Origin of the sequence: Micromonospora sp. NPDC005291 (assembly GCF_040607415.1) — a bacterium.
Lineage (GTDB): Bacteria > Actinomycetota > Actinomycetes > Mycobacteriales > Micromonosporaceae > Micromonospora.
The window spans coordinates 282005-339675 of the sequence record NZ_JBEXGR010000003.1 but is presented as its reverse complement, the minus strand read 5'-3'; the positions used below and the strand labels follow the sequence as shown (position 1 = coordinate 339675).

At 70.8% G+C, this 57671-nt stretch carries 48 protein-coding genes and 1 pseudogene (2 of these 49 running past the window's edge); 25 read left to right on the top strand and 24 right to left on the bottom strand.

What is annotated here, in order from left to right; genetic code table 11:
* A protein-coding gene (locus ABZT18_RS06025; RefSeq protein ID WP_354995102.1) for a PspC domain-containing protein crosses the window boundary here: on the bottom strand, window positions 1-160 show its 5' portion. It extends 125 nt beyond the left edge of the window; 160 of the gene's 285 nt are visible here — the first part of the coding sequence; its start codon is at window positions 158-160; the stop codon falls past the left edge of the window.
* Between the two features lie 143 nt (window positions 161-303).
* Between ABZT18_RS06025 and ABZT18_RS06020 the strand changes: the two genes are divergently transcribed.
* The 3 genes from ABZT18_RS06020 to ABZT18_RS06010 all read left to right on the top strand — a co-directional run bounded on the left by ABZT18_RS06020 (window position 304) and on the right by ABZT18_RS06010 (window position 4377).
* On the top strand, window positions 304-1254 hold the full coding sequence (locus ABZT18_RS06020; protein WP_354995103.1) for an NUDIX domain-containing protein: 951 nt from the start codon (window positions 304-306) through the stop codon (window positions 1252-1254).
* Between the two features lie 933 nt (window positions 1255-2187).
* A complete protein-coding gene (locus ABZT18_RS06015) occupies window positions 2188-3093 on the top strand; it encodes an NUDIX domain-containing protein (protein WP_354995208.1) in 906 nt (301 codons plus the stop codon).
* Between the two features lie 345 nt (window positions 3094-3438).
* Window positions 3439-4377: a CDP-alcohol phosphatidyltransferase family protein gene (locus ABZT18_RS06010; protein ID WP_354995104.1), complete on the top strand. Its 939-nt coding sequence runs from the start codon at window positions 3439-3441 to the stop codon at window positions 4375-4377.
* Window positions 4378-4434: 57 nt separating this feature from the next.
* Here the strand turns inward: ABZT18_RS06010 and ABZT18_RS06005 are convergent, their stop codons facing one another.
* From ABZT18_RS06005 to ABZT18_RS05995, 3 genes and pseudogenes are all read right to left on the bottom strand, one after another.
* Window positions 4435-5688 (bottom strand): phosphatidylserine decarboxylase, encoded by a 1254-nt coding sequence (locus tag ABZT18_RS06005; protein WP_354995105.1) that lies wholly within the window; start codon window positions 5686-5688, stop codon window positions 4435-4437.
* A 584-nt stretch (window positions 5689-6272) separates the two neighbouring features.
* Window positions 6273-6491: pseudogene (locus ABZT18_RS06000) on the bottom strand (hypothetical protein); the annotation flags it as partial.
* Window positions 6488-8317 (bottom strand): PspC domain-containing protein, encoded by a 1830-nt coding sequence (locus ABZT18_RS05995; RefSeq protein WP_354995106.1) that lies wholly within the window; start codon window positions 8315-8317, stop codon window positions 6488-6490. The gene ABZT18_RS05995 and the pseudogene ABZT18_RS06000, both read right to left, overlap by 4 nt.
* A 155-nt stretch (window positions 8318-8472) precedes the next feature.
* On the opposite strand from ABZT18_RS05995, the gene ABZT18_RS05990 reads away from it, so the two are divergent.
* The 7 genes from ABZT18_RS05990 to ABZT18_RS05960 all read left to right on the top strand — a co-directional run bounded on the left by ABZT18_RS05990 (window position 8473) and on the right by ABZT18_RS05960 (window position 16753).
* Complete coding sequence (locus tag ABZT18_RS05990) at window positions 8473-9738, top strand: PspC domain-containing protein (protein WP_354995107.1); 1266 nt, start codon at window positions 8473-8475, stop codon at window positions 9736-9738.
* Window positions 9739-9740: 2 nt separating this feature from the next.
* Window positions 9741-10427: a response regulator transcription factor gene (locus tag ABZT18_RS05985; RefSeq protein WP_354995209.1), complete on the top strand. Its 687-nt coding sequence runs from the start codon at window positions 9741-9743 to the stop codon at window positions 10425-10427.
* 588 nt (window positions 10428-11015) lie between these two features.
* Window positions 11016-12656 carry an ABC transporter substrate-binding protein gene (locus ABZT18_RS05980; protein ID WP_354995108.1) on the top strand — a complete coding sequence of 547 codons (1641 nt, stop codon included), beginning with the start codon at window positions 11016-11018 and terminating at the stop codon, window positions 12654-12656.
* A 148-nt stretch (window positions 12657-12804) separates the two neighbouring features.
* Window positions 12805-13731, top strand: coding sequence for an ABC transporter permease (locus tag ABZT18_RS05975; protein WP_354995109.1), 927 nt, complete (start codon window positions 12805-12807; stop codon window positions 13729-13731).
* Window positions 13724-14692: an ABC transporter permease gene (locus tag ABZT18_RS05970; RefSeq protein WP_354995110.1), complete on the top strand. Its 969-nt coding sequence runs from the start codon at window positions 13724-13726 to the stop codon at window positions 14690-14692. The genes ABZT18_RS05975 and ABZT18_RS05970 overlap by 8 nt, the downstream gene beginning before the upstream one ends.
* Before the next feature lie 26 nt (window positions 14693-14718).
* Complete coding sequence (locus tag ABZT18_RS05965; protein ID WP_354995210.1) at window positions 14719-15747, top strand: ABC transporter ATP-binding protein; 1029 nt, start codon at window positions 14719-14721, stop codon at window positions 15745-15747.
* Window positions 15740-16753, top strand: a complete 1014-nt coding sequence (locus tag ABZT18_RS05960; RefSeq protein ID WP_354995111.1) for a dipeptide ABC transporter ATP-binding protein — start codon at window positions 15740-15742, stop codon at window positions 16751-16753. The genes ABZT18_RS05965 and ABZT18_RS05960 overlap by 8 nt, the downstream gene beginning before the upstream one ends.
* 168 nt (window positions 16754-16921) lie before the next feature.
* Here the strand turns inward: ABZT18_RS05960 and ABZT18_RS05955 are convergent, their stop codons facing one another.
* Window positions 16922-17317 carry a chorismate mutase gene (locus ABZT18_RS05955; protein ID WP_354995112.1) on the bottom strand — a complete coding sequence of 132 codons (396 nt, stop codon included), beginning with the start codon at window positions 17315-17317 and terminating at the stop codon, window positions 16922-16924.
* Window positions 17318-17618: 301 nt separating this feature from the next.
* Between ABZT18_RS05955 and pcrA the strand changes: the two genes are divergently transcribed.
* Entirely contained in the window at window positions 17619-20024 is a 2406-nt protein-coding gene (pcrA, locus tag ABZT18_RS05950; RefSeq protein ID WP_354995113.1) for a DNA helicase PcrA, read from the top strand.
* Between the two features lie 155 nt (window positions 20025-20179).
* Here the strand turns inward: pcrA and ABZT18_RS05945 are convergent, their stop codons facing one another.
* Window positions 20180-20950, bottom strand: coding sequence for a M23 family metallopeptidase (locus ABZT18_RS05945; protein ID WP_354995114.1), 771 nt, complete (start codon window positions 20948-20950; stop codon window positions 20180-20182).
* 273 nt (window positions 20951-21223) lie between these two features.
* Window positions 21224-21931 (bottom strand): M23 family metallopeptidase, encoded by a 708-nt coding sequence (locus tag ABZT18_RS05940; protein ID WP_354995115.1) that lies wholly within the window; start codon window positions 21929-21931, stop codon window positions 21224-21226.
* A gap of 479 nt (window positions 21932-22410) precedes the next feature.
* Here ABZT18_RS05940 and ABZT18_RS05935 point away from each other — a divergent pair, with 479 nt between their 5' ends.
* The 3 genes from ABZT18_RS05935 (at window position 22411) to sucD (ending at window position 25382) form a co-directional block, all read left to right on the top strand.
* Window positions 22411-22815 carry a cobalamin B12-binding domain-containing protein gene (locus tag ABZT18_RS05935; protein WP_354995116.1) on the top strand — a complete coding sequence of 135 codons (405 nt, stop codon included), beginning with the start codon at window positions 22411-22413 and terminating at the stop codon, window positions 22813-22815.
* Between the two features lie 498 nt (window positions 22816-23313).
* Window positions 23314-24492, top strand: a complete 1179-nt coding sequence (gene sucC / locus ABZT18_RS05930) for an ADP-forming succinate--CoA ligase subunit beta (protein WP_354995117.1) — start codon at window positions 23314-23316, stop codon at window positions 24490-24492.
* Between the two features lie 2 nt (window positions 24493-24494).
* Window positions 24495-25382: a succinate--CoA ligase subunit alpha gene (gene sucD, locus ABZT18_RS05925; RefSeq protein ID WP_354995118.1), complete on the top strand. Its 888-nt coding sequence runs from the start codon at window positions 24495-24497 to the stop codon at window positions 25380-25382.
* A gap of 95 nt (window positions 25383-25477) precedes the next feature.
* On the opposite strand, the gene ABZT18_RS05920 is transcribed toward sucD, so the two are convergent.
* Window positions 25478-25744: a DUF4190 domain-containing protein gene (locus ABZT18_RS05920; RefSeq protein WP_179780945.1), complete on the bottom strand. Its 267-nt coding sequence runs from the start codon at window positions 25742-25744 to the stop codon at window positions 25478-25480.
* A gap of 200 nt (window positions 25745-25944) precedes the next feature.
* Between ABZT18_RS05920 and ABZT18_RS05915 the strand changes: the two genes are divergently transcribed.
* Window positions 25945-27234, top strand: a complete 1290-nt coding sequence (locus tag ABZT18_RS05915; RefSeq protein WP_354995119.1) for a DUF6350 family protein — start codon at window positions 25945-25947, stop codon at window positions 27232-27234.
* A 70-nt stretch (window positions 27235-27304) separates the two neighbouring features.
* Here the strand turns inward: ABZT18_RS05915 and ABZT18_RS05910 are convergent, their stop codons facing one another.
* Entirely contained in the window at window positions 27305-27847 is a 543-nt protein-coding gene (locus ABZT18_RS05910; RefSeq protein ID WP_354995120.1) for a DUF4190 domain-containing protein, read from the bottom strand.
* Between the two features lie 322 nt (window positions 27848-28169).
* Between ABZT18_RS05910 and purN the strand changes: the two genes are divergently transcribed.
* Both purN and purH read left to right on the top strand, forming a co-directional pair.
* Window positions 28170-28790, top strand: a complete 621-nt coding sequence (purN, locus tag ABZT18_RS05905) for a phosphoribosylglycinamide formyltransferase (RefSeq protein ID WP_354995121.1) — start codon at window positions 28170-28172, stop codon at window positions 28788-28790.
* Entirely contained in the window at window positions 28787-30358 is a 1572-nt protein-coding gene (purH, locus tag ABZT18_RS05900; RefSeq protein ID WP_354995122.1) for a bifunctional phosphoribosylaminoimidazolecarboxamide formyltransferase/IMP cyclohydrolase, read from the top strand. Before purN ends, purH begins: the two co-directional genes overlap by 4 nt.
* 183 nt (window positions 30359-30541) lie before the next feature.
* Here the strand turns inward: purH and ABZT18_RS05895 are convergent, their stop codons facing one another.
* The 5 genes from ABZT18_RS05895 to ABZT18_RS05875 all read right to left on the bottom strand — a co-directional run bounded on the left by ABZT18_RS05895 (window position 30542) and on the right by ABZT18_RS05875 (window position 36319).
* Complete coding sequence (locus ABZT18_RS05895; protein ID WP_354995123.1) at window positions 30542-31585, bottom strand: dipeptide ABC transporter ATP-binding protein; 1044 nt, start codon at window positions 31583-31585, stop codon at window positions 30542-30544.
* A complete protein-coding gene (locus tag ABZT18_RS05890; protein ID WP_354995124.1) occupies window positions 31566-32597 on the bottom strand; it encodes an ABC transporter ATP-binding protein in 1032 nt (343 codons plus the stop codon). Before ABZT18_RS05890 ends, ABZT18_RS05895 begins: the two co-directional genes overlap by 20 nt.
* Window positions 32598-32603: 6 nt before the next feature.
* Entirely contained in the window at window positions 32604-33560 is a 957-nt protein-coding gene (locus ABZT18_RS05885) for an ABC transporter permease (protein ID WP_354995125.1), read from the bottom strand.
* A gap of 18 nt (window positions 33561-33578) precedes the next feature.
* A complete protein-coding gene (locus tag ABZT18_RS05880) occupies window positions 33579-34517 on the bottom strand; it encodes an ABC transporter permease (protein ID WP_354995126.1) in 939 nt (312 codons plus the stop codon).
* 197 nt (window positions 34518-34714) lie between these two features.
* Window positions 34715-36319 (bottom strand): ABC transporter substrate-binding protein, encoded by a 1605-nt coding sequence (locus tag ABZT18_RS05875; RefSeq protein ID WP_354995127.1) that lies wholly within the window; start codon window positions 36317-36319, stop codon window positions 34715-34717.
* Window positions 36320-36768: 449 nt separating this feature from the next.
* Here ABZT18_RS05875 and ABZT18_RS05870 point away from each other — a divergent pair, with 449 nt between their 5' ends.
* Entirely contained in the window at window positions 36769-37629 is an 861-nt protein-coding gene (locus ABZT18_RS05870) for a bifunctional methylenetetrahydrofolate dehydrogenase/methenyltetrahydrofolate cyclohydrolase (RefSeq protein WP_354995128.1), read from the top strand.
* A gap of 95 nt (window positions 37630-37724) precedes the next feature.
* A complete protein-coding gene (locus tag ABZT18_RS05865) occupies window positions 37725-38675 on the top strand; it encodes a malate dehydrogenase (protein ID WP_354995129.1) in 951 nt (316 codons plus the stop codon).
* Between the two features lie 178 nt (window positions 38676-38853).
* Here the strand turns inward: ABZT18_RS05865 and ABZT18_RS05860 are convergent, their stop codons facing one another.
* On the bottom strand, window positions 38854-39651 hold the full coding sequence (locus ABZT18_RS05860; RefSeq protein ID WP_354995130.1) for an MBL fold metallo-hydrolase: 798 nt from the start codon (window positions 39649-39651) through the stop codon (window positions 38854-38856).
* Window positions 39652-39788: 137 nt separating this feature from the next.
* Between ABZT18_RS05860 and ABZT18_RS05855 the strand changes: the two genes are divergently transcribed.
* Window positions 39789-41006 (top strand): NADP-dependent isocitrate dehydrogenase, encoded by a 1218-nt coding sequence (locus ABZT18_RS05855; protein WP_354995131.1) that lies wholly within the window; start codon window positions 39789-39791, stop codon window positions 41004-41006.
* Window positions 41007-41308: 302 nt separating this feature from the next.
* Here the strand turns inward: ABZT18_RS05855 and galT are convergent, their stop codons facing one another.
* From galT to ABZT18_RS05835, 4 genes are all read right to left on the bottom strand, one after another.
* Window positions 41309-42385, bottom strand: coding sequence for a galactose-1-phosphate uridylyltransferase (gene galT, locus ABZT18_RS05850; RefSeq protein WP_354995132.1), 1077 nt, complete (start codon window positions 42383-42385; stop codon window positions 41309-41311).
* Window positions 42382-43206 carry a DeoR/GlpR family DNA-binding transcription regulator gene (locus tag ABZT18_RS05845; RefSeq protein WP_354995133.1) on the bottom strand — a complete coding sequence of 275 codons (825 nt, stop codon included), beginning with the start codon at window positions 43204-43206 and terminating at the stop codon, window positions 42382-42384. Before ABZT18_RS05845 ends, galT begins: the two co-directional genes overlap by 4 nt.
* Before the next feature lie 112 nt (window positions 43207-43318).
* Entirely contained in the window at window positions 43319-44848 is a 1530-nt protein-coding gene (cysC, locus tag ABZT18_RS05840) for an adenylyl-sulfate kinase (RefSeq protein ID WP_354995134.1), read from the bottom strand.
* A gap of 88 nt (window positions 44849-44936) precedes the next feature.
* Window positions 44937-45260 (bottom strand): hypothetical protein, encoded by a 324-nt coding sequence (locus ABZT18_RS05835; RefSeq protein ID WP_354995135.1) that lies wholly within the window; start codon window positions 45258-45260, stop codon window positions 44937-44939.
* Window positions 45261-45375: 115 nt separating this feature from the next.
* Here ABZT18_RS05835 and ABZT18_RS05830 point away from each other — a divergent pair, with 115 nt between their 5' ends.
* From ABZT18_RS05830 to ABZT18_RS05810, 5 genes are all read left to right on the top strand, one after another.
* Complete coding sequence (locus tag ABZT18_RS05830; RefSeq protein WP_354995136.1) at window positions 45376-46290, top strand: ABC transporter ATP-binding protein; 915 nt, start codon at window positions 45376-45378, stop codon at window positions 46288-46290.
* Complete coding sequence (locus ABZT18_RS05825) at window positions 46283-47188, top strand: ABC transporter permease subunit (RefSeq protein WP_354995137.1); 906 nt, start codon at window positions 46283-46285, stop codon at window positions 47186-47188. The genes ABZT18_RS05830 and ABZT18_RS05825 overlap by 8 nt, the downstream gene beginning before the upstream one ends.
* Window positions 47188-48099, top strand: a complete 912-nt coding sequence (locus tag ABZT18_RS05820) for an ABC transporter ATP-binding protein (protein ID WP_355250651.1) — start codon at window positions 47188-47190, stop codon at window positions 48097-48099. Before ABZT18_RS05825 ends, ABZT18_RS05820 begins: the two co-directional genes overlap by 1 nt.
* A 2-nt stretch (window positions 48100-48101) precedes the next feature.
* Window positions 48102-48812: an ABC transporter permease subunit gene (locus tag ABZT18_RS05815; protein WP_355250648.1), complete on the top strand. Its 711-nt coding sequence runs from the start codon at window positions 48102-48104 to the stop codon at window positions 48810-48812.
* Between the two features lie 93 nt (window positions 48813-48905).
* Window positions 48906-49550 (top strand): hypothetical protein, encoded by a 645-nt coding sequence (locus tag ABZT18_RS05810; protein ID WP_354995140.1) that lies wholly within the window; start codon window positions 48906-48908, stop codon window positions 49548-49550.
* A gap of 78 nt (window positions 49551-49628) precedes the next feature.
* Here ABZT18_RS05810 and valS read toward each other — a convergent pair whose 3' ends face one another.
* The 5 genes from valS to ABZT18_RS05785 form a co-directional block, all read right to left on the bottom strand.
* Entirely contained in the window at window positions 49629-52193 is a 2565-nt protein-coding gene (gene valS, locus ABZT18_RS05805; protein WP_355250645.1) for a valine--tRNA ligase, read from the bottom strand.
* A 92-nt stretch (window positions 52194-52285) separates the two neighbouring features.
* Window positions 52286-54184: an ABC transporter ATP-binding protein gene (locus ABZT18_RS05800; RefSeq protein ID WP_355250642.1), complete on the bottom strand. Its 1899-nt coding sequence runs from the start codon at window positions 54182-54184 to the stop codon at window positions 52286-52288.
* Window positions 54163-56019 carry an ABC transporter ATP-binding protein gene (locus ABZT18_RS05795; RefSeq protein WP_355250639.1) on the bottom strand — a complete coding sequence of 619 codons (1857 nt, stop codon included), beginning with the start codon at window positions 56017-56019 and terminating at the stop codon, window positions 54163-54165. The genes ABZT18_RS05800 and ABZT18_RS05795 overlap by 22 nt, the downstream gene beginning before the upstream one ends.
* Before the next feature lie 37 nt (window positions 56020-56056).
* Window positions 56057-56566, bottom strand: a complete 510-nt coding sequence (locus tag ABZT18_RS05790) for a methylated-DNA--[protein]-cysteine S-methyltransferase (RefSeq protein ID WP_354995144.1) — start codon at window positions 56564-56566, stop codon at window positions 56057-56059.
* On the bottom strand, window positions 56563-57671 hold the 3' portion of the coding sequence (locus tag ABZT18_RS05785) for an AlkA N-terminal domain-containing protein (RefSeq protein WP_355250636.1). Its footprint extends 424 nt past the window's final position; only the last 1109 of its 1533 coding nucleotides appear in the window; the start codon falls outside the window, past its right edge; its stop codon occupies window positions 56563-56565. Before ABZT18_RS05785 ends, ABZT18_RS05790 begins: the two co-directional genes overlap by 4 nt.

The window sequence follows — 57671 nt, the reverse complement described above, 5'->3', positions numbered from 1 at the left end:
CGCCGGTGAGCAGGCCGCTGACCGCGAAGATCACCCGGACCAGGGTGGGGTCGACGGCGAAGTAGCGGCCGATGCCGCTGGCTACCCCCGCGACCATGCGGTCGGTGGTGGGTCGCCGGAGCTGCTTGTACGGGGCGTGGGGAGCGGCGGTGTATGTCATACCCCCACGGTCCGCGCCGGCGCCCGGCCTGCCCTCGGTGACCGCCCGGATCCTTACCCTGACCAATCCCTGATCGGGGTCAGACAGTCAGGAATCCGACTCTTTTCCGTTCCGGTAACCCGGCCCGGGGAGAATTTGCTTCCGTGACCACCTTGCTGGAGCCGCTCCGCAGGATCGCGGCATACGCAGTTTGTGCTGACTCAGATGGCCGGGTTCTGCTGGTCCGCGCATCGGAGCGCTCCGGCACACCCGGGACGTGGTCGCTGCCCGGCGGGGCGGTCGACCACGGCGAGGACCCGAACCACACGGTCGTCCGCGAAACCGCCGCCGAGACCGGCCTCTCGGTCGCCGTCTCGGGCCTGGCCGACGTCCTCGCCGACATGCGAGCGCTGCCGGAGCGCGGCATCACCATCCACACCGACCGGCTCATCTACCGGGTGGCGGTGCGCGGCGGCACGCTGGCCGATCGGGTCGGCGAGCGTCCCACCGACCTGGCCCGTTGGTACACCCTCGACGAGGCACGTGAGCTGCCGCTGCGCTCGTTCACCGCACGTGCCCTCGGGCTGCCCGCCTCCTCGGCCGACGTGGTGCCCGACGAGGCACCCGAGTTCCCCTCCTTCTACGCCGTGCCCGGCCCGGACGGGCTGCACCGGGCGCAGCGCTTCGCCGCGTACGCGGTGTGCACCGACCCGGCCGGCCGGGTGCTGCTCACCCGGGTCTCCGACGGCTACCCCGGCGCCGGCTGCTGGCACCTGCCCGGCGGCGGCACCGACTACGGCGAGCAGCCCGGCGCGGCCCTGATCCGGGAGTTGGTCGAGGAGACCGGGCAGACCGGCCGCCTGGTCGAGCTGCTCGGGGTGGCCAGCCACCGCGACGCCGCCTCGCTCGGCCCCGAGGGCTACCCGATCGACTGGCACGGGGTGCGCGCCTTCTACCGGGTCGTGGTCGACCAGCCCAACCCGTTGACCGTGGCCGATGTGGGCGGCTCCACCTGCGAGGCCCGCTGGTTCGGCCGCGAGGAGCTGGGCGCCCTCCCCACCCATCACCTCACCGAGGTGACCGCCGAAGCAGTCCAAGCCGCCCAGCTCACCTGACCTCCGCCGCCTCCACCTCGTGCGGTCGCGCGTCCGAGGGGTCGTGGGTTCTCAGCGGTCGTGGGTTCTAGCGGTCTTGCGTCTGGGCGGTCGCGCGTCCCCCGGCGGTTGTGCGGGCGTCGTGGGTCCGGGCGTGCGCCTCTGGCGGTTGTGTGGGCGGTCGTGGGTCCGGGCAGTGGTGCGGTCGTGCGCCTCCGGCGGTTGTGCGGGCGGCCGTCGGTCCGGGCGGTGGTGCGGTCGCGTGCCTCTGGCGGTTGTGCGGGCGGTCGTGCGTCTCCGGCGGTCGTGGGTCCCGGTGCCGTGCGATCGTGCGGGCGGTGGGCCGGTCGTGCTGGCGGTGGGGCGGTCGTGCGCCTCCGGCGGCCGAGGGCCGTGGGTCCGGGCGGTTGCGCAGCGATCTGGAGTCCGCTGGGGTGCGATCGGCGGGAACGAGCTCGCGGAAGAGCGGTGCGCCCGCCTGACCGACTCCTTATCGCCGACATCGCGGTATCCCAGCGCCGGGATACCGCAACATCGGCGACACGGAGTCGATCACCGTCCGACTCGCCCCCACCAGCGGGGATGGGCCTGTGCAGAACGGACTAAAAGATCAAACGGACGCCCGCGCATCGCTGTTGGGTGAGGGCGAGCAGTGCAGCCCCCGCGCCACCTTGTCCGGCTGGTCGCCCGGCACGCGGGTCAGGGACGCGCCGGGGTGAAGTGCCGGGGGCATGCCGCAGTGGCGTACCGCCGGTCCCGCCAAGCGCCAAGCACCAAGCGCCACCCCCCACCGCCCAACCCCTCCCCGGCCCTCCCAGCCCCATCTCCGTGTTGATCATGAAGTTATTGTCAGGACACGCCGAGATGGACGGCGATAACTTCATGATCGACGGGGCGGTCGGTGGGCGGGCGGCGGTCGGTGGGTGGCCGGCGGGGAGCGGAGGCGGGGCGGGGATGGAACTTGTGCGACGGGTCGGGGTTCTTGGGGTTTCTTGGGATTCTGGGCGGGTCTTGGTTGTTCGGGACGGGGTCGGGGGTGAGTTTCCCGGGCTTTGGCGGCTGCCAGGCGGCACCGTGGCGCACGCCGAGCATCCGGAGCACGCCGTGGTCCGCGAGATCACCGAGCAGACCGGGCTGACCGTGACGGTGGGCCGGCTGCGTGCGGTGGTCGCCGACGTGACCACGTACCCGGAGGACGACGCCGCGTTGCACACCGACCGGCTGTTGTTCGAGTTCAGTGTGCGCGGCGGCGCGCTGTGCGATGCGGGAGGCGGTCGGGTCGACCAGGCTCGCTGGCTCACCCCGGCCGAAGTGGCGCAGGTGCCGCTGACACCGTTCACCGCCGAGGTGCTCGGCCTGCCAGTCACTCCGCTGCCGCCTGGAACGCACCGTTCGCACGAGCCGTTCCCGCCGCCGCACCCCGATCGCCGGCTGCGTTTCGGGGCGTACGGGCTGGTCACCGACCCGGCCGGGCGGATCCTGCTGACTCAGATCGCGGACGGCTATCCCGGGGCCGGCCAGTGGCATCTGCCCGGCGGCGGCACCGATCACGGTGAGCAGCCGACGACCGGGCTGCTCCGAGAGTTGATCGAGGAGGGCGGTCAGCTGGGCCGGGTGGTGGAGCTCCTCGGTGTGAATAACCTGCACAATCCCGCCGCACTCGGCCCGGAGGGCCGCCCTTTGGACTGGCATGGCGTACGGGTGATCTATCGGGTGCTGGTGGACGTACCTACCAACGCGGTGGTCACCGAATCCGCCGGAGGTTCGACGGCGCGGGCAGGCTGGTTCACGCGCGACCAGGCTGCTGAGCTGCCGTTGAGCGACATCGCTGCTTCGGCAATCGGACAGGGTGGCCGATAGCACACCGCTCGGTGAGCCGAGATGGTGACCCTCCGGTACAGTCAAAGGCGGGAATGATGGAGGAAACGGGCGATGAGGCCCGGGATGGGAACAAGCGAGCGGTTCGAGCGGTTTAAGCCATATGCAAGTACCGCCGGCAGCTATCGCCAAGCCACATCCCCCTATGCGATGGTGTACTCCGCAAAACGGCTGCCAGGCCACGGAAGGTCCGGCACGACACAGCCGGACACCCGCCTCACGGCGGCCAGCCGATCCGGTGATGGAGGAAACGTGCCGAGAGCCCCATGGCGCCGGCGTCGTACTACTGACAGTCCGCGCCCCGCAGGGCGTCGCTGGGCGGGCCGGTTGCGCCGCAGCAGCACGTTCGCCCGCCAGGTGCTGTTGGTCCGGGTCGGTCGCCGTGACGGCGACCTGCACACGACCGACATGGCCCCGCCCGAGCACCGGTACGCCGACCGGCAGCGCCGTCGCTATGGCCTGGACCGGCTCAGCCGGCCGGCACTGGGCGTCGGTCGAGCCGAGATCGAGGCGGTGATGCCGGTCAGCCCGGCGATGCCGCCGATGGCGCACGCCGACGAGACTTCGGCCCGGTCGATCCCGCTGCTCCCCGGCGAGCGCACAGTCGCACGCCGGATGAAGTTCGGCCTGGTCAACGCCTGCACGCTGGCTAGTCTCATGCTCGGCATGCTGGCCATCTTCCTGGCCATGCAGGGCGAGGTGCGCATCGCCGCGCTCTGCCTGATCGCCTGCGTTGCCTTCGACGGTCTGGACGGCGCACTGGCCCGCCGGCTCGGCGTGGCCAGCCCGTTTGGCGCGCAGATGGACTCACTGGCCGACATGTGCTCGTTCGGTCTCGCCGCGCCGGTCGTGGTCTACGCCTCGCTCGCCGGCTCCGTCTCGACGGCTGCGGCGGCGGTGGCGTGCGCCCTGGTCGCGGCGTGTGCCGCGATTCGACTGGCCCGTTTCAACGTCTCACCGAAGGACGGGCGCTTCTTCTGCGGGGTGCCCAGCACCATGGCGGCCGCGGTGCTCGCCGTGACCGTGGCGATCGGCCTGCCGGTGCCCGGCGCCGTGCTGGTCGCCGGGGTGGCGCTGCTCGCCTTCGCGATGGTCTCGAGCTTCCCGTACGCCAAGCTGGCCCGCCTGGTGAAGCTGCCGCCGTGGCTCTGGCTGGCCCCGGTGATCGGCGCGCTGGTCGACATCCGGCTCACGTTCGCCCTGATCGTGGTGGGCTACCTGGTCAGCGGGCCGGTGCTCTGGCTGCGGCAGCGCCGTACCGCCTGATCCGAGCAGACAAAACGGGGCGCCGCGGACAGCGGCGCCCCGTTTCTCGTTAGCGGGTCAGCGCCAGCGGGCGATGACCGTGGACCCACCGACGACCTTGTCGCCCGGCCCGACCAGCGGGTCCGCGGCCTCCGCCGGGAGGTAGACGTCGGTCCGTGAGCCGAACCGGATCAGCCCGAAGCGTTCGCCCTTGGCCAGCAGCGCGCCGATCGGCGCGCGCTGCACGATCCGGCGGGCGATCAGCCCGGTGCGCTGGGCGACCACCACCGTGCCACGAGCGGTGTCCAGCACGGTGTACGCCGCCACGTTGTGCTCCGCGTCCGGCTTCATCGCGTTGACGAAGCCACCGTCGGCGACGAAGTAGTCCACCACCTTGCCGGCGACCGGGGCCCGATTGACGTGCACGTCCAGCACCGACAGGAAGACCGCGACCCGCAGCCACTCGCCGTCGCCGAAACGCTCGTCGTGCAGTCGCTGCACCGACAGGACCCGCCCGTCCGCGCTGGCGACCACGGCGGAAGGATCTTCCGGCACGTCCCGCTCCGGATCCCGGAAGAACGCGGCGACCGGCCCGGCGGCCAGCGCCGGCAGCAGCCAGAGCTTGGACGACGGACGCGCCACCCGGGCCAGCGCCGCAAGGCCCAACGCGATGCCCGCCGCGGCCACGCCGTTGGAGTCGATGTGCATGCCGCGGGTCAGCGGCACACTCGACGGCCGGTGCGCGGGGGCCAACCGGTCGGCCGCAGCCGGGCTGGCCGGGGTGAACCGCAGTCGGTAGACCCGTACCGGTGGCGAGTTGCGCAGCACCAGATCGGCGCCGACGCCGTAGAGGGCGTCTTGTCGAGCCAGCTCGACGGCGGCGCCGGTGGTGCGGCCGGGCGTGGCGGTGGTCGCCACGGTCAGTACCGCGCCGTCGGCAAGGTACTTGGCCAGGCCCTCGATGCCGCTGCGGGTCTCCTCGGCGGTGCCGGTGAACACGTCGCCGGCGATGACGACCGCGGCGGCCTCGGCCTCGGCCAGCGAGTCGACGACGTCCACCCGGTCGGCGACCCAGCGGCCCTGGGCGGTGACGTGCTCGCGGAGCGCGGCGGCGCCGGACGGCTCGGCGGGCACCACGGTGAGCCGGTCACCGGGGAGCAGCGCCTCGATCGCCGCGGTCAGCACCGCGGATTCCGGGCTCGCGCCGACCAGCAGGGCGGCCTTGGGATCGTTGATCCGGGCCAGCTCGGTGACGAGCGTACGGGCGGCTCGCTCGCCGATGCGGACCGGACCGGACCGGCCGGTGGTACGCACGGCGGGGGACTGGGTCATGTCGGGCGGGCTCCTGACGGGGGTAGAGACGGGAATCGCGGCGGGACCGCCATGGCGGGACGGGCCGGCCGGCGGAGGCGAGATCTCCACCAACCAGCATATGCGTCCGTCCGCGCCAGCCACACCGCCGTGGCCGCGACGTCGGCAGGCACCCGGGGTCACGACTCCCTGCGCCGATCCTCCCGCTCGTCGCCCGGTTGATCGTCGACGACCTCGACCGGATGGTCGGGCCGGGTCGGCTCGTCGCCCTCCGTCGGGGCCGGTCGGGTGAGGATCCCGATTGTCGGCTCCTCGTTCCGATCGTTGGGCTGGCCGGAGACCGGGGCGGTCTGCGGCTCCGACGGCGGATGAGCCAGCCAGGCCGGGTGGATCACCTCGGTGGTCGGCGGCTCCGGTGTCGGTCCCGGCGGGGGAGCGTCCCAGGTGGAGCGTTCGGCTTCCCAGACCGGCAGAGCCGCGCCGGAGGTCGGCGTGGCGGCCCCGGAAACCGGCGCACCGGCCCCGGACATTGAGGCGGCGACCCCGGAAACCGGCGCGGTCGCGCCGGAGACGGGTGCGACGGCCGCAGCGGCACTGGCCTCGGCGGCACTGGCTTCGGCGGCTGGATCCGGTCGGCCCGACTGACCCGAGCGCAGCGCGCCGACCAGCCCGAAGATCCCGATCAGGATGAGGGCGCTGGCCAGGAACCAGCCGACCGGCGGCAGCGCGAGCCCGAGCAGTTGGGCGAGCAGCCACCAGGCGGACAGCGCCAGGAACACGAGCCCAAAGGCGAACGACACCAGATCTGTACGGTGAGCCTTCACCGGGTCACCTCCAGGTTGCCGGCATTGACATGGATGTAGAGGCGTAAGGTCCCGCCGCCGGGCCCGTCCGCGCCGACGTCGGTGGACTCCCGCAGGTTGCCGTCCAGCCCGCCGGACCGGTTGCCGAAGACGTTGGCGTCACCCGCGTTGACGTCGGCCACCGTGGTGACGTCCACGTTCGGCGGCACGACCACGGTCGCCTTGCCGAAGTTGATGGCGACGGTCACCTGCGTGTCCCGTTTCGCGAAGTCGATCCCGCGCAGGTCGAGCACGGCGTCACCGAAGCTGTTCTCGTACCGGTCGGCGAGGTCGCGATAGTCGGTGGGCGCCCAGGTCACCGCACCGTCGACCCCGCGGATCCGGTCGTAGGACTCGGCCACTGTCGCCGTGCCCAGCGCCGCCGCGGTCACCAGGCCAAGCGCGATGAGCCAGCGGGCCCGCCCGAACCAGGTGCCGACCAGCAGCCCCAGCCCGATCGTGGCCAACGCGGCCGCGAAGTACGCCGAGGCGCTCACGGCGAAGACGTCCAGCAGATCGAGCAGGGCGACTACACCGAGGACCAGGAAGATCAGGGAGAAGGTCACCGCGCCGAGCGGCGAACGCTCCCGGGGGCGCTTCGGCGGCTTCGGCGGCTTCGGTGGCTTGGGCGGGGGGTACGCGGCGGGCGCCGGTGAGGCGTACGGGCCGTGCGGCGCGAACGGGGGACGGTAGCCGGACGGTGGCGCGGCGGTCGGGTAGCTGGACGGGGCAGCGGGTGCTGCGGTCACCGGCGCAGACGGCCAGCCGGCGCTGGGCGTGCCGGTGCTCGGCCACCCTGTGGCTGGTGCCGGCCAGCTGGGCTGGACAGTGGTCGTGCCGGCGGGTTGCCCGGACACCGGGCCGACCCCGGACACCGGCTGCGCCGGGGCGGCCGGCTGCGGACCGTCGGTCGGCTGCACGCCGTACGCCGAGGCGGTGACGGTGGGTGCTCCCCCCGTCGTCGCGGTGGCGTACGCCGGATCGCCGCCAACCATCGGTGCCGTCGCCAGCGGGCCGGTCGATGGTGCCGCGCCGTACGACGGCGCGGGCCAGGCAACCGGCGGGACCGGACCGGGCGGGGTGCCGGACGGCGCGGACGGCGCCGGCCCGCCCGGGGCGCCGGGCTGTGGATTCCGGCTGGGACGGTTGAGCAGCAGCGCGCCGGCGACCAGGATGGCCGCGCCGAGCAGCACCGCACGGAAGGCGTCGGTGACGATGTAGCCGAAGCTGGCCGCGACCAGGATGCCCAGGATGATCACGGTCACCGGCGACATGCTGGAGCGACCGCGCCCGAGCATGGACTCGACGGGGGACGCCGTGTCGCCCTCGTTCGGAATGATCAGCCAGGCGGCGACGTACACCAGGATGCCGATGCCCCCGAAGAACCCGAGCACCGCGAGCAGCACCCGCCAGAGCACCGGATCGGTGTTGGTGGCTCGTCCGATCGCCGCGCAGACGCCGGCCAGGTACCGCCCCTCACGCGGCCGAACCAGCCCGTACCGCGAGGTGAAACCGGTGCCGCCCAGCGGCGCGGACGGACCGGGACCCCCTGGCCCGGGTGGTGTGCCCCCGGCCCCGTAGCCGGTGCCGGCCGCGAACCCCGCGCCGGGGCCGTGGGCCGCGCCACGCGGCGCGTAGCCGCCGGCCGGATCACCGGGTGCGGTGGCGGCGGTCGGGCCGGAGCCGGTGGGCGGGCCGAACGTGGTGGGCTCGGTCCATTCGGAGGGCGTCGCGGCTGGTGAGGGCGGTGATGAACCGCCCGGCTGTGCCGACCCCGGTCGGGGTGGCGGGGCAGCTTCCTCGGTCATGCTTCGATCCTGCTGCCAGGTGAACCCGAGCGGCCTCAGGACCCGACCCTGACCCCACCCTGATATCCGGCGGCAGGAATGTCGGGGGCGTCCCCGTGGTCGTGGAGGCCGCAGCGTGTGACGATCGAATCACCGACCTCGACCAGCCCGCCACCGTGACCAGGGAGCCTCCGATCAGCACCGTGACTGCGCCCCCGCGCCTCTACCGCGCCCCCGAGCACCGGATGGCCGCCGGCGTCGCCGCCGGTATCGCCGACCATCTCGGCATTTCGGTGCTGCGGGTGCGCGTCGCGTTCATGGTGCTGCTCGGGCTGAGCGGGCTCGGTCTGCTGCTCTACGCGGCCTTCTGGGCGGTGGTGCCGCTGCGGCCCGGTGACACCGCGGTGCCGCCCCGGCGCGACGTGGCCCAACTCCTGCCGTTCGTGGGGATCGGGCTCGGTGTCCTTCTGATCCAGGTGATGGTCTTCGACTCGGTCGGTGCGGCGGGCACCGCCGGCTGGCTGGTGGCCATCATCGCGGTCGGCGCCGGGGTCATCTGGCACCAGTCGGCGCCCGAACGGCGGCGGCAGTGGGGTGACACCATGCCGGTGCCCTGGCTCGGAGCGGTCGTCGAGGAGAGCGACCGGCGGGCCTTCGTGCTCCGGTTCATCGGCGGGGGAGTGCTGGTCGCGGTCGGCATCATCGGCGTCGCGGCCGTCTACTCGCCAGCGCAGAACTTCGACGCGGTCATCAACGGCGTGATCTTCGCGCTGGTCGGGCTGGCGGGGGTCGGCGTGGTCGCCGCGCCGGTGCTCTGGCGGACGTACAGCCAGCTCCGCTCGGAGCGTGAGGGGCGCATCCGCGAGCAGGAGCGGGCTGAGTTGGCCGCTATGGTGCACGACCAGGTGCTGCACACGTTGGCTCTGATCCAGCGCAACGCCAGCGACGTCAAGACGGTGCAGCGCCTGGCCCGAGGGCAGGAGCGTTCCCTGCGCAACTGGCTCTACAAGCCGACCGCCTCGCCGAGCGAGCGCTTCGCCGCCGCACTGGAGCAGGCCGCAGCCGAGGTCGAGGACACCTTCGCGATCACCGTGGAGGCGGTGGTGGTCGGGGACCGGGAGACCGACGAGAAGGTCGGCGCGCTGGTCGCGGCCGCGCGGGAGGCGTTGGTGAACGCGGCCCGGCACGGCGGGGTGCAGACCGTGTCGCTCTACGCCGAGGTGGAGCCCGATCAGGTCAGCGTCTTCGTCCGGGACCGGGGGAAGGGCTTCGATCCGGATACCGTGGAGGACCACCGGCACGGCGTACGCGGCTCGATCATCGGGCGGATGAAGCGGCACGGCGGACGGGCCGAAATCCGGTCCGGCCCGGGGGAGGGGACCGAGGTCCGGTTGATCCTGCCGATCTCCCGGGACTCGTCCGCAGCGGAGAGGAACAGATGACCATGGCCGAGCAGCCGACCGACCACCTTGACCCGGCGGAAGCCCGCCCTGAGCGGCTGCGGGTGTTCCTGGTGGACGACCACGCCATGTTCCGGGCCGGCGTACGCGCCGAGCTGGGCGCCCACGTCGAGGTGGTGGGCGAGGCGAGCACGGTGGCCGAGGCGGTGACCCGGATCGCCGCCGTCGGACCGGACGTGGTGCTGCTCGACGTGCACATGCCCGACGGCGGTGGACGTGCGGTGCTTGAGGCGATGCGACGCAGCCACCCGCAGGTCAAGTTCCTGGCGCTGAGCGTGTCCGACGCGGCGGAGGACGTCATCGGGCTGATCCGTGCCGGTGCCCGGGGGTACGTCACCAAGACCATCTCCCCGGACGAACTGGCCGCGGCGATCCGGCGCGTGGCGGACGGTGACGCGGTGTTCAGCCCACGGCTGGCCGGGTTCGTGTTGGATGCCTTCGCGGCCCGACCGGACGCCCCGGTGGCCGACCCCGAGCTGGACCAGCTCACCAACCGTGAGCGGGAGGTCCTGCGGCTGCTGGCCCGGGGATACGCGTACAAGGAGATCGCCAAGGAGCTGTTCATCTCCATCAAGACGGTGGAGACGCACGTGTCGAACGTGCTGCGGAAGCTTCAGATGTCCAACCGTTACGAGCTCTCCCGCTGGGCGGCGGATCGCCGCCTCGTGTGACGGTGGTTCCTCAACGGCGAGGATCAGAGGAACGACCGCGGCACCCTCGTCCACCCAGCCGGTGATCGTGCCCGTGCAGCCGTGTTGACCTCGTCCGGACGGGTGGAAATGCGGGTGGTGACGCACGCCGCACCGCGCGAGTTGAACCCGGGGACAGTGCCGAGGGCGTGAGCCGAGGCTGAGGCCCAATGGTCAGGTGACCCACGTATTTCCTGCTCAATGCTGCCCACACCGACCGGTTTATGATCATTTTTCAAGTATCGGCAACGTGGCAAGCAACTAACGGCTTGATAACGGCACCTTCACGGAAGCGGCCAGTGGGTGTCACAGTGGCAACACCTCACCATCGGTGTGTGGCACTCCGTACGGCTCATGGCCATGACCTCGTCGATCGCGGCGGTTCGTGGCTGTGTCGTCTGCGTCGTGTCGCGCCTTGTTGGAGGGGAGCCCGGCGGATCGGAACATCAGGGGTGTCCCCAACTTCCCTGTGGTCCCGGCGACCCGCGCCCCGGGTGGTCGGGCGGTGTCACCCCCAAACGTGCGTGAACTCCACGACGGAACCTGGTTAGAAAGAGGAGGCCCCTCGGAATGAGAGTCTCGAAGCGGGCGACGAGCGCGATCGCGCTCAGCGCAGCTGCCGCACTTGTCGCGAGCGGTTGCTCGAGCGGTGACGGTGACGGCGACGCTGCCACCAGCAAGGATGGCGCGATCGTTGTGCACGGTGTCCAGCCGGAGAACCCGCTGGTCCCGTCGAACACCACGGAGACCGGTGGCGGCAAGGTCATCGACTGGCTGTGGACCGGCCTGGTCGAGTACCCGAACGACGGGGGGGCCCCGCGCAACGCGCTGGCGGAGTCGATCAACACCACGGATTCCAAGGTCTTCACGATCAAGATCAAGAAGGGTACCAAGTTCCACGACGGTACCGAGGTGAAGGCGAAGAACTTCGTCGACGCCTGGAACTGGGCCGCCTACTCGCCGAACGGTGCGCAGAACGGCACCTTCTTCTCGGACATCGCCGGCTTCGACAAGACCTACACCGAGGACCCGGATGGCCCGGATGGCCCCAAGAAGGCCCCGGAGCCGCCGGCCAAGGAGATGTCCGGCCTGAAGGTCATCGACGAGCAGACCTTCGAGGTCACCCTGGGAGCGCCGACCGCGGTCTTCCCGACCAAGCTCGGCTACAGCGCCTTCATGCCGCTGCCGGACGCCTTCTTCACCATGAAGCCCGAAGAGTTCGGCAAGAAGCCGATCGGTAACGGCCCGGTGAAGTTCGTGTCGTGGGAGGACAACGTCCTCATCAAGCTGACGCGCTTCGACGACTACAACCTTCGCGACAAGATGAAGGTCAAGGACGTCGACGTCAAGCTCTACCAGGACGAGACGGCCGCCTACGCCGACCTGCTGGCGAACAACCTCGACTTCATGGAGGTTGTCCCCACCTCGGCGCTCGCCGGTGACAAGTGGAAGACCGACCTCGGTGACCGGGGCCTGTCGACCGTCACGCCGTCGACCGCGTTCATCGCGTTCCCGATGTACGACAAGCGCTTCGCGAACCCGAAGCTGCGTCGTGCCGTGTCGCTGTCGGTGAACCGGCAGGAGATCTCGGACAAGATCTTCTTCGGTACCCGCAAGCCGGCCGACAGCTGGGCGAACCCGCTGACCCCGGGCGCCAAGCCGGGCAACTGCACCGCCTGCAAGTTCGACCCGACCACGGCCAAGCAGCTGCTGACCGAGGCCGGTGGCTTCACGGGCGAGATGGTCTTCTACTACAACGCCGACTCCAGCCACAAGGACTGGATGGACGCCGTTGCGCAGCAGGTCAAGACCAACCTCGGCATCGAGGCTCGGGCTGAGGGCGTGCCGACCTTCGCGGTCTTCCGCCAGAACATCAACGCCCACAAGATGACCGGTCCGTACCGTGCCGCCTGGCAGCAGGACTACCCGGACGTCGAGAACTGGGTCAACCCGCTCTTCATCACCGGTGGCTCGTCGAACGACGGCCTCTACAGCAACAAGGACCTCGACGCCCTGGCCAAGCAGGCCAGCGGTGCGCCGAGCCTGGAAGCTTCGCACGAGGCCTTCGCCAAGGCCGTCGAGCTGGTTGACCAGGACGTCCCGAGCATCCCGGTCTACTTCTACGGTCAGCAGTCCGGCCACTCGGAGAAGATCAAGAAGCTCGAGCTGAACAACGTCGGCGAACTCGACATCACCTCGGTCGAGCTCTGATCCGAACGGTCTGACCCCGGGTCGGGCTCGCCACATCCGGTGAGCCCGACCCGGGGCCGTTCCGCGAGCGGGTGTTACAACACTCCACTCGCACGTTGTCACCACCGTGTCGGCCGTCCGACGCGCCCCCTGTCTGGAGGACCACCCCATGGGCCGTTATCTGTTGAGACGGCTGCTCCAACTCGTGCCGGTCTTCATCGGTACGACGTTCCTGATCTACTGGCTCGTCTGGTCTGTCCCAGGCGATCCGTTCGCCGGCAAGTGCGGTGAGCGTCGCTGTCCGGACCAGTACATCGCCTTCATGACTGAGAAGTACCACCTCGACCAGAACGTCTTCGTGCAGTACGCCAACTACATGAAGAACCTGCTCCAGGGTGACTTCGGTCAGACGTTCTCGCAGCGCGAGATCAGCGACATCATCGCGACGGCGTACCCGAACACGCTGAAGCTGGCCCTGGTCGCGCTCGCCATCGAGGCCGTGATCGGCCTCGGCGCCGGCGTGCTGACCGGTCTGCGGCGCAACGGCTTCCTGGACAACCTGGTGCTGGTCTCCACGCTCTTCCTGATCGCGCTGCCGGTCTTCGTGGTCGGCTTCGTGCTTCAGTGGCTGCTGGGCGTGCAGTGGGGCATCGTCAAGCCGACCGTCTCCTCCGAGATGCGGTGGTCCGAGCTGATCGTGCCGGGCTTCGTGCTCGGCAGTGCGTCAGTGGCGTACATCGCCCGGGTGGCACGGACGAGCATCGCGGAGAACCGCAGTGCCGACTACGTGCGCACCGCTATCGCCAAGGGTCTTCCGATGCGCCGGGTGGTAGGCGTGCACCTGCTGCGCAACTCGCTCATCCCGGTGGTCACCCTGCTCGGCACCGACCTCGGTGCCCTGATGGGCGGCGCGATCGTCACCGAGGGGATCTTCGGCATCAACGGGATCGGCCGCGCGGTGTACCGCGCGATCGTGACCAAGGAGAGCGCCACCGTGGTGGGCATCGTGGTCGTCCTAGTGCTGGTCTATCTCGTGATGAACCTGCTGGTTGACCTGCTCTACGCCGCCCTGGACCCGAGGATCCGTTATGAGTGACCCGAGTACCGCATCTATCGTCAGCACCCCTGGCGCGCACCCAACCGACTCTGCCGCCCCTGCCACCGTGGGCCAGCCGCAGAGCAACGAAAAGCCTCGTGGCCTGCTCGGCGACGCCTGGCGGGACCTTCGGCGCAAGCCGTTGTTCTGGATCTCCGCCACGTTGATCGTCATCTTCCTGCTGATGGCGGCCTTCCCGGCGCTGTTCGCCCCGGGTGACGCGGTCAACGGATCCCTGTCCCGCAGCCTCGACAAGCCGTCCGCTGATGGCTGGTTCGGCTATGACGTGCAGGGCCGCGACGTCTACGCCCGGGTCATCTACGGTGCGCGGGCGTCCGTCATCGTCGCCGTGCTCTCCGTGATCGGCACCCTGCTCGTCGGCGGCGCCATGGGCATCATCTCCGGCTACCGCGGTGGCTGGGTGGACGGGCTGCTGAGCCGGATCGCCGACGTCTTCTTCGGGCTGCCCTTCGTGCTCGGCGCGATCGTCATCCTGACCACGTTCAACGGCTCGGGCGCCGGCAACAGCAAGGCCGAGATCATGGGCCTGGTGATCGTCTCGCTGGTCGTGCTGAGCTGGCCGGTCGTGATGCGCCTGATGCGTTCCTCGGTGCTTGCCACCAAGGAGGCCGACTACATCGTCGCTGCCCGTGCCCTGGGTGCCGGCACCGGTCGGATCATCCTCAAGCACCTGCTGCCGAACTGCCTGGCCCCGCTGCTGGTCTACGGCACGATCATGGTCGGCTCGTTCATCGGCGCCGAGGCCACCCTGTCGTTCCTGGGCGTTGGTCTGAAGTCGCCAGTGGTGTCCTGGGGCATCATGATCAGCGACGGTAAGGATTTCATCCGGGTCGCGCCAGGGCTGGTCTTCTTCCCCGCCGCGTTCCTCGTCACCGCAGTGCTGAGCTTCGTGATGCTCGGTGAGGCGGTCCGCGAGGCCCTCGATCCGAAACTCCGCTAGGGGAGATCCAGTTGTCCGACATTCTCGTGTCCGAGCAGTCCACGCCGGGACCCGGCGGGTCCGGACGTCCCTCCGGTCGGCTGCTCGAGGTCGACGACCTGCGGGTGGAGTTCCGTACCCGGGACGGCGTCGCAAAGGTCATCAACGGGGTCACGTACCACGTCGACGCGGGGGAGACCCTCGCCGTGTTGGGCGAGTCCGGCTCCGGTAAGAGCGTCACGGCCCAGACCGTCATGGGCATCCTCGACACGCCGCCCGGCTTCGTCACCGGTGGGCAGGTCCGCTTCCACGGCAAGGACATGCTCCGCATGTCCGACGAGGAGCGCCGCCGCATCCGCGGTGAGGGCATCGCGATGATCTTCCAGGACGCGCTCTCCGCGCTGAACCCCGTCTTCACCGTCGGGTTCCAGATCGCCGAGCAGTTCCGGGTCCGGCGGGGCATGGGTCGCGCGGAGGCCAAGAAGCGCGCGATCGACATGCTCGACCAGGTCAAGATCCCGAACGCCAAGGACCGGTTCAACAACTACCCACACCAGTTCTCCGGTGGTATGCGGCAGCGCGCGATGATCGCGATGTCGCTGGCGCTCGACCCGGAGGTGCTGATCGCTGACGAGCCGACCACCGCGCTCGACGTGACCGTGCAGGCCCAGATCATGGACCTGCTCGCCGAGCTCCAGCGTGAGCGGCAGATGGGCATGATCCTGATCACCCACGACCTCGGCGTGGTCGCCGACGTCGCGGACCGGATCGCGGTCATGTACGCGGGCCGGATCGTCGAGGAAGCCGATGTGTACGACCTGTACGCCAAGCCGGCGCACCCGTACACGATCGGCCTGATCGAATCGATCCCGCGCCTGGACGAGAAGGGGCAGCAGCTCCGGACGATCAAGGGCCTCCCGCCGAACCTCATGAACATCCCGCCGGGCTGCCCGTTCAACCCGCGCTGCCCCATGGCTCAGCCGGTGTGCCGGGAGAAGCTCCCGCCGCTGCTGCAGGTGGGCAACGCCCGGGCCAGCGCCTGCCACTTCGCCGAGGAGCTGGTGAACCGTGTCTGAGAACATCCTCGAGGTCCGTGACCTGGTCAAGCACTACCCCGTAACCCAGGGTGTGGTGTTCAAGAAGACCGTCGGTCAGGTCAAGGCGGTCGACGGAGTCTCGTTCGGCCTGCGTGCCGGTGAGACCCTCGGCGTGGTCGGCGAGTCCGGCTGCGGCAAGTCGACCCTCGCCCGGGTTCTCATGAACCTGGAGAAGCCGACCGCCGGCAGCGTGATCTACAAGGGCCAGGACACCTCCAAGCTGTCCGGTGGGGCGCTGCGGCGCCTCCGCCGGCAGATCCAGCTGGTCATGCAGGACCCGTACACCTCGCTGAACCCGCGGATGACCGTCGGCGACCTGCTTGGTGAGCCGTTCGAGATCCACCCGGAGGTGGCGCCCAAGGGCAGCCGTCGGGCCAAGGTCAGGGAACTGCTCGACCTGGTCGGGCTCAATCCGGAGCACATCAACCGGTACCCGCACCAGTTCTCCGGCGGTCAGCGTCAGCGCATCGGCATCGCCCGTGCGCTCGCGCTGCGGCCCGAGATCATCGTCTGCGACGAGCCGGTGTCGGCGCTGGACGTCTCCATCCAGGCCCAGGTGATGAACCTCCTGGAGCAGCTGCAGGGCGAGTTCGGGCTCTCGTACGTCTTCATCGCCCACGACCTGTCGGTGGTCCGCCACCTCTCGGACCGGGTCGCGGTGATGTACCTCGGCAAGGTCGTCGAGATCGGCACCGAGGACGAGATCTACGAGCGGCCGACCCACCCGTACACCCAGGCTCTGCTCTCCGCGGTGCCCGTTCCGGACCCGACGCAGCGGAACAACAAGACGATCATCCGGCTCACGGGTGACGTGCCGTCGCCGATCAGCCCGCCCTCGGGCTGCCGGTTCCGGACCCGCTGCTGGAAGGCCCAGGATGTCTGCGCGGAGCAGGTCCCGCTGCTGGAGATCCGACGCGACTCGGACCACCCGAGCGCCTGCCACTTCGCGGAGCGGCGCGAGATCGTCGCCACGCACGAGGCGTGAGTCACCGAAGCCGCCTGCCGACGTCGCCACGACGACGGCAGGCGGTTTTGGCTGTCCCGGGACCCGGATCGGGCCGCTCCCGCGCCGAATGGCCGGCCGGCAGGTCCGGGCCTGCCCCGGTAGTCAGCGGCCCGCCGGGTGCGGCTCACAGCGGCCCGCCGGTGTGGGTTACAGCGGGCCGCGGCCTGCGCGGAGCAGCAGCAGTGCCAACTGGGTGCCGTCGGCGCCGAGCACGACTCGGAAGCGCTCCAGGATGTCCCGTTCCCGGGAGAGGACCAGGCGCGTACCGCCGGAGGCCAAACGGGTCGCCCCTACCTCCTGGGACAGTGCGGCCCGCTCCTGCCAGAGCGCGATCAGCGCCTGGTCGATCTCGTCGATTCGTTCCCTGATCTGCACGATCCGAGCGGCGGCGGTTGGCTCCTCGGTGCCGGTCCGCGCCTCGGCCGGCCCAGTGTTCTCGACCGCCGGCAACAGTGGCACCGCCGGCTCGCTCGCGTTCGCCGAAGGCTGCTCAGCCTTCGGTCGGATCGGGCCGCCGCTCTGCTCCACCACGTCTGTCATCATCGGGTACCCCTCGCGCTGTGGTGCCCGGTGCCCGGAACCCGGGACGGAAAAAGCCCCGGACTCCAGGAGCCCGGGGCTTTCGTAGGTCTGAATCGATCAGGCGCGACCTACGGCAGCCGGACTCCCGGTGCCGTAGTAAAAGTAGTAGCGCGCAGCGATCACGCCGTCGAGTATGCCCACGTCGGCGCCGAGTGCGCAAGGATTCAGCGTCGCGAAGGGGACCTTTCTTACGCCTGGGCGCGGAGGTGGCGGTAGCGCGCGGTCGGGAAGTGTCTGGCCGGCGGCATAGACTTGTCGGGCGATGCATCCTCTCTTCGACATCCCCGCGTCCCCGCCTGCGCCGGAGTCCGCGCCGGCTCGCCCGGACCGGCCCCGGCCGGCCGCCGTCCACCTCGATCCGCAGCAGCTGCTCGCCGGGCTGAACGGGCCGCAGCGCGACGCGGTCACCCATGCCGGCTCGCCGCTGTTGATCGTGGCGGGTGCCGGTTCCGGCAAGACCCGGGTGCTCACCCACCGGATCGCCTACCTGCTCGCCGCGCGGGACGTCCATCCCGGGGAGATCATCGCGATCACGTTCACCAACAAGGCGGCCGGCGAGATGAAGGAGCGGGTGGCCGCGCTGGTCGGCCCGCGCGCCCGGCTGATGTGGGTGTCGACGTTCCACTCGGCGTGTGTCCGGATCCTCCGCGCCGAGCACGAGCACGCGGGCCTCAAGTCCACGTTCTCGATCTACGACGCGGACGACTCCCGCCGGCTGATGCAGTTGGTCGCCCGCGAGCTCGATCTCGACCCGAAGCGCTACCCGGCACGCGGGCTGGCCGCCCAGGTCTCCAATCTCAAGAACGAGCTGGTCGACCCGGAGCAGTTCGCCGCGCGGGCCACCGGGCCGAACGAACGGGCGTTGGCCGAGGCGTACACGCTCTACCAGCGCCGGCTGCGCGAGGCGCACGCACTGGACTTCGACGACCTGATCATGACCACGGTGCACCTGCTCCAGTCCCACCCGCACGTCGCGGAGAGCTACCGTCGGCGGTTCCGGCACGTCATGGTCGACGAGTATCAGGACACCAACCACGCGCAGTACACGCTGATCAAGGAGCTGGTCTCCGGCACCGAGGGGCTGGAGCCGGCCGAGCTGTGCGTGGTCGGCGACGCCGACCAGTCGATCTACGCGTTCCGGGGCGCGACGATCCGCAACATCCTGGAGTTCGAACGGGACTTCACCAGCGCGCGGACGATCCTGCTGGAGCAGAACTACCGCTCCACCCAGACCATCCTCAACGCGGCCAACGCGGTGATCGACCGGAACACCTCCCGCAAGCCGAAGCGGCTGTGGAGCGAGGCCGGCGCCGGCGAGCGGATCGTCGGCTACGTGGCCGACACCGAGCACGCCGAGGCGGACTGGGCGGCCCGGGAGATCGACCGGCTGGTCGACGCCGACGAGACCCGCCCCGGGGACGTCGCGGTCTTCTACCGCACCAACGCCCAGTCCCGGGTCTTCGAAGAGGTGTTCATCCGCGTCGGCCTGCCCTACAAGGTGGTCGGCGGGGTGCGCTTCTACGAGCGCAAGGAGGTCCGCGACGCACTGGCGTACCTGCGTTCGGTGGTCAACGACGACGACACGGTAAGCCTGCGGCGGGTGCTCAACACCCCTCGCCGGGGGATCGGCGACCGCGCCGAGGCGTGTGTCGAGGCGCTCTCCAGCCGCGACCGGATCTCGTTCGGCGCGGCACTGCGCCGGGCCCGTGAGGCGCCGGGCATCTCCAGCCGGGCGGCCAACGGCATCGCCGACTTCGTGGCGCTGCTCGGCGACGCCCGGGAGCTGGCCGAGACCGGCACCCCGGAGGAGGTGTTGGAGGTGCTGCTGACCCGCTCCGGCTACCTCACCGAGCTGGAGGAGAGCCTGGACCCGCAGGACGCCGGCCGGGTGGACAACCTCCAGGAGTTGGTCAGCGTCGCCCGGGAGTACACCGAGCGGATCGAGGCGCTGGGCGAGGAGGGGGAGCGGGCCACCCTGGCCGGTTTCCTGGAGCAGGTGGCGCTTGTCGCCGACGCCGACCAGATCCCCTCCGACGACCCCGACCACCAGGGCGTGGTCACGCTGATGACGTTGCACACCGCCAAGGGCCTGGAGTTCCCGGTGGTCTTCCTGACCGGGCTGGAGGACGGCGTCTTCCCGCACCTGCGCTCGCTGGGCGACACCCGCGAGCTGGAGGAGGAGCGCCGGCTGGCGTACGTCGGCATCACCCGTGCCCGACAGCGGCTCTACCTCTCCCGGGCGGTGACCCGCTCGGCCTGGGGCCAGCCGTCCTACAACCCGCCGTCGCGGTTCCTGGAGGAGTTGCCGACGGAGTTGGTGCACTGGGAGCGCACCGAAGGGTCGTACACCTCGTGGGCCGGCGGGGGCGGCGGCGTCGGCGGTCGTGCCGACCGCACGCCCGGCGGTCGGGGCACCTTCACCGGGGGCACGCCGAAGGCCGCGCAGCTGGCCCAGCGGCTCGGCGTGGACGCCAGCCGGCTGACCACGGCCAGCGAGCTGCCGCAGGGGCCGAAGGTGTCCGCTGGCGACCGGGTCAATCACCAGCGGTACGGGTTGGGGCGGGTGCTCGCCGTCGAGGGGCACGGGCCGGGCGCCCGTGCGCAGATCGACTTCGGCGACCAGACCATGTGGCTGGTGCTGCGACACGCCCCGGTCGACAAGCTCTGACCCAAGGCGGCACCCGGCTGCCCACCGCCACACGCCGCCCGCCCGACCAAGATCGCGCTACTTCGTTGAAAGAGTGGCCTCTGCGCTGCCGGAGGCCACTCTTTCCATGATGTTGTGCGGAACAAGCGATCTTCAGACGTGCGGGGTGCGCTGGATCAGCAGCCCAGGTCCACGCCGCGTGCCCGCATGAACGGGGCCGGGTCGACCTGGTTCCACATGCCCTGGTGCACCTCGAAGTGCAGGTGCGGACCGGTGGCGTCGCCCGTGGCGCCCTCGTAGCCGATGACCTGGCCGACCTTGACCTTCTGGCCGACCGTGACCGCGATGCGGCTCTGGTGGGCGTAGTGGGTCAGGTAGCCGTTCCCGTGGTCGATGAAGACGGAATTGCCGTACCCGTCGGAGGCGTCACCGGCCTGGGTCACGGTGCCGGCGGCCGCGGCGCGGATCGGCGTACCGGAGGGCAGCGCCAGGTCGATACCGGCGTGCAGGGTGCCCCAGCGCTGCCCGTAGCAGGAGGTGACCGCTGCACCGGGCATCGGATCGACCCAGGCGGGTGTGGGCTTGGTGGTCGTCTTCGGCTTCGGCGTGGCCTTCGCGGTGGCCGCCTTCGTCGGTGTCGGGCTGGCGCTGGTCGCCGAGGGGCTCGGTGTCGGACTGGCCGAGGGGACGACCGGCGCGCTCGACTCGCGGGCGGAGCGGTCCGCCCGGCTGGCGGCGTCGGCCCGGGACTGCGCGTCGAGGGAGACGGCTGCGGGTGCCGGGCGCTCTGTTCTCGTGGTGGCGACGGCGACACCGCCGAGGCCGAGGGCGACCAGAGCGGCGGCGCTGAGCACGATGAGCCGGTTCCGCCGGCCGGCGCGCTGCGGCTGCTCGGTCGGGGCGGTGTCGGGGGTGTTCTCGTTCTGGACGGGGCTGTCTTCCTGCACGGCGGACCTTCACAGTCGAGGGGGCACTGACCTCGAAATACTGGTGTCGGGCCGAGCGAGGGCTGGTACGGGGACTGCGTGGCCGCGCGGTTGGCGGTGGGTTGCGTGCCCGGATATGGCCGGCTCTGTTGCGGTACATCCGGAAACGCGATCATGTTGCCAGGTGTCGCCGGTCACAATCCCGGCTGTGACCCGGCAGACATCCGCCGGAACCGTGCAACGAAAAACCGCCCGGATCGACAGATCCGGGCGGTCAACGGTCGGTACGCAGCGTCAGGACGCGGCTACCTCGCTGTAGAGTGCCTCGAATTGCAGCTTGATGTCCACTCCGCGGTCTTGGAGGAACGGCACCGGGTCGATCGGCTTGCCCTTGACATGGATCTCCAAGTGCAGGTGGGTGCCGTAGGCGTGGCCGGTCTGGCCCACCAGGCCGAGCTGGTCGCCCGCCTTGATCTGCTGGCCTTCCTTGACGCTCACCGCGGAGGAGTGGCCGTAGATGGCCTCGCTGCCGTCGGCGTGCTGAACGATCACGGCGTTGCCGTACCCGCCGAACCAGCCGGCCTTGGTGACCAGCCCATCGTGGACCGCCACATAGGGCGTGCCCTCGCCGGCGACCAGGTCCACGCCGGTGTGCATCTTGCCCCAGCGCATCCCGTACGGGGAGTTGAAGTCGTAGCCCTGCAGTGGCAGCAGCCAGACCTCGGGCTCGGCGCTGTCCTTGCTGCGGCTGTCCCGGGAGGCGCGGTCGGCGTTGTCCGCACGGGCCGCGGCGTCCTGGCTGGTGACCGACGCCTGCTTGAGCTCGTCGAGCACCGTCGGGCTGACGTCCTTGGCGTCCGGCAGGGCGCTCGCGCCTAGTGCGACGATGCCGGCCCCGACGAACGCGGTGGTGACGACAGCGGCGTAACGGCTACGCGGCGGTGTGGGAACGCGGCGGCGACCGCGATATCGATCGGGCTCAGACGACAGGCGCTGGCGCACGCACACCCTCCGTTGTCGGGGTTCCGAAGCGGCCGGTGGACGTTCGTGAAGCTCCGGTGAACGTCCGCTGACCGCGTCGTCACCCGTCCATGGACCTGATGACAACCGTGGCCACGTTAGCCAACCGACAGGCGACTCACAAGCTAGAGCGCCAAATTGGCGTGTCGATCTGTCCGTTTGCGTCCATGATTGTCACGCATCGCGACGCCAAACGGTGCCCTCGTTGCTGCCCGTTCGTCGCCGAGCGTTACCGATCCGGCGGAGTCGTCCGGCTTGACTGCGGGCAGTTCCCCGGCGCGGTGCCGGACGCCTCCGGCGGACCTCCCCCGGCACCCGCTGGTCGCACGGGCGGAACCCGGCGGTCGCACGGGCGGAGGCCGGTTGCGGAGCCGGGTTTCCGGCCCGGATTTCCCGGGCTGGGTCCGTCGGGTTACCGTTCGTTCAGGTGAAGGCCGTGAAGCCGGTGAAAGGGTGCGCTGATGAGCTCTCGTATTCGGGTCGTCGTCGCGAAGCCCGGTCTGGACGGCCACGACCGGGGCGCGAAGGTCGTCGCGCGTGCCCTGCGGGACGCCGGGATGGAGGTCGTCTACACCGGCCTGCACCAGACCCCCGAGCAGATCGTGGAGACCGCCATCCAGGAGGACGCCGACGCGGTCGGCCTGTCCGTCCTCTCCGGCGCGCACATGACGCTCTTCCGGCGCGTGCTGGAACTGCTCAGTGAGCGGGACGCCCGCGACATCGTCGTGTTCGGCGGCGGCATCATTCCGAACGGCGACATTCCCGAGCTGCAGAAGCTGGGCGTCGCAAAGATCTTCACGCCGGGCGCCACCACTCAGGCGATTGTCGAGTGGGTCCGACAGAACGTCGCGCAGCCGGTTTCCTGAGGCGCACGCGAAGGTTCGCCAGGCGGGCCGTGACGGGTTCGCCAGGCAGGCCGTGACGGGTTCGCCAGGCGGGCCGTGACGGGTCGGCGACCGGGTCCGGGCACGGGGGAGGGGCCGGACGCACCCCTCACACGTCCGGCCCCTCTATGCACGATGCCCCGCCGCCACCCCTCGACCGACAGGGCATCGGCCGTCTCCCGTCATCGCGCTTTTCAGCGCTCCGACATCTGACTCAACGACGCCCTCACGGCCGGGTTACGCACCCCGGGCAACATCGCCCGGACGGTGGATACCGCCCGCGTCACGGCCGGAAACTGGCCGTGCCCGATGTCCGGTGTGCATTACCGCACACCGTGCACCCGCTCGGTTGCCGGTGGTGCCGACCTCGCTAGGCTGCGGCCAATGGCCTGTTTCAACTGATGACAGGCGTCAAACTGTTTTTTGAACGCTGGTGGCGGCGCGACGGCGCGCCGCGGAGACGGGACGGGACGCGCAATCGTGGACCTGTACGAGTACCAGGGGCGGGACCTGTTCGAGCGGCACGGCTTGCCCGTGCTGGCCGGCGGCGTCGCCACTACCCCGGAAGAGGCCCGCGCGATCGCCGAACGCCTCGGCGGTCGAGTGGTCGTCAAGGCGCAGGTAAAGGTCGGCGGCCGAGGTAAGGCCGGCGGCGTCAAGCTGGCCGAGGGCCCGGATGAGGCGGTGGCCAGGGCCACGGACATCCTCGGCATGGACATCAAGGGTCACACCGTCCACAAGGTCATGATCACGGTGACCGCTGACGTGGTCGACGAGTACTACTTCTCGTACCTGCTCGACCGCGCGAACCGCACCTTCCTCTGCATCGCCAGCGTCGCCGGCGGCATGGACATCGAGCAGGTCGCCGCCGAGACCCCCGACAAGGTCGTGAAGGCCCCGATCGACGCCGTGAAGGGCGTGGACGAGGCCAAGGCTCGCGAGATCGTGACCGCCGCCGGCTTCCCGGCCGAGGTCGCCGACCAGGTGGTCGAGGTGGCCGTCGGTCTGTGGCAGGCGTTCGTCGCCGAGGACGCCACGCTGGTCGAGGTGAACCCGCTGGCCAAGAACGGCGACGGGCGAATGCTGCTGCTCGACGCCAAGATCAGCCTGGACGAGAGCGCGGCGTTCCGGCACCCGGACCACGAGGCGCTGGTCGACCAGGCCGCGGTGGACCCGCTGGAGCAGGCCGCGAAGGCCAAGGACCTCAACTACGTCAAGCTCGACGGCGAGGTCGGCATCATCGGCAACGGTGCGGGTCTGGTCATGTCGACCCTCGACGTGGTCGCGTACGCCGGTGAGCGGCACGGCAACGTCAAGCCGGCCAACTTCCTCGACATCGGCGGTGGCGCGAGTGCCGCGGTGATGGCGAACGGGCTGGAGATCGTGCTCTCCGACCCGGCCGTGAAGAGCGTCTTCGTCAACGTCTTCGGCGGCATCACCGCCTGCGACGAGGTCGCCAACGGCATCATCCAGGCGCTGGCCCTGCTGGAGCAGCGCGGCGAGCAGGTCACCAAGCCGCTCGTCGTCCGTCTCGACGGCAACAACGCCGAGGCTGGCCGGGCGATCCTGGACAGCGCGAACAACCCGCTCGTGCAGCGGGTGGACACCATGGACGGTGCGGCCGAGCGGGCCGCCGAGCTGGCAGCTGCGGGGGTCTGATCATGGCTATCTGGCTGACCAAGGACTCGAAGGTCATCGTCCAGGGGATGACCGGTTCCGAGGGTTCCAAGCACACCCGGCGGATGCTCGCCGCCGGCACCAACGTGGTGGGCGGCGTCAACCCGCGCAAGGCGGGCCAGAAGGTCGACTTCGACGGCACCGAGCTGCCGGTCTTCGCGTCCGTCGCGGACGCGATGGCCGAGACCGGGGCCGACGTCAGCGTCATCTTCGTGCCGCCGCAGTTCACCAAGGCCGCCGTGGTCGAGGCGATCGACGCCGCGATCCCGCTGGCCGTGGTGATCACCGAGGGCGTCCCGGTGCACGACACCGCGGCGTTCTGGGCGTACAACGTGGCGCAGGGCGAGCGGACCCGGATCATCGGGCCGAACTGCCCGGGCATCGCCTCGCCCGGCGCGTCCAACGCCGGCATCATTCCGGCCGACATCACCGGCTCCGGCCGGATCGGCCTGGTCAGCAAGAGCGGCACGCTGACCTACCAGATGATGTACGAGTTGCGCGACATCGGCTTCTCCACCTGCGTCGGCATCGGTGGCGACCCGATCATCGGGACCACCCACATCGACGCCCTGGCGGCGTTCGAGGCCGACCCGGAGACCGACGCCATCGTCATGATCGGTGAGATCGGCGGCGACGCCGAGGAGCGGGCCGCCGAGTTCATCAAGGCCAACGTCACCAAGCCGGTGGTCGGCTACATCGCCGGCTTCACCGCGCCTCCCGGCAAGACCATGGGTCACGCCGGGGCGATCATCTCCGGCTCGGCCGGCACCGCCGAGGCGAAGCAGGCGGCGCTGGAGGCGGTCGGAGTCAAGGTCGGCAAGACGCCGACCGAGACCGCGAAGCTGATGCGGGAGATCATGTCCGGCAGCTGAGCCGGTCCGGCAGCACCGAAGGGGGTCGACCGCAGCCGGTCGGCCCCCTTCGGCGTACGTGCGTTACCAGCGGGCTCGTTGGTCGACCAGCCCGCTCAGTCGTTGTTCCAGAACGGGTAGTTGCCGGTCGCGCGCAGGATCGCTCCACCGATGATGTTGATCACGCCGAACACGATGGCGAGATACCCGAGCAGCGGTGACTGCCCGTACCGCCGGGCGTCGCGGATGGACAGGTAACCGAAGATGATGCCGAGAATGCCGCAGCAGATCAGCCCCAGCACGATGCCCAGCACGCCCCACAGCGTGGTCCGGTCCCGTCCCCGGGCCGGTGGTGGCGGTGGTGGCGGGTATGGCGTCGTCACAGCTTCCTCCGGGCGGTCGTGAGCGGCGTGCTGGCCCGGACCGCGACCGGCGGACCCGACCCGGGCGGCGGTGACGCGCGCCCCCTCTGGCCCGAGGCTAGACCGGACCGCGTGGCCTGGACCCCGGTTCGGTCAACTCGCCGCACTTCGGGCGGGTTAACGGACTGCCACCGCCCGCGCGACGTGCCAGAGTAGAGCGGATGCCCCCCGTCACCCCTGACCGTCCCAGCCGTCCCGGCGGTGTGAACGCCGACGACCGGCCGGTCGACCGTGCCGTGCCGACCCGACGGGTGCCCGCGCCTCGCGCGGGCGGATCGCCACGCGGGCGTGCACCGTTGCCCGTCGCCGCCGGGGTGGCCGCAGGCTGGGCCGCCCTCACCTCCTACCTGCCGGTCGCCATCGTGCTCGGCCTGGTTCAGCTCGGCGCGGACTCCACCACCCTGACCAGCACCCTGCGCACCGCGCTGGCCGGCTGGCTGCTCGGGCACGGCGTGCCGTTGCACACCGAGTCCGGCCCGCTCGGGCTCGCCCCACTGGCGTTGACCGTGCTCGCGCTCTGGCGGCTGACCCGAGCCGGGGTGCACGTCAGCCGCGCGATCGGTGCCCGCGACACCCGCTCACCGCGCCGAGCGCTGCTCGCCGCGGGCGCGGTCGGCATCGCGTACGCGCTGCTCGGCGCGCTCGCGGCAGTGCTGGTCGGCAGCGGTGGGCCGGAGGTGTCCCCGATCCGGGTGGGAGCCACGTTCGCGGTGGTCGGCACGCTCGCCGCCCTGGTCGGCGCCACCCGGATCACTGCCGTGACCCGGCTGCTCGTCGCCCGGATGCCGGATCCGGTGCGGCACGGCATTCGCACCGGTCTGGTGGCCGGGCTGCTGCTGCTCGGCGCGGGCGCCGGTGCGGCCGGCCTGGCGGTGGCCACCGGCGGCGGTGACGCGGCGGACATGATCGGGGCGTACCGGACCGGGGTTGCCGGGCAGGCTGGGATCACCGTGGTCAGCATGGCGTACGCGCCGAACGCGGCGATCTGGTCGGCCAGCTACCTGCTCGGGCCGGGCTTCGCGGTCGGCACCGACACCGCGGTTCGCACTAGCGAGGTGTCGGTCGGCGCACTGCCGGCCGTACCGTTGCTCGCCGGCCTGCCGCGTGGCCCGGTGGACGGCTTCGGCGCCCTACTGCTCGCGGTGCCGGTGCTGGCCGGGATGGTCGCCGGCTGGCTGCTTGCCCGCCGGGTGGCCCGGCTCGCCGGGCCGGAGCGGGCCCCGCGGCGCTGGGCCGCTCTGCTGGTGCCAGCGGCGCTGGCCGGGCCGGTGGCCGGCGTGCTGCTCGGCGTGGCCGCCACGCTCTCCGGCGGGCCGCTCGGTGCCGGTCGGCTCGCGCACGTTGGGCCGGTGGGCTGGCAGGTCGGGGCGGTGGCGGCCGGTGTCATCGCGGTCGGCGCACTGCTCGGTGCCGCCGCCACCCGGGCGCTCACCCGCGCCCCCGCACAGTAGGAGCCGGGCGCAGCAGACGAGCGCGGGGCGCCCCGGACGAATCCGGAGCGCCCCGTCGATGCTCAGCCTGTCAGGGCTGGGTCGGCAGGTTGACCTGCGCCACGACGCTCAGGATGAGCAACAGGATGCCCAGCACGACGCCGACCGCGCCGCAGATCAGACCGGCCTTGGCCTGCCCAGCGTTGCTGGCCTGGCCCTGGGCGACCTTCTGCCGGGCGAGGTAACCGGTCACGACACCCGCGATGCCGACCGGGATGCCGATGTAGAGGCAGCAGACCAGCGGGATCGACGCGATACCGAGGATCATCGACACCAGGCCGAGGGTGTTGTTCTGCCCCTGCCCCTGCGCCTGCGGGTAACCGGCGTTCGGGTACTGCGGGCCGCCACCGTACTGGGGCTGCTGCTGGCCGTACGGGTCCTGGTACGGCTGCTGCTGGCCATACGGCTGGCCGGAGGTCGGCTGCTGGCCGTAGGGCTGGCCGGAGGTCGGCTGCTGGCCGTACGGGGCGGCGGGCGGCTGCTGGCCGTACGGGGCGGCCGGCGGCTGGGGGGCGTTCGGGTCCTGGTTGGGCTGCTGGCCGTACGGGTCCTGGCCGGGGTTACCGGGTTGCATTCGAGAGCTCCTTGAACTGGTTCCGTCAGCTACTGCTGTTGTTTCCACTCATGATCGCGGTCAGTCCTCCTGATGCACAGCACAGCAACAGGACGACTTACCACCCGAGCCGACGACAAGGACCCATTTCGACCACTTCTGTGACTCCGGAGCGGCCGTCTGAGCCCCGGCGCGGTCGCCTGTTGAAGCAGCGGGTTGAGCTTCGACGCGGCGTTCGGCCCGAGCGACCGGCAGCGTACCGGGTCGATGCGCATCGGCACTGTCAAAGATCGGCGCGCCGCCCAGCCGAAGGGCATCCTGACCTGCCCGATAGGGTGGCCCGGTGACCGAGCCCGCGTCTGTCGCCCGCATCGTCGTCCTCGTCTCCGGCTCCGGAAGCAACCTTCAGTCGCTGCTGGGCGCCGCCGCCGATCCCGCGTACGGCGCACAGGTCGTCGCGGTCGGCGCGGACCGCGACGGCATCGCGGGCCTGGACCGGGCCGAAGCGGCCGGGGTGCCGACCTTCGTCGAGCGGGTCCGCGACCACGACACCCGGGAGGACTGGGACCGTGCGCTCACCGCACACGTCGCGAAGCACCAACCAGACCTGGTCATCTCCGCCGGCTTCCTCAAGTTGGTCGGCCCGCATTTCCTCGCCGCCTTCGGCGACCGCTATTTGAACACCCACAACACCCTGCTGCCGGCGTTCCCCGGCATCCATGGCCCGCGTGACGCCCTCGCCTACGGCGTGAAGCTCACCGGTGCCACCCTCTTCTTCGTCGACGCCGGCATGGACACCGGGCCGATCGTCGCGCAGGTTGCGGTGCCGGTGCTCGACGACGACGACGTGGACGCGCTCACCGAGCGCATCAAGGAAGCCGAACGGCGCCAGCTCGTCGAGCAGGTGGGTCGTCTGGTCCGCGAAGGTTGGACCATCACCGGAAGGAAGGTCACGGTTCCGTGAGTCCCACTCAGGACGGGCGCCGCCCGATCAGGCGGGCGCTGGTCAGCGTCTACGACAAGAGCGGGCTGGTCGAGCTGGCTCACGCCCTGCACGCGGCCGGTGTGGAGATCGTGTCCACCGGCAGCACGGCGGGCACCATCGCCGCCGCCGGGGTGCCGGTGACGCCGGTGGAGACGGTGACCGGGTTCCCCGAGGTGCTCGACGGTCGGGTGAAGACCCTGCACCCGAAGGTGCACGCGGGTCTCCTCGCCGACCTGCGCAAGGACACGCACGTCACGCAGCTCGACGAGCTGGGGGTGGCGGCGTTCGACCTGCTGGTCTCCAACCTCTACCCCTTCCAGGCGACCGTCGCCTCCGGCGCGGGCGTCGAGGAGTGCGTGGAGCAGATCGACATCGGTGGCCCGGCCATGGTGCGGGCCGCCGCCAAGAACCACGCCTCGGTCGCCGTGCTCACCGACCCGACCGGTTACCCGGCACTGATCGGCGCGCTCGGCGAGGGTGGCTTCACCCTGGCCCAGCGACGCGCGCTGGCCGCCCGGGCGTTCGCCGACATCGCCGAGTACGACGTGGCCGTGGCCCAGTGGTGCGCCCAGGAACTGGCCCCGGCCGACGACTCGTGGCCGGCGTTCGCCGGGTCCGCGCTGCGCAAGTCGACCGTGCTGCGCTACGGGGAGAACCCGCACCAGCCGGCCGCGCTCTACACCGACCCGGACGCCCCGGCGGGGCTGGCCCAGGCCGAGCAGCTGCACGGCAAGGAGATGTCCTACAACAACTACGTCGACGCGGACGCCGCCTGGCGGGCAGCGAACGACTTCGCCGACCAGCCGGCGGTGGCGATCATCAAGCACGCCAACCCGTGTGGCATCGCGGTGGGCGCGGACGTGGCCGAGGCGCACCGCCGGGCACACGCCTGCGACCCGGTGTCGGCGTTCGGCGGCGTCATCGCGGTCAACCGGCCGGTCTCGGTCGAGCTGGCCCGGCAGGTCGCCGACATCTTCACCGAGGTGGTGGTCGCCCCCGGCTTCGACGAGGGCGCGGTCGAGGTGTTGCAGGGCAAGAAGAACATCCGGCTGCTGCGCGCGCCGGCCTGGACTCCGGCGAAGATGGAGTGGCGGCCGGTGACCGGTGGCGTGCTGACCCAGGTCGCCGACCGGGTGGACGCCCCCGGTGACGACCCGGCGAGCTGGCGGTTGGCGACCGGCGAGGCCGCCGATGAGGAGCTGCTGCGTGACCTCGCGTTCGCCTGGCGGGCGGTCCGGGCGGTGAAGAGCAACGCGATCCTGCTCGCCAAGGACGGCGCCACCGTCGGGGTCGGCATGGGGCAGGTCAACCGGGTCGACTCGGCGCAGCTCGCGGTCAACCGCGCCGGTACCGACCGGGCCCGCGGCTCGGTCGCCGCGTCGGACGCGTTCTTCCCGTTCGCCGACGGTCCCCAGATCCTCATCGACGCCGGCGTCCGCGCCATCGTGCAGCCCGGCGGCTCGATCAGAGACGAAGAAGTAATCGCAGCGGCCAAAAAAGCCAACGTAACGATGTACCTAACAGGAACCCGCCACTTCTTCCACTAACCCCACCCCCCCACCCCACCCCACCCCACCCCCACCCCCCACCCCCCACCCCCCTCGCGGGTCGCGCGCCCCCCTCTCCCCCCGTTGATCTAGGGCATATCGTCGCTATTGGAGATCAACTCGCGACGATATGCCCTAGATCAACGGGGGAGAGGGCGCGGGGGCGGGGGCGCGGGCGGGGGGTTACGGGGTTACTGGGGTTGGGGGGCGGAGTTCGGCGAAGTGGCAGGCGGACGGGTGGGGGTCTGCCGCTCTTGGGACCGTTTGCGGGTCCTCTACGGCGCAGATGTCCTGGGCCTTCCAGCAGCGGGTCCGGAAGTGGCACCCGCTGGGCGGGTCGGCCGGGCTGGGCACGTCGCCAACCAGCCGGATCATGTTGCGCTGCTCGCGCGCCTCCGGGTCCGGCACGGGCACCGCGGAGAGCAGAGCCTGGGTGTACGGGTGGGTGGCCCGCTCGTAGATCTCGTCCTCGGTGCCGATCTCGACGATCCGACCCAGGTACATCACGGCGACCCGGTCGGCGATGTGCCGCACCACGGACAGGTCGTGGGCGATGAAGATGTACGAGAGCCCGAACTCGTCCTGGAGCTGCTCCAGCAGGTTGATGACCTGGGCCTGGATGGAGACGTCCAGTGCCGACACCGGCTCGTCGCAGACGATGATCTCGGGCCGCAGCGCGAGCGCGCGGGCGATGCCGATGCGCTGACGCTGACCGCCGGAGAACTGGTGCGGGTACCGGTTGATGTGTTCCGGGTTGAGCCCGACGACGTCCAGCAGCTCCTGGACCCGCTTCTGCTTGCTGCCCTTCGGTGCCGCGTCGCGGTGGATCTCGAACGGCTCGCCGATGATGTCGCCGACCGTCATTCGCGGGTTCAGCGAGGTGTACGGGTCCTGCATGACCATCTGCATGTTGCGGCGCAGCCGGCGCAGCTCGCCCCCGGATGCCTTGAACAGGTCCCTGCCCTCCAGGGTGGCCCGCCCGGAGGTGGGCGTCTCCAGCCGCATCAGCAGCCGGGCGAGGGTGGACTTGCCGCAGCCGGACTCGCCGACCACGCCCAGCGTCTCGCCCCGGCGCAGCTCGAAGCTCACGCCGTCGACGGCCTTCACCGCGCCGACCTGCCGCTGGAACAGCACGCCCTGACTGATCGGGAAGTGCTTCACCAGGTTGTCGACGGAGAGGATGGTCTCGCCGCGGACCTTGGTGGGGTTAGCGGGCGACGCTGTCATCACGGACCTCCTGCGCGAAGTGGCAAGCGCTGGTCCGGCCATCGCCGAGGACCAGGTCGTGCGGCACCACGTCCACGCAGACCTGCTGGACGTACGGGCACCGGGGGTGGAACGGGCAGCCGGAGGGGATACGCATCAGGTTCGGCGGCAACCCCTTGATCGTCGACAGTTCCTGGCCGCGGACGTCCATCCGCGGAATCGACTCCAACAACCCCTTGGTGTACGGGTGGGCGGGCGCCTTGTAGAGCGAGCGGACGTCGGCGTGCTCGACGATCCGGCCGGCGTACATGACCGCGATCCGGTCCGCGACACCGGCGACCACACCCAGGTCGTGGGTGATCAGGATCATCGCCATGTTGAGATCCCGGCGCAGGTCGGCCAGCAGGTCCATGATCTGGGCCTGCACGGTCACGTCGAGTGCCGTGGTGGGCTCGTCGGCGATCAGCACCTTCGGGTCCAGCGCCAGCGCCATGGCGATCATGACGCGCTGCCGCATGCCGCCGGAGAACTGGTGCGGGTAGTCGCCGGTCCGCTTCGCGGCACCCGGGATCTTGACCAGGTCCATCAGTTCGATGGCGCGGCGCCGGGCGTCGCCCCGGGACATGCCGGCGCGCTGGCGCAGCGTCTCGCCGATCTGCCAGCCGACCGGAAAGACCGGGTTGAGCGCGGAGAGGGCGTCCTGGAAGATGATCGCGATCTCCTTGCCGCGTACCTGCCGGCGCTGCTCCTCGGAGCAGGTGAGCAGGTCCTGACCCTGGTAGAGGATCTGGCCGGAGCGGACGAACGCGGGCGGGGTGTCCAGGATGCCCATGATCGCCTGGGCGGTGACCGACTTACCCGAGCCGGATTCGCCGAGCACGGCCAGCGTCTCGCCGGCATCCAGGTGGTACGACACGCCGTTGATCACCCGGGCCACACCCTCGTTGGTGCGGAACTCGACGTGCAGGTCCCGCAACTCCAGCAGGTGGCCGCCCTCGGGTGTGGCGGAGGCGGGTGTGGGTTGGACGGTCATGAGAGATCACCGCAGCTTCGGGTCGAAGGCGTCACGGATGGCGTCGCCGAGCATGATGAACGCCAGCACGGTCAGCGCGAGGAAGGCCGACGGGACGATCAGCGGCGTGGCCGCCTCCCGCATGTGAATGCGACCGGTGTCGATGTCCTGGCCCCACGAGATGGTCGGCGCCTTCAGGCCGATGCCCAGGAAGGAGAGCGTCGCCTCGGCCGCGATGAACGAGCCGAGCGCGATGGTCAGCACGACGATGGCCGGGGCCAGTGAGTTCGGCAGGATGTGCCGCCACATGATCCGGCCATTGCCGGCGCCGAGCATCCGGGCCGCCGCCACGTAGTCCTGCTCCTTCGCGGTGATCACCGAGGAGCGCACCACCCGGGCCGCGGTGGTCCAGCCGAGAATGGCCAGCACGAAGATCACTGCCGCGATCCGGGCGGTCTGACTGTCGCTGGACACTCGCTTGAGCAGCACGATCGCGGCCAGCAGCAGCGGGATGCCGAGCACCACGTCGATCACCCGGGAGAGCACCGCGTCGACCCAGCGGCCGAAGTACCCGGCCAGCATCCCGACCACCAGCGCGATGATTCCGGTGCCGAGCGCGGCGAGCGCGCCGACCAGCAGCGAGGCCCGGGTGCCGTAGACCGCCCGGGAGTACGTGTCGCAGCCCTGGAAGTCGTACCCGAAGATGGCCCCGCCGGACGGCCCGGCGTGCTGGCGGGAGAGCAGGCAGTCCCTCGGGTCGTTGGCGGTGAACACGCTGGGGGCCAGGGCCATCAGGGTGAGGATGACGACCAGCGTCAGCGAGATCCAGAAGATCGGGTTTCGGCGCAGGTCGCGCCAGGCGTCGCCGGCCAGGCTGCGCGGCTTCTGCGGCACGCCGACCTGGTTCGGTGCGCCGGGCTCGCCCGAGGGCCCACGCCGAGCGGCCTGGTTCTCGGTGGCCGCCACGGTTTCGAAGTCGCTCATGCCCGCACCTCGCTGCGCTCACTCATAGCGGATCCTCGGATCGAGTACGGCGTACAGGACGTCCACCACCAGGTTCGAGACCAGATAGACCACGACGAGCACGCTGACGATGCCCACGACCAGGGGACCGTCCTCGGTCCGGATGCCGCGGAAGAGGTTGAAGCCCACGCCGGGGATGTTGAAGACGCCCTCGGTGATGATCGCGCCGCTCATCAGGTTGCCCAGCTCCACACCGAGGAAGGTGATCACCGGGATGAGCGAGTTGCGCAGCACGTGCACGGTGACGATGCGGCGCTTGACCAGGCCCTTGGACCGGGCGGTCCGCACGTAGTCGGCGCGCAGGTTCTCGGCCACCGACGTACGGGTCAGTCGCAGCGCGGTGGCCAGCGACAGGGAGCCGAGCACGATGCCGGGCAGCAGCAGCGCGTAGAAGGTCGGCTGGGAGCCGGCGGTGGGTGGGAAGAGCTGCCACTTGACGCCCAGGAAGTACTGCGCGAGCGGTGCCAGCACGATGGTGGGGATGCCCAGCACCAGCAGGGTCAGCACCAGCGTGGAGTTGTCGAAGATGCTCCCGCGGCGGATGCCGGCGATCACGCCGGCGGTGACCCCGACGATGATCGCCACGGCGAGTGCGATGATCGCGAGCTTCAGTGTGACCGGCCAGGCCGCCTGCAGGATGTCGCCGATCTGCCGGCCGGTCAACGACTGCCCAAGATCGCCTTGGAGCAGGCTCTTGACGTAGTCGAAGTAGCGGTAGAAGAAGCCGCCGACGCCGGTGGCGTCCAGGTGGTACTTCTCGGTCAGGTAGGCCCGCTGGGCCGCCGTCACCGGTCGTTCGCCCGCGAGGGCCTGGATCGGGTCGCCCTGGCCGGCGAACATCAGCGCGTACACGATCAGGGTGGTCCCGAAGAACGCCAGGACCATCTGCAGTAGGCGCCGCAGGATGTAGCGGAACATGCTTAGCAGTCTCTCCGGAAATGTGCGAAAGGGTCGCAGGACGGCATCTCTGGTCGTACCCGAAATATCCGAGAGGTGCCGTCCGGCCCGGGGGAGCCCGGCGCCGCCGATCTGGGCCCGCGTGAGCGGCCTGGTCGTTACAGCGCGGTCCGGGCCACCCGGGCGTTGTCGCCCGGGTGGCCCGCACCATGGTCAGCTCAGCTGGCCGCTTCGATCTTCACGAGGTTGACCCGCTGGAACAGGTCCATCTCGACGTTCGTGACCTTGGACGAGTGGCCGAACACGTTCTCGCCGAAGCGGAGCGGGATCACCGGCATGTCCTTGGCCAGGATGTCCTCCGCCTGCTGGTACTTGGCGATCGCCTCGTCCTGCGTCTTGGCGGCGGAACCCTCCTTGACCAGCCTGTCGAACTCCGGGTTGCTGTAGCCGTAGTAGTTCGACGAGCCGTTGGTGCTGTACAGCGGGCCGAGGTAGTCCTCCATGGTCGGGTAGTCCATGACCCAACCCAACCGGAACATACCCACGGACTGCTTCTTCTCGACCTTGGTCAGCAGGTCGGCGAACTTCGGCTCGGCCGAGCCGACGACCTCGACGCCCAGGTTGGCCTTCAGTTGGTTGGCCGTGGCGTCGACCCAGTCCTTGTGACCGCCGTCGCCGTTGTAGGAGATGACGATCTTCGCCGGGCCGCCGGCGGCCTGGTAGAGCTTCTTGGCCTCGGTCGGGTTGAACTCGGCGGCCGCGCCTGCGGTGTTCTCCCGGTAGCCCGGCAGCACCGGCGAGACGAACGAGCGGGCCGAATCCTGCGAACCCTTGAAGACCGACTTGGTGATCTCGTCCCGGTCGATGGCCATCGAGATGGCCTTACGCACGTCCGGGTTGCTGTAGTCCTTGTCGAAGGTCGGGAACGCGAGGAACTGGAACGACGACATGGGGCTGGTCTGGTACCGGTCACCCAGGTCGGTCGGCGCGTTGCTCAGACTCTCGGTCGGGATCGTGGGCAGCACGTCCAGGTTGTCGCCCAGGACGTCCGCGTAGGCCGCGGAGAGCTGCTGGTAGACCCGGAACTCGACGCCCTTCACCTTGGGCTTCTCGCCCGGGTACGCGTCGTACCGCTCGACATCGATCTTGGAGTCGTGCTGCCAGGTGCCCTTCATCTTGAAGGGGCCCTGACCGATCGGTGCCTGCTCGTACGAGTCCTTGAGCACGCCCGGGGCGGAGAACGCGGCGTCCGGCAGCGGGAAGAACGCGTTGTAGCCGAGCATCGTCTTGAAGTCGATGTACGGCTCGGACAGCGTCACGGCGAAGGTGAGGTCGTCGACCTTCTTCAGGCCGGACATCGTCTGGGCCTTCGGCTTCTCGCCCTGGAGGTCCTGGTAGCCGGCGACCTTCTCGAAGAAGTACGCGCCGCCCTGACCGTTGGGCGCATACGCGCCGTAGTTCCAGGCGTTGATGTAGTCCTCGGACGTGACCTTCTCACCGTTGTGGAAGGTGAAGCCGTCCTTGAGCTTGATCGTCCAGACCTTGTTGTCCGGCGACGTCACCGACTCGGCTGCGACCTCGAACGGCTTGTTCTGCGCGTCGTAGTCCACGAGCGGGCTGAACAGGCCGGCGAGCACCTGCGAGCCCGACGTCTCGGTGGTGTTCGTCGGAACCAGGTGCTGCGGCTCGCCGATCTGGATGCTGACGGCCGCGTTGGGGTCGCTGCTGCCGGATCCACCGTCTCCGCCGCTGCCGCAGGCCGCAAGGCCCAGCGTCACCGCGAGCGGGAGGGCGGTCCAGGCAGCGAGTCTACGAACTCGCATTGAGCCTCCTCATCTCCTCACGCTGCGCAGTCAGGCCCGACGCTGGGTTACGCTGCGCAACAAGCGGCAACGGTAGGTCGGCGGCGGGCCTTCGGCAACGACGCGGTTGCGGGTGGGTAACGGTCCAGGCATGCCTCCCTTGACGAAGCCCGACAGGCCTGCTAGCACACAATCGGTTCAAACCTCGCTGACCTGCCGATGTTCGCGCGAATAAGGGGGATGGATATGCCTGCCTGCGGCAGGCTGGAACCCTCTGGGTCGGAGGTCCGGTCTCCGCCGCGCTCCGCACTTCTGCCTGGTTCGACGGTGACCGAATCCACAAACCGTGACACAGAGTGACTAGCGACACGTCACATACGGTCACGCTTGGTGGAGGTGATCGGGACTGTGACGGGTGGCCCGAGTGAGGTCGTCTGAACCACCGGCGGTGCCCGTGAGACGATCGGGTCGTGACGGCGACGCTTCTGGACGGCAAGGCAACCGCAGCGATAATCAAGGACGAGCTGCGGATACGGGTGAAGGCACTCGCGGAACGCGGCATCATCCCTGGGCTGGGCACGGTCCTGGTCGGGGCGGATCCGGGCAGCCAGGCGTACGTCAACGGCAAGCACCGGGACTGCGCGGAGGTGGGCATCGCCTCGATCCGCCGGGAGCTGCCGGCCGACGCCACCCAGCAGCAGGTCGACGACGTGCTGGCCGAGCTGAACGCCGATCCGGCGTGCCACGGCTACATCGTCCAGCTGCCACTGCCGGCCCACCTCGACACCCAGCGGGTGCTGGAGCTGATCGACCCGGACAAGGACGCCGATGGTCTGCACCCGGTCAACCTGGGCCGACTCGTCCTCGGCTACGACGGCCCGCTGCCCTGCACTCCGCGCGGCATCGTCGAGCTGCTCCGCCGGCACGACGTGGCGCTACGCGGTGCCACCGTCGCGGTGGTCGGTCGGGGCAACACCGTTGGCCGCCCGCTCGGCCTGCTGCTCACCCGGCGCAGCGAGAACGCCACGGTCACCCTCTGCCACACCGGCACCCTGGACCTCGCCTCGCACACCCGCGCCGCCGACATCGTCATCGTCGCGGCCGGCGTACCGGGCCTGCTCACCGCCGACATGATCAACCCCGGCGCGGTCGTGGTGGACGTCGGCATCACCCGCGTGATCGGCGCGGACGGCAAGGGCCGCTACACCGGCGACGTGGACCCGGAGGTGGCCGAGACGGCCGGCGCGTTGGTCCCCATGCCCGGCGGCGTCGGTCCGATGACCCGGGCCATGCTGCTCACCAACGTCGTGGAGCGCGCCGAGCGCGGTTGAGGTGTAAGGCCGTAACCGTCCGCCCCTGGCCTGATCGGTGCCAGGATGACTGATACGGTCCGGAAAACCGACTGGTAACAGGGAGTGGGACGACCATGGGTAAGAAGGTCACTGTCGTCGGGGCTGGTTTCTACGGCTCCACCACCGCACAGCGCCTGGCCGAGTACGACGTCTTCGACACTGTAGTGATCACCGACATCGTGGAGGGCAAGCCGGCGGGTCTCGCCCTTGACCTCAACCAGTCGCGGGCCATCGAGGGCTTCGAGACCAAGGTGGTCGGCGTGACCACGGGCGCCAACGGTGAGGGCTACGAGGCCATCGAGGGCTCCGACGTCGTCGTGATCACCGCCGGTCTGCCGCGCAAGCCGGGCATGAGCCGGATGGACCTGCTGGCGACCAACGCCAAGATCGTCCGCCAGGTCGCCGAGAACGTCGCCAAGTACGCCCCGAACGCCGTCGTCATCGTGGTCTCCAACCCGCTGGACGAGATGACCGCGCTGGCCCAGCTCGCCACCCAGTTCCCGAAGAACCGGGTGCTCGGCCAGGCCGGCATGCTGGACAGCGCCCGGTTCACCAACTTCGTCGCCGAGGCGCTGAACGTGCCGGTGGCGTCGGTCCGCACGCTGACCCTGGGCTCGCACGGCGACACCATGGTGCCGGTGCCGTCGAAGAGCACGGTCAACGGCAAGCCGCTGCGTGACGCGATGCCGGCCGAGCAGATCGAAGAGCTGGTCGTCAAGACCCGCAACGGTGGCGCCGAGGTCGTGGCGCTGCTCAAGACCGGCTCGGCGTACTACGCCCCGTCCGCCGCCGCGGCCCGGATGGCCAAGGCCGTCGCCGAGGATTCCGGCGACGTCATGCCGGTCTGCGCCTGGGTCGACGGCGAGTACGGCATCTCCGGTGTCTACCTGGGTGTCGAGGCCGAGATCGGTGCCGAGGGAATCAAGCGGGTCGTCGAGACCGACCTGGACGCCGACGAGATGGCCAGCCTCAAGGAGGCCGCCGAGGCCGTCCGCGCCAAGCAGGGCGACGTCGCCAGCATGTGATCCCCGTACCAAGCGCTTCGAAGGGCCCGTCGGCACCGCCGACGGGCCCTTCGCTCGACCTGGCTCCGAACGGCCCGCGTCCTCGGCGGGGGTGATCCACTTCATCTCGCCGATGTGGCGGTATCCCGGCGCTGGGACACCGCTACATCGGCGACATGGAGTCGATCATCGGATGGGCTCAGAAGCGGGTGAAGGCGTCGCCCAGGTGGGGCGTGGCGAGGATGGCGGGGGAGAGGGTGTCGAGGAGGCCGGTGCGGGAGAGTCGGGCGGCGTCCGGGTCCTCCTCGTGGGCGTACGCCAGGTCGGGGTCGACCAGTTGCACCGCGTGCACCAGCAGGTCGCCGGTGAACAGCATCCGTTCGTCGGCCGAGGTCAGGAGCACCGACTGGTGGCCGGGGGTGTGGCCGGGGGTGGGCAGCAGGCGTACCGCCGGGGTGAGGGCGGTCCCGCCGTCGACCACGCGGAGCTGGCCGGCGGCGCGCAACGGCGCGATCAGGCCGGCCGGTAGCCCGGGGTTGAGCGTCTCCGCCGCGTCGAGTTCGGCGCGCTGCACCAGGTAGCTGGCGTTCGGGAAGTATGGCCGCCCCGGCGTGCCGGTGACCGCCCAACCGATGTGGTCGCTGTGCAGGTGGGTCAGCACGACCGTGTCGACGTCAGCCGGGTCGATGCCCGCGGCGGCCAACTCGGCGGGCATCCGGCCGGGCACCGGTGCCCAGCTCGCGGCGAGGGAGTCTGCCGGGCCGATGCCCGCGTCGACCAGGGTGACCGGCCCGTCACCGGCGCGGATCGCGAAGCTGCGAAACGGTAGCCACCACTGCCCGTCGGCGGTCACCGAGCCGGGGTCACGCCGGTCGGCCTCACTCCAGTGGGCCGCCGTGGCATGCGGAAACGCCTCCGTACGGGGTTGGAAGAAGGCACCCTCCCCGTCGCTGAGCGCCGTGACCGTGATAGACCCGAGGGTGCGGCTCAGAGGCATCGGGTGATGGTGCCAGGGAACTCCTGGGCCGTCCAGCCCGGTTCCGCCGGCCGGTCGAGGCCGGCTGGGGGTTGCCGGCCCAATTGCAGTACGCTCGTACTGCTAGAGCACGTGTCCCCCGAGAGGAGCGCCGGTCGATGGCGAAGATCAAGGTAAACAACCCGGTCGTAGAACTCGACGGCGACGAGATGACCCGGATCATCTGGAAGCAGATCCGCGAGCAGCTGATCCTGCCCTACCTCGACGTCGACCTGCACTACTACGACCTGTCGATCCAGCACCGCGACGAGACCGACGACCAGGTCACCATCGACGCCGCCAACGCCATCAAGGAGCACGGCGTCGGCGTCAAGTGCGCGACCATCACCCCGGACGAGGCCCGGGTGGAAGAGTTCGGCCTGAAGAAGATGTGGCGGTCGCCCAACGGCACCATCCGCAACATCCTCGGCGGCGTCGTCTTCCGCGAGCCGATCATCATGTCCAACGTGCCGCGGCTGGTCCCCGGCTGGACCAAGCCGATCATCATCGGCCGGCACGCCCACGGTGACCAGTACAAGGCCACCGACTTCGTCGTCCCCGGCCCCGGCACGGTGACCATCACCTACACCCCGGCCGACGGTGGCGCGCCGATGGAGATGGAGGTCGCCAACTTCCCCGGCGGCGGCATCGCCATGGGCATGTACAACTACGACGAGTCGATCCGGGACTTCGCCCGGGCGTCGTTCCGGTACGGACTGGACCGCAACTACCCGGTCTACCTGTCCACCAAGAACACCATCCTCAAGGCGTACGACGGTCGGTTCAAGGACATCTTCGCCGAGGTGTTCGAGGCCGAGTTCAAGGCCGAGTTCGAGGCCGCCGGCATCACCTACGAGCACCGGCTGATTGACGACATGGTCGCCGCCGCGCTCAAGTGGGAGGGCGGCTACGTCTGGGCCTGCAAGAACTACGACGGTGACGTGCAGTCCGACACCGTCGCGCAGGGCTTCGGCTCGCTGGGTCTGATGACCTCCGTCCTGCTCTCCCCGGACGGCCGTACCGTCGAGGCCGAGGCCGCGCACGGCACGGTCACCCGGCACTACCGGCAGTACCAGAAGGGTGAGAAGACGTCGACCAACCCGATCGCGTCGATCTACGCCTGGACCCGGGGCCTGGCCCACCGGGGCAAGCTGGACGGCACCCCGGCGGTCACCGAGTTCGCCAACACCCTGGAGCAGGTCATCGTCGACACCGTCGAGGGTGGCCAGATGACCAAGGACCTGTCGCTGCTCATCTCGCGCGACGCGCCGTGGCTGACCACCGACGAGTTCATGAACGCGCTCGACGAGAACCTGGCGCGCAAGATCGCCGCCTGATCCAGGCGTACCGCGTCATCGGAGCCCGCCGGCACCCGCCGGCGGGCTTCGGCGTGTCCGGCGGTGGCGCGCCAGTTGGCGTCACTCCGGTCGGCGCGCCTCGTTGACCAGGATGGACGAGATGCCAGTCGCGTCCAAGGAAGGTTGACCACGGTCGACCCGCGGCACCCGTGCGCCGATCAGCCAGCCTTCCCGGCTGTGCCGTGCACAGCCAGCCGTCCCTTCCCTGCGGGGGGCCCTGTCCCGGGCCCCCCGCGCCCTGTTTCCCGGACATCTCAGGCGGCGGTGCGTTTCCGCCTGGATCAGGCGGCGCGCAGCAGGTCGGCGGCGCGCTCGGGGGAGATGTCGTTGATGAAGACACCCATCCCGGACTCGGAGCCCGCCAGGTACTTCAGCTTGTCCTTGGCTCGCCGGATGCTGAACAACTGCAGGTGCAGGTGGCCCAACTCCCGGTCGATCCGCACCGGGGCCTGGTGCCAGGCCGAGATGTACGGCATCGGCATGTCGAACAGGCCGTCGAAGCGGCGCAGCAGATCCAGGTACAGCGGCCCGAAGGCGTCCCGCTCGCTGTCACTGAGCGCCGGGATGTCCGGCACCACGCGGCGCGGCGCGACGTGCACCTCGAACGGCCAGCGGGCAGCCGCCGGGACGAACGCCGTCCAGTGTTCGTTCTCGGCGACCACCCGGTCGCCGGTGGCGCGTTCGGCGGCCAGCACGTCCGCGTACAGGTTGCCCCCGCCGGTCCGCTCCGCGTGCCGGCGCGCCGCGGCCAGCAGCGCGCGGGTGTGCGGCGTCACGAAGGGGTACGCGTAGATCTGCCCGTGTGGGTGGTGCAGCGTGACGCCGATCTCGACGCCCCGGTTCTCGAAGCAGAAGACCTGCTCCACGCCGGGAAGTTCGCCGAGCACCTCGGTGCGGTCGGCGAGTGCGTCCAGGACGGTGCGAACCCGGCGCGGGGGCAGGCTGGCGAAGGAGGCGTTGTGGTCCGAGGTGAAGCACACCACCTCGCACCGCCCGAGGCCCGGCCGGACCGGTGTGAACGGGGTGATCTCCCCGGGCTCGTCGGCCACCCGGCCGCTCAGCGACGGGAACCGGTTCTCGAAGACCACCACGTCGTAGTCAGGCGCGGGGATCTCGGTCAGCCGGTCGCCCACCGACGGGTCGAGCGGGCACTCGTTCGCCGGTGGGAGGAAGGTGCGGGTCTGCCGGTGCACGGCGACCGCCACCCACTCGTCGGTCAGCGGGTCATAGCGCAGCTGGGATGCGGGGGGCGGCGGCGGCAGGTCCCGACGGTCCGGCCGGTCACGGACCGCGTCGTCGCGCTCGTCGAAGTAGATCAGCTCCCGGCCGTCGGCCAGGTCGATCGCGGTGCGCTTCACTGCGCCGCCCCCTCACTCGTCGGCGTGCGCGTCGCGCGGCCCGCCCCTGTCGCCTTCACCATGATCAATTCGCCCACCTGTTCGCCGAGTACCCGTCGTGCGGGCGGAGGCAACCGGTCGTCGCTGACCAGTACGTGTGCTGCGGCCAGCTCGATGATCGAGGAGATGCCCACCGTGCTCCACTTGGTGTGGTCGGCGAGCACCACCAGCCGGTCCGCCGCGGCCACGAGCGCCCGGTCGATCTCGGCCTCCATGAGGTTCGGGGTGGTGAAGCCCGCTCGCTCGGTGATGCCGTGTACGCCCAGGAAGAGCAGATCCAGGTGCAGTGACCGGACGGCCCCGACCGCGAGCGGGCCGACCAGCGCGTCCGACGGCGTGCGTACGCCGCCGGTCAGCACCACCGTCTGGTCCGGTCGACCACCGGCGTGCAGGATTTCGGCCACCGGCAGCGAGTTGGTCACCACGGTCAGGCCGGGCACGTCCACCAGCCTCCGGGCCAGTTCGGCCGTGGTGGTGCCGGCGGAGAGCGCGACCGCCGCGCCAGGCCGGACCAGTTGGGCCGCCCGGTCCGCGATGGCCGCCTTCTCCGGCAGTTGGCGGACCGACTTGGCGTGAAAGCCCGGCTCGTCGGTCGAGCTCGGCCCGGTTGTGGTGGCGCCGCCGTGCACCTTGGCCAGCAGGCCGCGCTCGTGCAGCGACTCCAGATCGCGCCGGATGGTCATGTCGGAGACACCGAACTCGCCTGCCAGCTCACTGACCCGGACGCCGCCGGTTGACCGGACCCGCTCCAGGATGGCCACCTGCCGCTGCTGAGCGAGCATTCGCCGTGCCTCCCGGGGGTCCACGTACTCTCACGCGGTCAAACGTGTTCCAACAAAGATGAACACTAGCGCGTGGTGGACAGGGGTGGAAGGAACGGGGTGCGGCGACGCCTCAGGCGGACGGGATCTTCAGCTCCACCCAGCCGGTCTCGGTCAGATGGTGCAACACCGCCTGCACCGCGTCCGCCACACTCAGGTCGGTGGTGTCGAGCACCAGGTCGGCGTCGGTCGGCTCCTCGTACGGGTCGTCGATGCCCGTCATTCCGGTGAGCAGGCCGGCCCGCGCTCGCGCGTACAGGCCCTTGCGGTCCCGACGCTCACACACCTCCAGCGGGGTAGCGACATGTACCAGCACGAAACCCGCCCCGGCGGCCAGGGCCATCTCACGGGCGGTCGCGCGGGCTGCCGCGTACGGGGCGATCGGGCAGCAGACACCCACCCCACGGTGCCGGGCGATCTCGGCAGCCACCCAGCCGATCCGTCGGACGTTGAGATCCCGGTCGGCCTTGCTGAAGCCCAGCCCGGCGGAGAGTTCCCGGCGCACCACGTCCCCGTCGAGCAGGGTGATCGTGCGGTCGCCGCTTTCCCGCAACGCGTCCGCCAACCCTCGGGCGACGGTCGACTTGCCGGAGCCGGAGAGGCCCGTCATGAAGACCACCAGCCCTCGGTGCCGGCGCGGCGGCCGGGCCCGGGCCAACTCCCTCGCCACGGCCGGCGGGGTGTGCCACTCCGGCAACGGGAAGCCCCGGTCGAGCAGGTCGTCGATCTCCTGCTGGGTCAGCGCGAGCCGACGGTTGCGCGGTGGGATGTCCTCCCGCCAGCGCCACTGGCCGTCCCGGTTGTCGTACGCGAGTTCGCGCGGCACCAACACCCGCAGCCCGGCACCGGAGAGCATCTCCCCCGTGGAGAGCAGGTGGGTGACCCCGTACGCGGCGGAGACCCGGGCGCGCAACAGCGCGTCGCTGATCTCCTCCCGTCGGTGCGACAGCGGCACCGCGACGAGGGTGGCGGGCGGCATCCGGTCCCGGGCGGCGAAGATCGTACGCACCAGCGCCTCCGGCGGGAGCCCACCGACGCCACCCTCACCGACCGGGATCATCACGAGCAGGTGCGCGGCCAAGGTGCGGACGGCATGGGCGATCTGGGCCAGCTGCGGGCGATGCAGCGGCCGGTCGGCGATCACCCCGAGCACCCGGCCCGGGGGCAGCAGCGCGCGGACCTCCTCCGGGCTGCGGCGCAGTCGCTGGAACGGGCCGTGGCCACCGTCGCCCAGTCGCCGGACCTGGCCGCCCACCCCGGCCACACCCTCGCGTACCTGCCAGACGTCCGCCACGTCCAGGGCAGCAGTCGGCGCGCCCTCGCCGTCGGTCAGCACCAGCGCCCGGCGGGCCGGGTCGCGCGGATCGAAGCTCTGGGCCAGCGCGGCCGGCACCTGGAGGGTCACCGCGACCTGCCACGGAACGCCGTCGGCCAGCCGACCGCGTCGGCTGACCGAGACCAGGTCGGCGCGGGTCATGAAACCGGTCAGAGGGGCGTACGCGTCGGTCAGCAGCAGCTCCAGATCCGCGAGCTCACCGGGACGCGGCGTGTACGCCGGCGCGTCCCGCAGCACCTCGTCGGGCAGCACCCAGCCGTTGCTCATCCACACCCCCCACTCGCTGACCGGCACACAGTTTCGCAGCCGACCGCCGATCGGTCGAGGCCGCCACTCCACGACCCCGGTCGGCGGATCAGCGCCGGATCCGCCGACCCACCGCCGACCGCACCCGGTTCCATACCTTCCGCTCGTCGCGGATCCGGGGCCGCGAGCCGTCGGCCCGGCAGATGAACACCAGCGGCAGCCGCGCGTCCTCGGTCCAGCCCGCGTTGGTGATCCGGGCCTTGAGCAGCCAGCTACCCCTGGTCCGGCCGCCGTTGAGGGCGCCGAAGTCAATCGTGATGGCCCGGTGCGCCAGGTGGACGGTGGACTGCTGCCTGGTGAACGGGAGGTGAATGGTGTCACCCCGGACGGGCCTTTTCAGAGGCGGGGTGGGGCCGAACGCCGGACCGGCCAAAACGTCTCGACCGCCCGAGGCGGCGGACCTTAGGGGTCCGCTGCGGCAAGGATCAGGGGAGCGCCGGGGGCGCGCCGGTGTCCGTGATGGGCATCGACTCCCTACGCTGGGCAGCGTGACACTGATCGCGACCCAGTCGCTCACCAAGACGTACGGAGGTCGGGTCACCGCGCTCGCCGACCTCACCGTCGCCGTCGAGCCCGGGATCATCGGCCTGGTGGGCGCGAACGGCGCCGGCAAATCCACGTTGATCAAGATTCTGCTCGGCCTGATCGCCCCGACCAGCGGTCAGGTCTCGGTGCTCGGCATCGACCCGACCGCCGACCCGGCGGCGGTCCGCGCCCGGGTCGGCTACATGCCCGAGCACGACTGCCTCCCGCCGGACCTGTCCGCCGCCGAGCTGGTCACCCACCTCGGCCGGATGAGCGGCCTGCCACGCACCGCCGCTCGCGAGCGCGCCTCCGAGGCACTGCGGCACGTGGGGCTCTACGAGGAGCGCTACCGCCCGGTCGGCGGCTACTCCACCGGCATGAAGCAGCGGGTCAAGCTGGCCCAGGCGCTGGTGCACGACCCCGACCTGCTGCTGCTCGACGAGCCGACCAACGGTCTGGACCCGGCCGGCCGCGACGCCATGCTGGCCCTGGTGCACCGGATTGGCACCGAGTTCGGCATCTCCGTGCTGGTCTGCTCGCACCTGCTCGGCGAGGTGGAGCGGATCTGCGACACGCTGATCGCCATCGACGGCGGCCGGTTGCTGCGCGCCGACCACATCTCCGCGATGACCACGGCCACCGACGTGCTCGCCGTGGAGGTCAGTGAGGGCACCGAGGAGCTTGCCGCCCGGCTCGCCGAGCTGAAGCTGACGGTGGCGCGGGACGGGCGACTGCTACTCGTACCTCTCGCCGACGACGGCACCTACGACCTGATACTCGGCGCGGTCGCCGAACTGGACCTGCCACTGCACCGACTGGACCAGCGCCGGCACCGGGTGGCCGAACTCTTCGCCACGAGGGAGCTCACTCATGCCTGAGCCGTCTTCCGCCGCCGTGCGGTCCACGCCCACCGGCGTCATCCACGACATCGGCTACCAACGTTACGAGGGCCCGAGGCTGGGCCGGCGGCACGTCTTCGGCGCGCTCTACGTGCACGGGCTGCGCACCACGTTCGGCTTCGGGCGCAGCGCCAAGGCCAAGATCTTCCCGTGGCTGGTGGTCGGCATCGTCACCCTGGTCGCGGTGGCCCTGACAGCGGTACGCAGCCAGATCGGCGAGCCGGTCGCCACGTACGCCCAGTTCGCCGACTCGATGAGCTGGCTGGTCATCTTCTTCGTCGCGGTGGCCGCACCCGAGCTGGTCTCCCGGGACCTGCGCAGCGGTGTGCTGCCGCTGTATTTCTCCCGGCCCCTGCCGCGCTCCGACTACGCGCTGGCCAAGCTCCTGGCGCTGGTCACGGCGCTCTGGCTGCTGCTCGGTGGGCCGCAGCTGGTGATGTTCCTGGGTGCCGCGTTCACCACCAAGGAGGGCATGCGCGGGGTGTGGAACGAGCTGCTCGACCTGCTGCCCGGGCTGCTCTACGCCGGGCTGTGGGCGGTGGTCTTCGCCTCGGTCGGCCTGCTGGTCGCCTCGCTGACCGGCAAGCGCGCCTTCGCCGCCGGTGGGGTGGTGGCGGTCTTCCTGATGACCACCCCGATCGTCGGTGTGCTGAGCATCCTGCCGTCGCGCGCCGCCAACGAGCTGGCCGGGCTTGCCTCGCCCTCCACGCTGGTGCAGGGGGTGGGCATCTGGTCGCTGGGTGACCTGCTGGTCGAGGGCGATCCGGGCGAGATGATGATCGGCAGGTTCGGCCCGGTCTACGCCCTGGCCGCGGTGCTGCTGGTCGCCGGCGCGACCGCCCTCCTGCTGGCCCGCTACCGGAAGGTCGCCTCCTGATGAGCACGCTGAGCCTGACCGGGGTGTCCCGGTGGTATGGCAACGTGGTCGCGGTCAATGACATCAGCATGACCCTCGGGCCGGGGGTGACCGGGCTGCTCGGCCCGAACGGCGCCGGCAAGACCACGCTGCTGCACATGATGGCCGGCTTCCTCTCCCCGTCACGGGGCACGGTGACCCTCGACGACGAGCCGACCTGGCGCACCCCCGGCGTCTACCGACGGCTGGGGTTGGTCAGCGAGCGGGAGGCGGTGCAGGGCTTCCTCACCGCGTACGAGTTCGTGCTGGCCAGCGCGAAGCTGCACCGGCTGGCCGACCCCGCGGCGGCGGCCCGGCGGGCCATCGACCTGGTGGAGCTGGAGTCGGCGCAGGACCGCCGGATCGGCACGTACTCCAAGGGCATGCGGCAACGGGCAAGAGTGGCCGCCGCGCTGGTGCACGACCCGCAGGTGCTGCTGCTCGACGAGCCGTTCAACGGAATGGACCCGCGGCAGCGGCTGCACATGATGCAGTTGCTGCACACCCTGGGCGACGCCGGCCGGACGATCCTGTTCAGCTCGCACATCCTGGAGGAGGTCGAGCAGGTCTCCGGGACGGTGCAGGTGATGGTGGCCGGCCGACTGGCGGCCTCCGGCGACTTCCGGACCATCCGCCGGTTGATGACCAACCGCCCGCACGTCTTCGCGGTGCGCTCCACCGACGACCGGGCGTTGGCCGTCGCGCTGATCGCCGAGCCGTCGGTGAGTGGGGTCGAGTTGGACCCGACCGGCCTGACCGTGCGGGCCGGTGACTATGGCGCGTTCACCCGGGCGCTACCCCGGATCGCACTGAACAAAGGCATCCGAGTGCGCCAGCTGGTGCCGTCCGACGAGTCCCTGGAGAGCGTCTTCTCCTACCTGGTGGAGGCATAGAGATGTCGACCATTACCTGGATCACCGCGCGCGGGCTGTTCGGCCGCCGCCGGTTCCTGCTGCTGCTCCCGCTGCCGTTGGTGCTGCTCGGGCTGGCCGTGCTCTGCCGCTCGCTGGGGGTGGACCCGGGCCAGTGGGGGCCGCCGGTGCTGGTCGGCCTCGGGTTGGCCGTGGTGCTGCCGGTGGTGGCGCTGATCATCGGCACCGGTGTGCTCGGCGCCGAGATCGACGACGGCACCGTCGTGCACATCCTCACCAAGCCGTTGCCGCGCTGGCAGATCGTGCTGCCCAAGCTGGCCGTGGCCGCCGGGGTCACCGCGGTCACCGTCGCGGTGCCCCTCTACGTCGCGGGCGTGCTGGCCGCTTCGGTACGCCTCGGCCTGGCGCTGGCCGCCGCGGCGACGCTCGGTGCGCTGGCGTATTCGGCACTGTTCCTCGCGCTCAGCCTGGTCACGCGGAGGCCGGTGCTGCTCGGCCTGGTCTACGTGCTGATCTGGGAAGGGCTGCTGGGCAACTTCGTCAGCGGCACGAAGGTGCTCTCCATCCAGCAGTACGTGATCGCTCTCGCCGACAAGCTCGCCCCCAGTGGGCTGCTGGAGACCACCGTGTCGGTGCCCGTGGCGTCGGTGATGACCGCGCTGGTCAGCGTCGGCTTCACCGTGCTGGCCATCGACCGCCTGCGCTCGTTCAGCGTGGCCGGCGAGACGAGCTGAGACCGGTGCGAGGCGGTGTTCCGGCCAGCCACCGTATGGCGGTAGGGCTGGCCGGATGTACCGGCGGGGGCGCCACCGGCCAGGCTGGTGGGCGTGAGCGTCGAAGCGGAGCGGACGTCGTTGGCTGAGCCGTACTCCCGGAGCAGCCGGCCGTGGTTGACCAGCCTGGCGGTCGCCGGGCTGGCCTGTGCCACGGTCGCCACGGCCGCTCAGGGCACCGGCCAGTTCCACTGGTGGGCCGTGTTCATCCTGATCCCGGCCGCGTTGATCGCTGCCAGCGGCGGGCCGTTGCTGGCTCGGGGCGGTGGCCGGGCCTTCGCCGGGTACATGCTCGCCTGCGTCGGCACCCTGGTGTTCGCGGTGGGGGCGCTGCTGATGTTCGGCGTGATGGGGCGGGGTTGGCCGCTGATGGTGGTGCTGCCCTGCCTGGCGGTCGCCGGCACCTACGGTTGGCGGGCGGCCCACCCGCTGGCCCGCGGCCTGCACCGGGCGGTGGCCCTGCTCGCGCTGACCGGCGCGCTGCTCGGCCTGACCCTGCAACTGATCCGGGTGACTCTGATCCACCTGGAGACCGGTTGGTGGGGCGGGTTCCTGATGCTGGCCGGGGCCATCGTGCTGGGCAACGCGGGGGAGCTGACCCGGCACCGGATGCCGTACCGCCTCCAGGCGATCACCCTGCTGGTGGGGCCCGCCGTGATCGCGTTCCTGCTCGGGCTGCGCTTCCTGCGCGGCTGGTGACGGCCCGTCCGTCGCCGCCCCGGCGGGGTGGGCGGCGGCGGACGCGGCCGCTCCGGCGGAACAGGCGGCGGACGCAGGTCAGAAGGCGCAGGCGATGACGAGCTCCGGGGTGCGGTCGGGGAGCAGATCGAGCTTGCCGATCCGGCCGGCCGCGCGCAGGTCGTCGGCGACCAGGGTGAGCTGTTCCAGTAGCGCCGCCGGGCCGAGCGCCTCGGCCAGCGGCACCTCCGCCTTCATCGACAGTTTCCGCTCCGACTTGGCCCGTCGGACCTGGCTCAACGCGTCACCGGCGAGCCGCAGCAGCGCCGGCTCACCCGTCCCCTCGATGGTCCGGGCCACCTCGTAGGTGGTGGGCCACGGCGCCCGGTGCACCGAGCCGTACCGCCACCACGACCAGACCTCCTCGGTCACGTACGGCAGCACCGGGGCGAACAGCCGCAGCTGCACCGACAGCGCTGAGGCCAGCGCGGCACGCGCCGAGTCGGCCGCCGCTCCGGTGCCGTACGCGCGTTCCTTGACCAGCTCGATGTAGTCGTCGCAGAACCGCCAGAAGAACGCCTCGGTCGCCTGCAACGCCGCCGTGTGGTCGTACGAGTCGAAGGCGGTGCTCGCGGCGGTGACCACGGTGGCCAGCTCGGCGAGCATGGCCCGATCCAGTGGTGCGGTCGCCGGCAAGCGCAGCGCGTCCGCCGCGCCCAGCCCGAGCGCGAACTTGGACGCGTTGAGCAGTTTGGTCGCCAGCCGCCGGCCGACCTTGATCTGCGCCGGATCGAAGGCCAGGTCCATGCCGGGCTTGCCGCTGGCCGCCCAATAGCGCACCGCGTCCGAGCCGTGCTGCTCCAACAGCGCCAACGGGGTGACCACGTTGCCCTTGGACTTGGCCATCTTCTTGCGGTCCGGGTCGAGGATCCAGCCCGAGAGCACGGTGTCCCGCCAGGGCAGCACCCCGTGCTCGAAGTGCGAACGGACCACGCTGTCGAAGAGCCAGGTCCGGATGATCTCCTGCCCCTGTGGACGGAGATCCATCGGGAAGATCCGGGCGAACAGGTCCTGGTCGGTCTCCCAGCCGCCGACGATCTGCGGCGTCAACGACGAGGTGGCCCAGGTGTCCAGCACGTCCGGGTCACCGATGAAGCCGCCCGGTTGGCCGCGCTGCGACTCGTCGTAGCCGGGCGCCGGGTCGCTGGATGGATCGACCGGCAGCGCGGACTCGTCCGGCGTGAGAGGGTGGGACCAGTCCGGCTCGCCAGTGTTGTCGAGCCGGTACCACACCGGCACCGGCACCCCGAAGAAGCGCTGCCGACTGACCAGCCAGTCACCGGTCAGGCCGCCGACCCAGTTGTCGTAGCGGTGCTTCATGTGCGCTGGCACCCAGTGCAACTGCTCGCCCCGGGCCAGCAGCGTCGCCCGCAGCTCGGCATCCCGGCCGCCGTTGCGCAGGTACCACTGTCGGGTCGAGACGATCTCCAGCGGTCGGTCGCCGCGTTCGTAGAACTTGACCTGGTGGGTGATCGGGCGCGGCTCGCCGATCAGGTCACCCACGTCGGCCAGCATCCCGACGATCGTCCGGCGGGCGCCGTTGACGGTCTGCCCGGCCAGCGCCGCGTACGGCTGCGCCGGCACCCCGGCCGGCGGCTCGGGAAGCAGCCGGCCGTCGCGGCCGATGACCACCCGGGTGTCGAGTTCGAGATCCCGCCACCAGGTCACGTCGGTCAGGTCGCCGAACGTGCAGACCATCGCGAGGCCGGTGCCCTTGGTCGGGTCGGCGAGCGGGTGGGCGTACACCGGCACCTCGACGTCGAACAGTGGGCTGCGCACCGTGCCGCCCACCAGCTCGGCGTACCGATCGTCATCCGGGTGGCAGACCAGTGCCACGCAGGCCGGCAGCAGTTCGGGCCGGGTGGTGTCGATGAGCACCTCGCGCCCGCTCGGCTCCCTGAACCGCAGCCGGTGGTAGGCACCGGGGCGCTCCCGGTCCTCCAGCTCGGCCTGGGCGACCGCCGTGGCGAAGCCGACGTCCCACAGGGTCGGCGCCTCCGACTGGTACGCCTCACCCCGGAGCAGGTTGCGCACGAACGCCCGCTGGCTGGTGGCCCGCGCGATCCGGCCGATCGTCGTGTATGTCAACGACCAGTCGACCGAGAGCCCGAGCCGCCGCCACAGCGCCTCGAAGACCTGCTCGTCGGCGACCGTGAGCCGTTCGCACAGCTCGATGAAGTTGCGCCGGGAGATCGGGGTGGGGTCGCGGCGGGCAGCGTCGTCGACCGGGGCCGCCGGTGGCCGCCACACCGGGTCGTACGCCAGCGCCGGGTCGCAGCGCACCCCGTACACGTTCTGCACGCGACGCTCGGTGGGCAGGCCGTTGTCGTCCCAGCCCATCGGGTAGAAGACGGCCCTGCCGCGCATCCGCTGGTACCGGGCGACGGTGTCGGTGTGCGTGTACGAGAACACGTGCCCCATGTGCAACTCGCCCGATACGGTCGGCGGCGGGGTGTCGATGGAGTACACGTCGACCCGCTCTTTGCTGCGGTCGAACGCGTACGTGCCCTCCTCCTGCCAGCGGCGTGCCCAGCTCTCCTCGAGCCCGTCCAGGGTCGGACGCTCGGGAACGCCGGCGCGGGCCGTCCTCGCCGTATCGGTCATCCTGCGATCGTAGGCACCTCGCGGGTGCGGAGCCACGTAGTTGCTGCCGAACACACCGGCCAGCGGAAACGGCCACCGACCGGGGCGCCCCGCTAGATCAGCGAATCGCGCCACTGCCGGTGCAGGGTCGCGTACCGGCCGTCGGCCTCGGCCAGCACGGCGGGTGGGCCGTCCTCGACGACCTGCCCGCCGTCGAGGACGAGCACCCGGTCGGCGGTCTCCACGGTGGAGAGTCGGTGCGCGATCACGACGGCGGTGCGGTCGCGCAGGATGGTGCCGAGTGCCCGTTGCACCAGCCGTTCGGTCGGCACGTCCAGCGACGACGTCGCCTCGTCCAGGATCAGCACGGTCGGGTCGGCCAGGAACGCCCGGGCGAACGCGACCAGCTGCCGCTGCCCGGCGGAGAGCCGGCCGCCGCGTCGGTGCACCTGGGTGGCGTACCCCTCGGGTAGGGCGGCGATGAAACTGTGCGCGCCGATCGCCCGCGCGGCGGCCTGGACGGCGGCGTCGTCGGCGGCCGGGCGGCCGAACCGGATGTTCTCCGCCACGGTCCCACTGAACAGGTGGTTCTCCTGCGTCACCAACACCACGGCGCGGCGCAGGTCGGCGTCGCTCACGTCGCGCAGGTCGACCCCGTCCAGCCGGACCGTGCCGGTGTCCGGGTCGTGGAACCGGGCGACCAGCTTGGCGATGGTCGACTTGCCCGCACCGGTCGGCCCGATCAGCGCCACGGTCTGCCCGGCCGGCACGGTCAGCTCCAGCCCGGCGAGGATCGGGGTGTCCGCGCGGTATCCGAAGGAGACCGCCTGGAAGGTCAACTCGCCGCGACCGGGGCCGGTCGGCAGCGGTGTGGGCCGGGTCGGCTCGACGACAGCGGGCCGTTCGTCGAGCACCCCGGCCAGCTTCTCCAGGGCGGCGGTGGCCGACTGCAGGGAGTTGTAGAACTGGCTCAGCTCCTGCATGGGCTCGAAGAAGCGGCGCAGGTAGAGCAGGAACGCGGCGAGCACACCGACCTCGGTCCGTCCGTCGAGCACCCGCCAGCCGCCGTAGCAGAGCACCACCGCCACCGTGACGTTGCCGATCAGCTTGATCGCGGGCGAGTACGTGGCGATCAGCCGGAACGCGTGCAGGCTGCTGCGTCGGTAGTCGTCGCCGAGCGCCACGAAGATTCGTTGGTTGCGCGGCTCCCGGCGGAACGCCTGCACCGCCCGGATGCCCCGCATCGACTCGACGAAGTGCACGATGACCAGCGCGACCGCGTCCCGGGTTCGCCGGTACGCGCTGGCCGACGACCGGGCGAACCAGCGGGAGAGCCCGAACAGGAACGGGAAGGCGAACAGCGTCACGGCAGCCAGCGGCAGATCCAGCCAGAGCAGGATGGCGGCCACCGACACGATCGACAGCCCGGCCAGCACCAGGCTGTCGATCCCGCCGTCGGCCAGTTCGGCGATCGAGTCCAGGTCACTGGTGAGCCGGGACACCATCCGGCCGGAGGTGTACCGCTCGTGGAAACCCACCGACAGTCGCAGGAAGTGCCCGAACACCCGCTGCCGCAGGTCCAGCAGGACGGCCTGGCCGATCCGGGCGGAGAGTGTGAGGAACCCGCGGCGGGCCGCGTACTCGGTCACCGAGGCGGCCGCGAACGCCCCGGCGACGGCGACCAGCGGGCCAGGGTCGCCGGCGCGCAGCGGCGGGACGGCCCGGTCGATGCCGACCATGACCAGGTAGGGGCCGGTCATCGCGGCGGCGTTCTGGGCCAGCAGTAGACCGACTGCGGCGGTGAGTCGTCTCCGGTGCGGGTGGAGCAGGTTGGCCAGCAGCGCCCGGCTGAGCTGCCGCAGCCGGGCCACCGCCTCGGGTGCGGTGTCCTCGGCTCGGCTCCGGTCGGCCTCCGGGTCGGTGGCGGTTCCGCGCCAGCGGGTGAGCTCCGGCTCCTCCTCGGGCGGTGGGTCGGCCTGCTTCGGCACCGTCACGAGTGCACCAGCCCCCATCCGTCCGAAGGGGACGGCCTCGGCCCGGCGGCTCCGGCTGGCGGGGGATGCCCGGCGGGTGGCTCAGCGGCGAGCAGCGCCCGGTACGCCGGCACGGTGGCCAGCAGCTCGGAGTGCCGGCCAATCGCGGTGATCCGCCCGTCTTCGAGCAGGGCGACCCGGTCGGCCAGCGCTATCGTCGACGGCCGGTGCACCACCAACAGCGCGGTGCTGTTGCGCAGGACCCGCCGCAGAGCCGCCTCGACCAGCGCCTCGGTGTGCACGTCGAGAGCCGAGAGCGGGTCGTCCAGCACCAGCACCGCCGGTCGGCCGAGCACGGCCCGCGCCAACGCGAGCCGTTGCCGTTGCCCGCCGGAGAGGGACAACCCCTGCTCACCCACCCGTGTGGCCAACCCCCACGGCAGGTCGTACGCGAAATCGGCCTGGGCCAGCGCGAGGGCCGCGCGGACGTCGTCGTCGCCGGCGTCCGGGCGACCCAGGGTGAGGTTCTCCCGCACCGACATGGAGAAGAGCGTGGGCTCCTCGAACGCCACCCCGACCAGTCGGCGCAGTGAGGCCAGTCGCAGCTCGCGCAGGTCGTGCCCGTCCACGGTGATCCGGCCGGCGGTCACCTCGTGCAGCCGGGGCACCAGAGAGAGCAGCGTGCTCTTGCCTGAGCCGGTGGCACCGACCAGGGCCAGTGTCTCGCCCGGCTCGATGGTCAGGTCGATCTCGCGCAGCACCGGTGTGGTGGCGCCCGGGTAGCTGAACGCGACCCGCTCGAAGCGGAGCCGGCCGTGGACCGCGTCGCGGGGCAGTGCGAGTGCGCCCGGCACGTCCACGATCTGGGGTGGGGTGTCCAGCACCTCCTGAATCCGGTCGGCGGCGGTGGCGGCCTCCTGACCGTTGGCGATGATCCAGCCCAGCGACTGCACCGGCCAGATGAGCATCAGTTGGAGGCTGACGAACGCGACCAGTTCGCCGATGGTGAGCGTGCCCTCCGCGGCGGAGGCCGCCCCGGCCACCAGCACCACGCCCAGGGTCACGTTGGGCACCAGGTCGAGCAGCGCCGAGGTGTTGGCCAGCAACCGCCCTTTGCCGACGCCCGTGTCGTGCAGCCTCCGGGCTCCACCGGCGAAGCGGGCGGCCAGTTCGGGCCCCCGGCCGTACGCCTTCATGGTGCGCAGGCCCTGCGCGGTCTCCTCGACCAGGGTCGCCACGTCGCCCTGCTGGTCCTGCATCCGCCGGGACGCGGCATGGTAGTGCCGCCCGAACCGGCGGCTGATCAGCAGCAGCGGCACCGCGCTGGCCGCGACCAGCACCCCGAGTGCCGGGTGCAGGTCGATCAGCAGCGCGATCACGACCACGTAGGTGGTCAGGTTGAGCACCAGGAAGAACACGCCGAAGGAGAGGAACCGGCGGATCACCGACAGGTCGCTGGTGATCCGGGAGAGCAACTGGCCGGACTGCCAGCGGTCGTGGAAGCTCGTCGGCAACCGTTGCAGGTGGGCGTAGACGTCGGCGCGCAGCGCCGCCTCCATGCCCACCGCCGAGGAGGACTGCACCCATCGGCGGATGAAGATGAGGACCGCCTCGACCACCCCGAGCAGCAACGCCAGGCCGCCGAGCTGGAGCAGCCCGCGAGGTTCGTGTCGGGCCACCGGCCCGTCCACCACCCGTTGCACGACCAGCGGCACGGCGATCCCGGCCGCCGTGCCGGCGAGCCCCGCGACGAGCAGCCAGGCGAACTCGGCGGCGTACGGACGCAGGTAGGGGCGCAGCCGCCAGAGGTTGTGCACGGGGTGGGGGCCCACAGCGGCCCGGGCAGCCGGGTCGCCGTCGCTCTCCACAGGCACTACCCGACGGTAGCGTCAATAGGTGTCGATGCCCCTGTCAGGTTGTTGTCACGCGTTGCTCATGACCGAGAAGCCACCTCTTCACGTCCAGCCCCCAGCGGTAGCCACCGAGGGTGCCATCGGTGCGAAGGACCCGGTGGCAGGGCACGAACAGTGCCGCCGCGTTGCGGGCGCAGGCAGCCGCGGCTGCGCGCACCGCCGGTGGCCGGCCGGCCAGCGCCGCGTACCCGGTGTAGGTGACCGGTGTGCCCGGCGGCACCTCGCGCAGCACCTGCCAGGCGTGCGCCATGAATTCTCCGCCGGTGAGCTGACGGACCGGCACCGCGTCGATGGCGGTGAGGTCACCGTCCAGGTAGGACCGGACCGCCGCGCTGACCGGGCCGAGGTCGGCCCGCTGCCGCAGCGTCGCCCGTAGGGTCGGGTGGACCAGGGGCAGCAGCGCCGTCGGGTCCGGGGTGAAGCCGGCCGCCCGTACGTCGCCGTCCGGGCCCGCGAGGATGCTCAACGGGCCGGTCGGTGTGCTCAGGACGGTGCTGTCGATGTTCATGCCGCTCTCCAGAGTCTGATCGTTGCGTAGGACCGCCAGGGACGCCAGCGGTCGGCGTACCCGTCGAGGGTTGTCGGGGTGGCGGGCAGGCCGAGCGCGGCGGCGCCGCGCCGGACCGCGAGGTCGGTGCTGAGCAGGACGTCCGGGTCGCCGAAGGCGCGCATGGCCAGGTAGTTGGCGGTCCACGGGCCGATGCCGGGCAGCGCCAGCAGCCGCCGCACGGTCTCCGCCCGATCGACACCAGCCGCGAAGTCCACGGACCCGTCAACGACCGCCCGAGCCAGCCCCCGCAAGGTCTCCCGCCGCCCCACCGGCATCCCAAACCCAGAGTCCGGCACCCCCAACACCTCCTCAGCGCTCAAAAACCCCCGCAACCACCCCAACTCCCCAGCCCCCCCACCCTCCCCGGCCTCCCCAGGCCCCCCTTCGCTCCGGTGATCATGAAGTTGTTGTCGCGACACGCCGGTGCCGTTGGCAATAACTTCATGATCAACGCGGGCGGAGGCCAGGAGGCGGGTGAGGGTTGTTCGAGCGGAGGTGACCGAGATCTGCTGGCCGATGATGGCGCGAACGGCCAGCTCGAAGCCGTCCACCGCGCGGGGGATCCGGATGCCGGGTTCGGCGGCGACCGCCGGGGCGAGCGCCGGGTCGGCGGCGAGCGTGGCGTCGACGGCCGCCGGGTCCGCGTCCAGGTCGAGCAGCCGGCGGCAGCGTGCCACCGCCGGCGCCAGGTCACGCAGGTCGGCCAGCCGCAGCGTCGCCGCCACGTACCCGTCCGCCGGGGTCAGCGCCACCTGGCCGATGCCGTGTGGCAACAGCAAACCCCGGTGGTACGTCCCGTCGCGGACCTCCTCCACGCCGGGCAACGCCCGCGCCGCGAGGAAGTCCAGCAGCGCCTGGGCGTGCAGCGGCGGGCGGTACGCGAGCCGGAGCGCGATGGTCCCCGCCCCGGCCGGTGCCTGCTGGCGGCCACGGGCCGTCCGCAGGTCGGAGGGGGCGCTCGCGTACACCTCGCGGAGCGTGTCGTTGAACTGCCGCACGCTGCCGAACCCGGCGGCGAACGCGATCTCGGCCATCCCGAGGTCGGTTGTCTCGATCAGGATCC

What these genes read in the sequence shown, in the direction of transcription:
- ABZT18_RS05790 (WP_354995144.1), bottom strand. Translation starts at nt 56,566, where the DNA reads ATGAACATCGACAGCACCGTCCTGAGCACACCGACCGGCCCGTTGAGC.
- ABZT18_RS05845 (WP_354995133.1), bottom strand. Translation starts at nt 43,206, where the DNA reads ATGCTCGCTCAGCAGCGGCAGGTGGCCATCCTGGAGCGGGTCCGGTCA.
- ABZT18_RS05800 (WP_355250642.1), bottom strand. Translation starts at nt 54,184, where the DNA reads ATGGGGGCTGGTGCACTCGTGACGGTGCCGAAGCAGGCCGACCCACCG.
- ABZT18_RS05985 (WP_354995209.1), top strand. Translation starts at nt 9,741, where the DNA reads ATGGCCGAGCAGCCGACCGACCACCTTGACCCGGCGGAAGCCCGCCCT.
- sucD (WP_354995118.1), top strand. Translation starts at nt 24,495, where the DNA reads ATGGCTATCTGGCTGACCAAGGACTCGAAGGTCATCGTCCAGGGGATG.
- ABZT18_RS05815 (WP_355250648.1), top strand. Translation starts at nt 48,102, where the DNA reads ATGTCGACCATTACCTGGATCACCGCGCGCGGGCTGTTCGGCCGCCGC.
- ABZT18_RS05865 (WP_354995129.1), top strand. Translation starts at nt 37,725, where the DNA reads ATGGGTAAGAAGGTCACTGTCGTCGGGGCTGGTTTCTACGGCTCCACC.
- valS (WP_355250645.1), bottom strand. Translation starts at nt 52,193, where the DNA reads ATGACCGATACGGCGAGGACGGCCCGCGCCGGCGTTCCCGAGCGTCCG.
- ABZT18_RS05975 (WP_354995109.1), top strand. Translation starts at nt 12,805, where the DNA reads ATGGGCCGTTATCTGTTGAGACGGCTGCTCCAACTCGTGCCGGTCTTC.
- ABZT18_RS05935 (WP_354995116.1), top strand. Translation starts at nt 22,411, where the DNA reads ATGAGCTCTCGTATTCGGGTCGTCGTCGCGAAGCCCGGTCTGGACGGC.
- ABZT18_RS05995 (WP_354995106.1), bottom strand. Translation starts at nt 8,317, where the DNA reads ATGACCGAGGAAGCTGCCCCGCCACCCCGACCGGGGTCGGCACAGCCG.
- ABZT18_RS05890 (WP_354995124.1), bottom strand. Translation starts at nt 32,597, where the DNA reads ATGACCGTCCAACCCACACCCGCCTCCGCCACACCCGAGGGCGGCCAC.
- ABZT18_RS05825 (WP_354995137.1), top strand. Translation starts at nt 46,283, where the DNA reads ATGCCTGAGCCGTCTTCCGCCGCCGTGCGGTCCACGCCCACCGGCGTC.
- ABZT18_RS05885 (WP_354995125.1), bottom strand. Translation starts at nt 33,560, where the DNA reads ATGAGCGACTTCGAAACCGTGGCGGCCACCGAGAACCAGGCCGCTCGG.
- ABZT18_RS05970 (WP_354995110.1), top strand. Translation starts at nt 13,724, where the DNA reads ATGAGTGACCCGAGTACCGCATCTATCGTCAGCACCCCTGGCGCGCAC.
- ABZT18_RS05980 (WP_354995108.1), top strand. Translation starts at nt 11,016, where the DNA reads ATGAGAGTCTCGAAGCGGGCGACGAGCGCGATCGCGCTCAGCGCAGCT.
- ABZT18_RS05880 (WP_354995126.1), bottom strand. Translation starts at nt 34,517, where the DNA reads ATGTTCCGCTACATCCTGCGGCGCCTACTGCAGATGGTCCTGGCGTTC.
- ABZT18_RS05855 (WP_354995131.1), top strand. Translation starts at nt 39,789, where the DNA reads ATGGCGAAGATCAAGGTAAACAACCCGGTCGTAGAACTCGACGGCGAC.
- ABZT18_RS05875 (WP_354995127.1), bottom strand. Translation starts at nt 36,319, where the DNA reads ATGCGAGTTCGTAGACTCGCTGCCTGGACCGCCCTCCCGCTCGCGGTG.
- ABZT18_RS05910 (WP_354995120.1), bottom strand. Translation starts at nt 27,847, where the DNA reads ATGCAACCCGGTAACCCCGGCCAGGACCCGTACGGCCAGCAGCCCAAC.
- ABZT18_RS05955 (WP_354995112.1), bottom strand. Translation starts at nt 17,317, where the DNA reads ATGATGACAGACGTGGTGGAGCAGAGCGGCGGCCCGATCCGACCGAAG.
- cysC (WP_354995134.1), bottom strand. Translation starts at nt 44,848, where the DNA reads ATGAGCAACGGCTGGGTGCTGCCCGACGAGGTGCTGCGGGACGCGCCG.
- ABZT18_RS06015 (WP_354995208.1), top strand. Translation starts at nt 2,188, where the DNA reads ATGGAACTTGTGCGACGGGTCGGGGTTCTTGGGGTTTCTTGGGATTCT.
- pcrA (WP_354995113.1), top strand. Translation starts at nt 17,619, where the DNA reads ATGCATCCTCTCTTCGACATCCCCGCGTCCCCGCCTGCGCCGGAGTCC.
- ABZT18_RS05915 (WP_354995119.1), top strand. Translation starts at nt 25,945, where the DNA reads ATGCCCCCCGTCACCCCTGACCGTCCCAGCCGTCCCGGCGGTGTGAAC.
- ABZT18_RS05895 (WP_354995123.1), bottom strand. Translation starts at nt 31,585, where the DNA reads ATGACAGCGTCGCCCGCTAACCCCACCAAGGTCCGCGGCGAGACCATC.
- ABZT18_RS05820 (WP_355250651.1), top strand. Translation starts at nt 47,188, where the DNA reads ATGAGCACGCTGAGCCTGACCGGGGTGTCCCGGTGGTATGGCAACGTG.
- ABZT18_RS05860 (WP_354995130.1), bottom strand. Translation starts at nt 39,651, where the DNA reads ATGCCTCTGAGCCGCACCCTCGGGTCTATCACGGTCACGGCGCTCAGC.
- ABZT18_RS06005 (WP_354995105.1), bottom strand. Translation starts at nt 5,688, where the DNA reads ATGACCCAGTCCCCCGCCGTGCGTACCACCGGCCGGTCCGGTCCGGTC.